Genomic DNA, 57671 nt, shown 5'->3' with positions numbered 1-57671 from the left:
GGCCCGAAAAGCGCCGAATCGCCGGTTTAACGGCATATCGTTCCATTAGGGATTTGCGGAAGCCCGAATCGATGCGCCAAGCGTCGTCTGGTTCCGTTAGCGTTCGCTATGGCAGGAATAGCGCGCTAAGCCGAAGCACCGCCTATTTCCGTTATGCCGGAAACGGAAACGCCGAACGCTCGGAGCTTTTAGTGTTTTGCGTGTTCTCTCGGCCGAGGCGAAAGCGCCCGCCGCCGCGAAGCGGTCGGGGCTCCTCGCTCTTAGGGTTCGAAGGTGCGCCGAATCCAGTCTAGCCAAGCCCAGCCTAGCTCTATTCCTGCTTCTCTACCGGCACGTACAGATCCATCTGCAAGTTTTTATCCCCGTGGCTGCGTTCGTCGTACAGTTCGAAATCGACGCCGCCGTTGGCGTAGACATAGCCGGAACTCGGGAACCATTCGTTATACACGTAAGTCGTCATGCCCTGAATCGCCGTAGTGAAGGCGCCGCCGTCACGGTCGGCTGCAGGAGAGGTGAATACGGCATAAGTCGAGGCCGGGATGACGGCGGTATGCATCTTCTCCGGAACGTTGTCGAAATCGGCTACTTCGACGCCGATCATATAGAGGAAATGTTCCGGCTTATCCGGCAGCATGATGCAGGCGCCATATTCGGCATGGTTGACGGGAGACAGGACTTCGTGCAGGTCATGCATCCAATTTTCTTCGAAATAACGTCCCCAGAAAGCCGGGATGTCCGTCATGTTTTCGCCGGTCATCTTGGTCTCCAAGGCGTAGCCGGCAAGCTTGATTTCGGGTTTGGTTACAAAGGTCGGTCTCATCATCATTCCTCCGGTCATGTTATAGTGGGCCAGCTTGTTCAGATCCACCCGCTCGGGAACGCGGCCGGTGGCATGGATTCGATACTGCTCGGGCGTAAGTCCGTACGTTTTGCGGAAGGCTTTGGTAAAACCCGCGTGCGTCTCGAAACCATAGTCGAGAGCGATCTCCAGCAGGGTACGGCCGCTGGTCAGGTCTGCTGCCGCGTATGCGAGTCTGCGTCTGCGGATATACTCCATGACCGGCAGACCGGTACGCGAATGGAACACTTTATAGAAGTGATACAGCGAGAACCCGGCCAGCGAAGCCAATTCTTCGGCCGTCAGCCGTTCCTTGAGATGATCTTCGATATGGTCCAGCGTGCGCTGGAGACAAGCGGTATAGTCCATGTATTTGTTCCCTCCCGATCGGTAAGTCCATCTTAACAGAACAAAAAGGGGAACGCTTGTCCGTTTTTGCGATCTTGCGTCGATCTTGCGAACAGAGACGAGTCTTGAGAACGAATACGGGTTTTGCCTGCACCAAGCTTGAAATTTTCATGAAATCGCGTTACGTTATAGGATAATTCAATGCCGTAATATGCTGCACAGAGAAACGATCAGAATCGAGGAGAACGAGATGAAAACCGAACCTACCGCGGAAGTCGACGATATGAAGAACGGCGAGATCGTGACGATGGAAGACATCGTCCGCGCTCACCATAGACTGCGCGAAGCGATCGTGCGCACGCCGCTGCATCGCGACGCCACGTTATCCGCCAAATACGAATGCGACGTGTATCTGAAGCGCGAAGACCAACAGGTCGTGCGTTCGTTCAAGATCCGCGGCGCGTACAATAAGATTCGCAGCCTGACCGAAGAAGAACGCGCCAACGGCATCGTCTGCGCCAGCGCGGGCAACCATGCGCAGGGCGTGGCGTTTTCCTGCCATGCGCTCGGCATCCGCGGCAAGATCTACATGCCGAGCACGACGCCGAACCAGAAGGTCAAGATGGTCCGCAAGTTCGGCGGCAAGATGGTCGAGGTGATCTTGACCGGCGACACGTTCGACGACGCTTACCATGAAGCGGTCAAAGCCTGCGCGGAAGACGGCATGAGCTTTATCCATCCGTTCGACGATCCGATGATCATTGCGGGCAACGGAACGGTCGGCATGGAAATCATGGAAAGCCTCGAGAAACCGGCGGATTACGTTTTTCTGACGATCGGGGGCGGAGGTCTGGCGGCCGGCGTATCCCATTACATCAAGACGATGAGCCCGTCCACGCGCATGATCGGGGTCGAGCCGCTCGGCGCCGCTTCGATGAGCGAAGCGATGGCGCGCAGCCAAGTCGTCACGCTCGACGAGATCGACAAATTCGTCGACGGCGCGGCCGTGAAGCGGGTCGGCGAGCTGACGTACCGGATCTGCAAGAAGATGCTGGACGAAGTCGTCAAAGTGCCGGAAGGCAAAGTCTGCACGACCATCCTCGACCTGTACAACGAAAACGCGATCGTGGCCGAACCGGCCGGCGCGATTCCGGTCGCCGCGCTCGATCTGTACCGCGATGAGATCAAAGGCAAAACAATCGTCTGCGTCATCAGCGGCGGCAACAACGATATCGACCGCATGCAGGAGATCAAGGAACGCTCACTTATTTTCGAAGGGCTGAAGCATTATTTCCTCATCAACTTCCCGCAAAGAGCGGGCGCGCTGCGTGAGTTCTTGGAGAAGACGCTTGGACCGGACGATGATATCGCGCGTTTCGAATATACGAAAAAGAACGACAAAGAAAACGGCCCCGCGTTGGTCGGCATCGAACTGGCTTCGAGAGAAGACTACGAGCCGCTGATCGCCCGCATGGACGCGCACGGCATCAAGTATACCGAGCTGAACCGCGATCCGAGTCTGTTTAGTTTGTTGATCTGAATAAATTGCAGATAGTGATGGAAAAGAAGCTTGCTCAAAGCCTGAGATATTCAGGCGAAAGCAGGTTTCTTTTTATTTGTTTTCAAAAAAGTATAACTTTTTTTGAAAACAATACGTTTTTATATTATATATAGGGCTGATTATGTGAAAAAGGTTCCGCCACTTCCTACAGAATCAAATCTGAAGCATGTACTGGTTATTTTATCTATAACTCTGGGGGCATCTTATTTCAAAGTAATCAAGAGCATACTGGTGGGCTAATTATTACAAAAAATAAATTAAAAAATACATAAATGCTAATTTATTGTATTTAAATGAAAGTGTATCTGAGTTTTGAAGTTTGTATTTAGCTTTAATGATCATTAGGTCGCGAACATTTTGAATTTAGTGTTTTTAATTAGCCTCTAACAGTGATTGATTTTAAAGATGTTAATAATCTATTTTAGGAGGGTTTTAAATGTCCTTTAAGCATGTTCTATCCATAGTATTATTTATTTTTATTCTTTCTGGTTGTGGGAGTAAAGGTGTGGAACTAATGGTAGGTACGTACAATGAGCACGAAGAAGTTGTTTTTAACAAGGATAAAACGTTAAAAAACAAAGAATCGATAGAACAAGTTAAAAGTATAATAAATGCTAGTTCAACCAGTGGCATAAAATCCAAAGGAAAACCTGATTATGTTGTAATAGTACATAATAAAGATGATTCTACAATGGAATTAAGGGCGGACCTTTGGTTACAGGCCGATGGCACCATAACGTTTAACCGTGGAGAAGATAGTGAAGAGATGCATTCGATCAATAAAGAGAATTCCGAAACGATAAAGAAGTTGCTACAAATATAAAAAAATTAGTATGTTCTCAAAGTAGGAAGGGTCTTCACCATTACGTGTCCTTGACAATTTCTCGTTTTTTTAGAAAGGATTTGAGGCTTTAAAACACATGAAAATAGGGGCTTTAACCCTCAAAATTCAGCCGTCCATCTCCATGCTTATTTCTCGAATCGAGTCAAAGACACTTTGTGCTGAAGAGCTAGTAGAAATTTATAATTTCCTTACTCATGAATATTTTAAAATGTTTATCAACAAGCAGTTTTCTTAAAACGACTCATTCCTAATTTTTTTGGAAATGAGTCGTTTTATTTTTTTTATAAAGGTTCTGGATAGTAGCTGATCTGATTTAATCAGGCATCATAGATTCTGTAAATCAAATTCTTTAAGGCGTGTATAACAACTTCAAAGCAAGTAGATTTAAGAGAGTTTTCGTTTGGGGCAAGGAATCGTTTGGGAGCTATAGCGTACCTGTACACATCAAGGAGCCTTGATACACGACTGCCGGTTCGGTCCATTTATGTTTTGGGGCGAATCTGTAGAAAACGAAAAGGTGATTAAATATTTATATGGTCAAGATTTCCTAAATAAAATATTTTTATTCCATAAAAAAATTAAAAAAACAAACTTTATATAATTGATAACGTTTATGAATAAAAGGAGGTGTAAAGGGAATCATAATTTTAGTGAGCATTTTTTAAAATACTCAAGTTTTTGATTTGGAAATTATTTCACTTAAGAAAAGAGGAGAATACATGAACGAAATAAGTTTTAATAGCAAAAAAATGATCATCTTAGCTTTGATTTGCTCGGTCATATTTACTATTTTTGGCGGAACTTCTTCTGCTGAAGAAAATGAAAATTCATCATGTGGCAATGATACTGTTGAAGTTCCAGAAATACAATTTACTCCAGAAGTTATAAACCAGTATAAAAATGAAGAAGGCGAGCTTGTATCTGTATATAGTGAATTGCCTGAAAAATTTGTAACTGATGAAAATGGTAATATCATTACCGATGATAAATTAAACAGTAAGCGCGGTGGCATAACTACTCAAGATGCATGCTCTAAGAGATACTATTACGAAACCATTAGCGGACCGACCCTTATCAAATCTAATAGTTTCATTGCATATCACCCAGGCTTCACAAAATGGGACAAAACAAATGGATATTTCTTCGGACAAGCTACTCAAAGTTACTCAGTAGGTGTCCAAGGGTTTGCAGGGATTTCCGTTTCTGTTTCTGTTGCAGCTCCAGGAAACGGATCTTTCATTACTGCTAACCCTGCGTACTGGTCCCGCCCAGGAATATATGGAGATGTTTCTAAGTTGACTCGAAAAGTAACAGTGCAAGATCCATGTGGTAGCGGAAGCACTACGTATAACACAGTTGTTTATCAGACTAACAATACGTACAACAAAACAGTATATCAATAATTCTTAAATAGACTTAGATCAATTTAAATTTATTTTCCAGAAGAATAATAGAATTCTATTCGCTAAAAACAATCTTAAGAACTAACCCTAGGACCGAACTATTCGGTTCTTTTTTTGATTTGCATTGTGAAAAGATAATGGAGTGGAAAGTGTCTTTTTATGTGTATGATTTTTTTAAGGAGGGATCTTTTTTACAATCTTCGCTTATGAACAGCTGTTGGCTTCTAATAACCCTCAGTGAAGCAAATCCTTTGTAATAGTTGGCGAGTTTGGATAAGATAAGAGAGTTGAATTCATACATAAGGGGGAGACATTCGTGCATGTTTCGATGGACCAGCGCGAGGAGACGACATCCCGAGACCGAATCTGGCTGACCGTAATCATGGCCTTCGTGCTCGCGATGTCCGTTTTCGTCGTGTTGGCGCATAACAATTATTTCTTACTCGGCGACCTGAGCAATCCTAACAACGACGACGTCAAATACGTCAAAAGCGCCGAATTGATTCTGGAAGGCGGACCGCTCGCTTATAACAGCGGGACCGAGCCAAGCGCGTTTATCATGCCGGGAATGCCTCTGCTGCTGGCCGCTTTCATTGGGCCCTTCGGAGAGCAAGGAGGCATTACGGCATTCCGATTGTTCCAATGTCTGGAGCAAGTCGCCTGCATTTATCTGCTGTTCCTGATCGCGCGCCGCGTGTTCGATCGGCGGATCGCGATGGTCGCTTGCGTGATCGCCGCGCTGTATCCAACGGATTATTTCTCGTCGGGAGTCATTCTGACCGAATCGACGTTTCGCCTGCTGCTGATGATGCTTGTCTGGGCGATGATGGTCGCCGCCGAGAATCGCAGATGGACGTGGTACGTCGGGATCGGCGTGCTGACGGCGGCGCTGGCGTATTTCAAGCCGCAAGCTTCGCTGTTCCCGGCGGTCATGTTGTTCTTCTGGCTGCGCGAACGTTATTCGCTTCGCGAGATCGTCAAATTCACGGCGATTATCCTCGGCACGTACGTGATTCTGCTGTGTCCGTGGTGGATTCGCAACGTAGTCACGTTCGGCAAATTCATTCTGTTCACCGACTCGGCGGGCAGTCCGTTCCTGCTCGGTACGCGCATCAATTATAACTTGCCTCCGGCCGGCTTCTTCGACGCGTATCCGCAGTACGATCCGAAGACCATTTTCGAAGGCCACAGCAGCGACGCGATCGCCAAAGGCATGGACATCATCCGCTACGGATTCTCGCATCATTTCTGGACATATCTGAACTGGTACACGATCGGGAAGCTGCAAGGACTGTACGTCGAATCGTATTACTGGCGTCCGATCTGGCCGCTCCAGCGTCCGCTGATGGATATTCTGCAAAAAGTTCTGATGAGCGTCACGTTGATTGGGCTGGTCTGGGCGATGCTGCGCGAGAAGTTCGGACGCCTGCTGCCGCTCTTGATGACGTTCGTTTATTTTACTTTGCTGTATATCCCGTTTGTCGCGTTCGGCCGTTACGGATACCCGACGATCGTGTTCATGCTGCCGTTCGCGGCGTATGCCTTGTGCCGACTTTGGGATCTGATCGCTGTTCGCCGAACAAGCTTGCGCCGTTCGGGCAGCGGAGGATACACGTTCCGCTAACGCTATCGCTTAAGCGAATCTTGACGATTCCCGCCGCCATAAGCAGGAATTCCACGCTTCGCGCCGAACCTATGTAACCATTACGAGAGAAAGACCGGCCGCTGCCGAGACCATACGCGAGTACGGCCGGGAAGCGGCCGTTTCTTCCCCAAAGGAGCGATATTCATGATCCGTTATCCGATGCTGCAAGAAAGAACGACGATCGGCGTCACGGCTCCGTCGTCGGGCGTGAGGCCCGAGATGCACAGTATGCTGAAGCAGGCGATCTCCCGTATGGAGCAGAACGGCTTTACGGTGTCTACGGGAGACACGACGTGGACGCAGCACAAAGCCAAATCCGCGCCGGCGAGATTGCGCGCGGACGAATTGAACCGGATGCTTCAAGAAGAACGGATCGGTTTCGTGCTGCCGCCTTGGGGCGGCGAACTGCTGGTCGAGGTGCTGGAACATCTGGATTACGATCGGATCGGCGAGAAATGGATCATGGGCTACTCGGATATCAGCGTGCTGCTGCTCGCGATCACGTTGAAGACGGGGCTGGCGACCGCGCACGGCACCAATCTGCTCGATCTGCGCGGCAGTCGAGTCGACGAGCTGACGGCCAAATGGCATCAAGCGCTGACGACGCCGGCCGGCGGCTGTTTCGATCAGGAATCGTCCGAGCTGCATCAGATCCGATGGAAAGAACGTCCCGAAGGCGAAGAGCAAGAAGAACTCGAAGAGAGCGTGTTCAACTTGACGGAACCGACGGTCTGGCGCAGCGTCTCCGGCGGCGACGTCGGCCTCAAAGGGCGTCTGCTCGGCGGCTGCGTCGACGTAATCCGGCATCTGATCGGCACGCCGTACGGCGACGTCGAAGCGTTCCGCGAAGCGCATATCCCTGGCGAACCGGTGCTGTGGTACTTGGAGAACTGCGAACTGAACACGGCGGACCTGCGCCGCTCGCTGGTGCAGATGAAATTGGCCGGTTGGTTCGAGAATTGCTCGGGGCTTATGTTCGGCCGCAGCCCGGCGAATACGCCGGTCGACGGCTACACCGCCGAAGACGTCTACCGCGATATGGCCGACGAACTCGGCGTGCCGGTGATCTACGATATCGACTGCGGCCACCAGCCGCCTCAGCTCACGCTGATCAACGGGGCATTGGCGGAAGTTCATTTTTCGGAAGAGAACGGCACCGGAACGGTGCGGCAGACTTACCGGTAAGATCGGAGGCAGAGGGCAAGAAACAGGGGCAAGCTCCCGTGATTTTTGCCGTGCTTTTTGAGGAATAAGCGCAGCATCCCGCATGCACCCTGTCCGAATCGCGCGCCGCTTTGCGGTTCGTTTTCGGATTCGGGGTGCGTTTTTCGTTTGCGGAAAACAAAAAAAGACCCGGCGGAAGGCGGAGTCGCGCAGATCTCTGCGTGTCCGTCCGGGCAAAAAGGAACTCCGGGCGCGCCAAGCCGAATAGGGGGAAGGCGGCGCATATCCGGATTCCACGAGAACCGCGCCCGTCAGGGACGGGAGATGCGGACCGTTTCGTAAGAAGATCGGGCGAGTATCCGCCGTTTCCGTTCCCGAAGCGACAGTCGGACAACAGGACGTCGCGAGGAGAACGGAAGCGATCCGGCGCGGCGCGTACGGGCGCGGCGTCGATGCTGCCGAGCGGAAAGCGATATCCGGCCCGGCAAATCCAGCATAACAAAGAGATGTCAACTCGCCTGCGCATCTTTGTAAAATCAAGATTTTACGATAGCGGATAGACTTTAACATCGCGTTTACGCAAAGTAGGTATACTCGAAAGTGGGTATGGATACAGAAGAGAACGATATCAATCAGGGACGGCCGGAAACCGGACCGGAGAAGAGGGATTGCATGAACGAGCATGGACAGGAAACGAATCATAGAGAGCAGGAAACGACGGGCAGAAGCAGCGTTCCGATCATCTTCGCGCATCGCGGAGCGTCGGGAACCCGGCCCGAGAACACGATGTCGGCTTTCCGGCGCGCGGTCGAGCTGGGCGCGACGGGCATCGAGACGGACGTGCAGCTCAGCGCCGACGGCGAGCCGGTGCTGATTCACGACGAGACGTTGACCCGTACGGCCGGCGCGCCGGGTTGGGTCGGCGACAAGACGTACGAAGAACTCCGAGGGCTGGATGCCGGAAGCTGGTTCCATCCCGAATTCATGGGCGAACGGATTCCGCACTTGAACGAGCTGCTGAAGCTCGCGCGTCAGTGGAACGTCGCGGTCAATATCGAATTGAAAAATACGGTGCGCGCTTATGAAGGCCTGGAGGAGAAAGTCATCGAAGCCGTGCGCGAGCACGGGATGGAGCGCCAAGTCATTTTCTCGAGTTTCAACCATTATTCGCTCGCGTTATGCAAAAAGCTCGCGCCGGAGATCCGGACGGGAATCCTCTATGCGGAAGGCTTGTATCGTCCGTGGGAATACGCGAAAACGCTGGGCGCGGACGCGCTGCACGCTTACGATCCGGCCGTACGGGCGGACTGGGTGAGCGAAGCTCGGGCGGCGGGCGCGGACTATCATCCGTTTACGGTGAACGAGGAAGGACGATTGCGCGAGCTGCTCGGGATGGGCGTCGCGGGGATCATCACGGACTATCCGGACCGGGTCGCCCGGCTGCTGAACGAACGGAGAATGGCCGGAACCGTTACCTCCAAGTAAAGGCGGAGCAAAAAACAAGGGCGGCGCTCATTGCGCCGTCCTGTTTGGTTTGCTAAGGTTAAGGCTAAAGAAGACGTAAGAAACCGGCCTTCAATCACCGTCCGGCAGCCGCTTCGCGGTGCCGGGGACAAGGAGCTGTCCATCATGACCACCATACCCGAAACGATCCGCGCCGAGGCGGTGCATACCTGCCTGCGCGCCGGGATCATCGACATCGGTTCCAACTCGATCCGGCTTGTCGTCTATGAAAGCGAGAGCGGAGGCTCTTACCGCGTGCTGACGGAATCGCGCGAAGCGGCCAGACTCAGCGCGCTCGTCACGCCCGACGGCATTATGCCGTCGCCGGCGATCCACTCCGTCGTGCCCGTGCTGCGGCAGTTTACCGAGATCTGCGAAGCGTACGGCGCGACGCAGATTCGCGCGGTCGCGACCGCCGCGATCCGCAACGCCTCGAATTCCGAGCAGATCATCGAGATCCTGAACCGGGAGACCGGACTTGAGATCGAACTGCTTCCCGGCGAAATGGAAGGACATTACGGATTTATCGGCGTCGTCAACAAGATCGATATCAAGGAAGGTTTCATCATCGATATCGGCGGCGGCAGCACGGAAGTCACGCTGTTCAAGAACCGCCGCCGCGAATCCAGTTTTTCGTTCCCGTTCGGCGCGGTCAATATGAGCGTAAAGTTCGGCGCGAACGGCGTATGGGCCGAAGAACATATCCGTGAACTGGAGAACTTTATCATGGCCGAAGCGCGGAAACATCCGTGGATCTCGGAACATCCGGGCCTCGATCTGGTCGGGCTGGGCGGCACGATCCGGGGACTCGGCAAGATGGACCAGCGGCGGCGCAACTATTCGCTGCCGTACACGCATAATTACGTGATGCAGGGCGAAGACGTCGATTATTTCTATCATTCGCTGCCGAGCATGGACAATAACCGCCGCAAACGCGTACCGGGACTGTCCAAGAACCGGATCGATATCATCGTGCCGGGCATGATCATTCTGCGCACGCTGTTCCGCCATATGAAAGCGAGCCGTTATATCGTCAGCGCGACGGGCCTGCGCGAAGGCTTGTTCTTCGAACTGCTGCATCCGTCGCAGGCGGTCCATGAAGACGTGCTGGAATTCGAACTGCGCGCGCTGCTCGCGAACCAACCGAAGCCGCGCCAACGCCATCTGCGCCAGACCGAACGTTTCGCGGGCATTCTGTACGAAGCGCTCGGCGAAGGCGGCGAGAACGTCTGGAACCGCAAACTGCTGCGGGTGGCCGCTTGGACCTATCAGACCGGCACGGACATCAGCTATATCGATTACGAAGAACATACGCAGTATCTGCTGACCAAACGGCCGCTGGCCGGTCTGTCGCATCGCGAGATCATCTTGACCGCGCTGATCGCGGGCATCGCGGCGAAAGTCAAATGGCGCAAAAGCGCGACCGCGCTTACCTACAAAGACATTCTGCTGCCCAAAGACGACGAGCGCACGCAGCGTCTGGGCGCGGTCCTGCAAATGGCCGCCGCGCTGGATTCCAGCGAAACGCAGGCAGTGACGGAACTCAAAGCGAAACGCAGCGGCGACCGGTTCGAGCTGGAGCTCACCTGCCGGACGGAAGCTTTTATGGAGATTCGCGATCTGAAGCTCGCCGCGAAAGACTTCGAGAAAGAATGGAACGTCAAAGTCGGCCTTAAGATCAAGTCGGCGCAGTAAGGCGGGCTTGAACGAAGACATGCCGAGCGCGCTGCGCGACACGGAATCGGAAGGTATCCGGCGCCGTCATCCGCGCGATCCGGTACGGGCGATCAGAGCGCGGCGTCCGCTTGTTTCGCGATTCGGTCGCGGCGAACCTGCCGGATCGGCCTACAGGCCGCGAAGGATCCGCGAACGACCAAAGAACCCGAACCCCGCCTGATTGGGGGATTCGGGTTCTTTTTTACGGGAAGATCCGTCCGAAGATTCTCGAAACAGCATCGTTTCCTCGATCTCTGGCGAGTCGCCGCTCGATCAAGCCAGCGTGGACTTCCAAGCCCGAATGTCTTCGGCGCGGAATTGGCTGCGGAACGGTTCTTCGCCGTTCTCGAACGGTTCGTAGCTGCCGCTCGAGGTCAAGATGCGGGCTTTCACGTTGTCTTTGAGATACAGCTTCACGATGTTGAGCAGCGTATCTTTGCAGGCCGGATCGAGAATCGGGCACATCAGCTCGACGCGGCGGGTCAGGTTGCGGGTCATCCAGTCGGCGCTCGCCAAGAAAATTTCCGATTCTCCGCCGTTCTCGAAGTAGAAGATCCGCGAGTGTTCGAGGTAGCGGTCGACGATGCTGCGGACCGTGATGTTCTCGCTCAATCCCTGCACGCCGGGACGCAGGCAGCAGACGCCGCGCACGATCAGATCGATCTTGACGCCGGCTTGGGAAGCTTCGTACAGCTCGTCGATGATCTGTTGGTTGGACAGCGAATTGAACTTGGCGATGATATGCGTCGGGCGTCCCGCTTTGGCATGTTCGGCTTCGCGGCGGATGTTCGTCACGAACGTGCCCATCATCGTATCCGGCGCGACGGAGATCTTCTGCCAGTCCGGATGGCGCGAATAGCCGGTAATATGGTTGAACAGCTCCGACGCGTCTTCGCCGATCGACGGGTTGGACGTCATCAAGCCCACGTCGGTGTACAATCTTGCGGTGATATCGTTGTAGTTGCCGGTGCCCATATGGACATACCGGCGAAGCCCGTCTTCTTCCCGACGCACGATCAAGATCGCTTTGGCGTGCGTTTTGAGTCCGACCAAACCGTAGACGACGTGGCAGCCGGCTTTCTCCAGCTCGCGCGCCCACGTGATATTGCGTTCTTCGTCGAATCTCGCTTTGAGTTCGACCACGACCGTCACCTGCTTGCCCGCTTCGGCGGCCTGCGCCAACGACCGGATGATCGGCGATTTGCTGCTGACGCGGTAGAGCGTCATCTTGATCGCCATCACGTTCGGATCTTCGGCGGCCTGCTCGACGAAATCGCTCACCGCGTCGAACGATTCGAACGGATGGTGCAGCAGCACGTCGCGTTCTTTGAGCGTGGCGAAAAAGTCCGTGTCTTCGCCTTCCGGGAACTCCGGCGGGTAGATCGATTTGGCGGGCGGATAACGCAAGGCGTCGCGATTCTGGACCGCCCCGCCGAACGAAGTCATGAAGCCGAGATCGATCGGACCGTCGATCTCGTAAACGGCGTCTTCGATCTCGAATTCTTCGAGCAGCAGCTTAAGCGCGTACGGATGAAAATCTTTCTGGATCTCCAACCGCACCGGCGCGCCGCGGCGGCGCTTGCGCAGCTTGTTCTCGATCTCTTCGAGCAGGTCGTCGGCTTCTTCTTCGTTGATCTCCAGATCGGCGTCCCGGGTCAAACGGAAAGCGTGAACCGCGACCGGCTTGTAGCCGCTGAACAGCGTCTGGATATGATGGCAGATCAGTTCGTCGATCAAGACGTAACTCTGTTTCTTGCTGTGGCTTCGGCTTGCGACCGGCACGAGGCGCGGCAGGATCGAAGGCACCTGCACGATCGCGAAATAATACCGTTCGTCGTCGGGCAGATCGACGGTCGCGTTCTCGCGTTCGAGCACGGCCGCGAGATACACGTTCTGGCTGTGGACGAGCGGGAACGGACGGCTGAGATCGACCGCCATCGGCGTCAAGATCGGGAAGATCACGTCGTGGAAATAATCGTCCGCCGACTTCTGCTGGCTGTTGTTGAGATCTTCGTAGAGGCTCAGCATCAGATGTTCTTTGCTCATCAGACGGGCGAGTTCGCGGTACGTGCGATACTCCGCGGTTACCATCTTTTCGATGCGTTTGGACAATCTTTTATACAGGACCTGCGGCGTATAGCCCGAGAAATCTTTTTTGGTGATACCGGCTTTGAGCTGATTGCGGATACCCGCTACCCGGACGCTCATGAATTCGTCCAAGTTGCGCGAGACGATTCCGAGAAACTTGGCGCGTTCCAAAAGCGGCGTGTCCGGGTCTTGAGCTTCTTCGAGCACGCGGTAATTGAATTCGATCCAACTGAGGTCACGGTTGATGTAGTAGGGGGAAGTTCCCCGATGGGCATGGTTATCCATAATTCCTCCAATGATTTGTTCGCGTTAGGCGAGTCTCGGCCGGTGGACGCGTTTCTTATTAGCAGTATAATCCATGAAAGTGTCTACGCACAAAAAGCGGCTGAGGTCGCAGGTCGGTCTTCCTTGTCGGAAATTTGCACTTTTGGCCCTCACGGAATCCGGCGGCCAAGCCGGAACGCGGGGCAGCTCTCCCCATTATAACGTCGTTTTGTTAAGCGAATGTAAAAAATCCCATTTCCCATTTTAATTCCAAAACGGGCATAGGAACAGAACGATCAACGTCGCGATCAAAGAAATGTCCGGATCGAAAGGCCGAAGACGCGATTCGCCAAGCGAAATTCGATCGGCTTCGGGATGCGGCGCGTCGAACCGTTAACGGCACGTAAAAAGAGCGGAACGCCAAGCGCGCGAGCCGAGCGGGACAGCGGTCGGCAAGAATCGCTCGTCCGTCGGCGGAGCATACGCTATAATCTCTCTAAAGCGAGGGAGCGCGGCATGCGGAAGCGTACATGACGCGGCCGATCGCCGATGCCCGAACGGCTGCCTGGCATGAAGGCGGCCCGCGAGGAAGGAGAGTTTCGATGTCGGAGTTTTGGAAAGCGCTTTATTCGAGTCTGTCGAGGCCGTTTCGTCGAAGTTTTCGTCTTCGCTTAACGGTGCTGCTTATTCCGCTCGGCGTGCTCCCGGTATTTGCCGTGACGCAGCTTGCCGCTTACAATACGCGCAGTTCGGTCGAGGACGAAGTCATCCAGTCCAATCTGTCCACGGTCAAATGGGCCGGAGGTTATTTGGACGAGAAGTTATCCGAGTTCAATACGCTGACGTACACCATTTTTATCAGCCCCAGCTTGAACAATTACCTCAAAGCGGTCGAAGACGGACAAAGCGGTTCGCTGTATCCGCAGCAGAAAGCGCTTCTGGACACGATCCTCTCGGTCTTTTACACCTCGAATACCCAACTGCACGATATCGAATTGTATCTGATCCGCAGCGGCAAGACGATCACGGTCAGCACGATGGAAGCGAACAGCCGGGTGACGCAGGAAATGCCGGAAGAATATCGCAGCATGCAGGAACAGAATCTGGACGTGCAGATCCGCAGCAGTCCCGATTCCGCCGATTCGTTCGAGATGATTCGCGCGCTGCGCCGATTCGAAACGAGAGAAAGCCAAGGATACGTGACGCTACGGATCAACTGGCGGTTTGCCGACCGGGTGATCGAACTGTTGAATCCGGACGGAAGCGGGGAGCTGCTGATTACCGACGCGGCCGGCGGCAAGCTCTACAGCCCGACGGGAAGTTCGGCGGACGGGATCGGAGCATCGATCGGCGCGCTCGAAGGATCGGGCTACACGCAAACGGAGGACGCTTACGTCTTCTACGATACGCTGGATTCTTGGGGACTCCGCATCGTCAAAGTGGTTCCGCGCACGGCCGTCGACCTCAGCGCCGAGCGTACGCTCCGTTACGGCTCGATCGTCGGGGCGGCCGCCGTTCTGCTCGCCGTGATCGCCGCGGCGTTCGCGGCTTGGAAAACGACCGCCCCGATCGTCAAGCTGGCGCGCTCGATCCAGAACATCTCGTTTATCAAAGAAGGCACGCCGCTGACGGGCAGAACGGACGAGATCGGTCTGTTGGAGCTGCGGATGCATAAGATGTCCAAACGGATTCGAGAACATATCCATACGGAATACGCGTTGAATCTGGAGAAGAAGACGGCCCAATTGACGGCGCTGCAAGCGCAGATCAACCCTCATTTTTTGCAAAACACGCTTCAATTGATCGGCGGCATGGCGTTCACGGAAACGCCGGAGCGGCTGTACGCGGTCATTCGGGCGATGAGCGAGATGTTCCGTTATATCGTGCGCGGCCCGGCCGGACGGGTGGAACTGCGCGAAGAACTGCGGCATCTGCAAAATTATCTGTTCATTCAAGAACATCGGTACCCCGGACGCATCGAGACGACTTTGACGATCGGAGAAGGAACGGAAGACGTATTGGTGCCGAAGCTGATTCTGCAGCCGATCGCGGAGAACGCGTTTCAGCACGCGTTCGGCCCGAGTCTCGCCTGTTGGAAGCTGGATATTGCCGCCCGGCGGATCGGCGACGATCTGGAGATCGAGATCCGCGACAACGGCCGAGGCATCGGGGAAGAAGAACGACGGAGGCTGATTGCGGATATCGAACGCGGAGCCGGCCGGATCGGCGGAAAAGGGGAACATATCGGGTTGACCAACGTCGAAGCGCGGCTGCGGCTGCGTTACGGAACGCCTTACGGCATCGCGATCGACGGAGAAGAAGGCAGCGGCACGGTCGTGACTGTGCGTATGCCCGCATCGGGCGGAGAGGAGACGGAAGCATGAAGAACGAAACGAACGGAAACCGGTCAAAAGGCGGCGAAGAAATCCGGGCTTTGATCGTGGACGACGAAGCGGCGACGCGGGCGATCATTCGTCGTTTCGGCGAGTGGGAACGCTTGGGTATCCGAGCGGTCGCGGAAGCCGAGGACGGCGAGGGGGCGCTGCGCAAGATCGCGGACGAAGAAGCCGGCATCCGGCTGGTCATCACGGATATGAACATGCCGGGTCTCGACGGCGTCGGCTTGATGAAGACGCTGAACGAACGGTATCCGAAGATCAAAGTGATCGTGGTCAGCGGATACGACGATTTCGCTTATCTGAAGCAGGCGATCCGTTACCGGGCCAACGATTATCTGCTCAAGCCGGTCGATCCCGAAGAATTGAACCGCACGCTCGAGAAATGCCGAACGGATCTGCTGGAGATGGATGCTCTCGAGCAGGAAGCTTTCGCGCCGGACGACGAGACGCGTCAGCTGCTTCGCGGCCTCGAGCCGCTGCTGGTCGCCTATTACGGCGAGCTGCGCGCCCCGGAACTGCGCCGCGCGCTGGAAGACCTGGCGGCGGAGCGCTCGGCCCGCGAAGACGCGGCTGCGTCCAACCGCCGCATCGCGCGCGAACTGCACGAGCTGCTGCGCGAACTGCGGGCCGCGCACGGGCAGGAGGAGCCGATCGCGGCCGATTCGTTTTCCGGCGACGCGGGAGTGCCGGAGCTCGAAGGCCTCGCGGACTTGTACGCGGAATCGTTGGATGAACTGATCCGCCGCCGGAAATTCCGCGACCGGCTCGATCTGAACGAAGTGCGGGCTTATGTCGCGGAGCATTTTGCCGATCCGCTGTCGCTGGACAGCCTCGCCCGCTGCTTTTTCGTCTCGAAAGAATATCTCAGCCGCGCGTTCCGGCAAGAGTTCGGGCAGACGCTGACCGATTACGTCCAGCAGGTGCGCATGGACAAAGCGCGTCAGTGGATTCTCGACGGCGTGCCGATCCGCCGGGCGAGCGAAATGTGCGGCTACGAAGACTTGGGTTATTTCTACCGCGTGTTCAAGAAGCAGTACGGGATCGCGCCGGGCGAATTGACGCGAGGTTCAATATAATCCAAAGAGATGCCCCAATCCTGTCCAATTAAGCGCTTACAAAAAGACGTTAGAATGCAATTGTAAGCGTGATCAACAAGCCATCATTACAGACCGAGGGGGTCATGGAAGATGAAAAAGATTTGGGGCGGAACGTTGGCTTCGCTGCTGCTGGTCGGACTGCTGAGCGGCTGCGGAGGTTCATCCGACAACCAAGCAAACGGATCGGGCGGTTCGGGAGCCAAAGAAGTGACGTTGAAGTTCTTTATCGCGCAGCCTCGTTTCAAAGACCAGTATCAGACGTATATCGATCAGTTCGTGGCCAAAGAAAAAGCCGACAAGAACGTGGATATCAAAGTCCAGCTCGAAATGCCGAACTCGGACAACGCGCCGCAGATTCTCAAGACGCGCATGGCGTCCAACGACGCGCCGGACATCTACAGCCTGCATGCCGTCAACGAAGCGCCCGACTTTTACCGCGCGGGCTATATGGAAGACCTGTCGAACCAACCGTTCGTGGACAAGCTGCTCGACAGCGTGAAGCCTTCCGTCACCATCGACGGCAAAGTACTGTCCGTGCCGATGGAGACGCTCGCTTGGGGCTACCTCTATAACAAGACGATTTTCAAAGAGCAGGGCCTGACGCCTCCGAAGACGCTGACCGAGATGAAAGCGGTCGTCGAGAAACTGAACGCAGCGGGCATCAAACCGTTCGAGTTGTCGTATTCGGAAGCGTGGGTGCCGCAGCTGTTCCTGCCGCTGTCGGTCGGCGCGCTGGTCAACACGACCAACAAAGACTTTATCGAACGCATGGGCAAAAACGAAGGTTCGTTTTCCGAAATGAAGCAGATGTTCGAGATCGTCGATCTGGTCAACGCCAACGGCACCGACCGCGCGCTGGAAGTCAGCGCCGACGACGGCGCGGCCGCTTTCGCGACCGGCAAAGCCGCGATGTGGGTGCAAGGCCCGTGGTACGCGGACACAATCCTCAAGTCCAATCCGGACCTCGATTTCGGCGTAGCCGCGCTGCCGATCAACGACGATCCGAACGCCACGATGATCGACTTGAGCACGTCGACGGCGCTCGCCGTATCCCCGACGAGCAAAAACAAAGAGTACGCGCTGGACTTCATCAACTACGTGCTGGACGACAAAGATTCGAGCAAATTCTACGAAAGCCTCAAATTCAACCCGGTCGCCAAAACGCATAAATTCGAGACGTACCCGTGGGTCGAAGACGCGATGGCTTACGTGAACGACGGCAAGTCGTACCAAGATCCGGTTATTCCTCAAGCCGTCAAAGACGAAGTCGGCAAAGGCCTGCAAAGCTACTTCAGCGGACAGATGGATCAAGACCAACTGGTCGCGGCGCTGGACAAAGCGTGGAAGGACTATAACAAAGTAAACAAAAAATAAGAAGGGGGCGGCTTCGGCCGCCTTCTGAATTGTAGGCCCTGTTCGGGGGCGTGAAAAGGCGGGTCGGGCTCCGGGAGAAATTCGTTTCGGTCGCTGTCTCACTCGGAAAGCAGGATTGATTGTAACAAGGAAGCTTTCCGAGTTCAAAGGCGAACACTATCGTTCCTGCACTGAATTTCTCCCTCCGCCCTTAGCCTTTTCAAAAGGCCGAACTGGTCCTACAAAACCAGCCACCCAAGCCGCTGGGAGGGAGTAGAAGATCAAATTCTTGATGAAGCGATTAGCGGAAGGGGAAATTCAGTGGAGGAATGGAATGTTCGCCTTTGAACTCGGGAAAAATCCGCTAAAACTTTAATCTTATTTCCCGAGTGAAACAGCGACCGAAACGAATTTCCCCTGTAGCGCTCTAAGCTTCTTCAAACGAATAGGATCTCCTTCTACCATGCCAGCACTCCATCCCACCATCCGAGAGAGGTGACTTGCTTTGTCCACGCGCAATAAATACGTCTCGCTGTTCGCTTTTACGGCTCCGGCGCTGATTTTCTATATCGCGTTCCTGCTCATTCCGATGATCGGGGCGTTCTACTACAGCTTTACCGACTGGAACGGGCTGAATCGGGATTACGACCTGATCGGCTTCGCGAACTTCGTCGAAGTGTTCAAAGAAGATCCGGATTTCGTCAACTCGCTTTGGTTTACGCTGAAATACGTCATCGTCATGGTCGTGCTCCAGAACGTGTTCGCGCTGTTCCTCGCCGTGCTGATCGAATCGCGCACGCGTTCGAAAGGGCTGTTCCGGACGCTCTTCTTCATGCCGAACATGATCAGCGTCATCATCAGCGCGTTCATGTGGACGTTCATCTTCTCGCAGGTGCTCCCGCAGATCGCGGAGAAGACGGCGTTCACTTTTCTTAACCAATCGTGGATCGGGGACCCCAAGTTCTCTTTCTATTCGATTCTCATCGTGTCGCTCTGGAACGGCGTCGGCTATATGATGATCATCTATCTCGCGGGCCTGCAAGGAGTGCCGCAATCGCTCAAAGAAGCGGCCGTCATCGACGGCGCGAACGCTTGGCAGCGGTTCCGCAGCGTGACGCTGCCGATGATCGCTCCGGCGATCACCATCTGCTTGTTCTTGACGCTTAACAGTTCGTTCAAAGTGTTCGAAGTCGTCTACGGCCTCACCGGAGGTGGTCCGGGACGCAGCACGCAGGTGGTCACGATGAACATCTACGAAGAAGCGTTCTCCAATAACTTCCGTTACGGCTACGCCAGCGCCAAATCGATCATCTTGTTCGCGCTGGTGCTGATCCTGACGTTGATTCAAGTCGGCGTGACGAAGAAACGGGAGGTGGAAGCATGACGAAGAACAGAGCTTCCGGCCTGCTGATCAACACGGTTCTGACCATCCTCGCCGCCGTCACCATGTTCCCGGTCTACATGGCGCTGGTGAACTCGGTCAAGACGCAGGGGCAGATGTTCGAATCGGTCATGGCGCTGCCGACAGAGTTCCATTTCGAGAATTACAGTCAGGCGTTCAACCAGATCAATCTGCTCGGCAGCACGCTGAATTCCGTCATCGTTTCGTTGGTCGGGATCGGGGGAATCATTTTTGCGGCAGGGCTTGCGGGTTACAAACTGTCGCGCACGCCCGGCCGGCTGAGCGCGTTCATCTTCATCATGTTCGTGTCGTCGATGCTGGTTCCTTTTCACTCGATCATGATCTCGCTGACGCGGGTCGCCAAAGCATTGGGACTGCAAGGCACCACTTGGGGATTGGGCATCATCTACGTCGGGTTGGGCGTCAATATGGCGATCTTCCTCTACCACGGCTTCGTCAAATCGGTGCCGAGAGAGCTTGAAGAATCGGCCCAGATGGACGGCTGCGGCGAGTTCCAGACGTATTTCCGCATTATTTTCCCGCTGCTGCTGCCGATTACGGTCACGATCGGGATTCTCGATTTTCTATGGGTCTGGAACGACTTCCTGCTGCCGCTGCTGATGCTGACCAACGTGGACCGGTACACGCTCATTCTCTCCACCAATATGCTGTTCGGGGAGTACAACAAAGAATGGTCGTTGATTCTGGCCGCGCTCGTGCTGACCGCGATTCCGGTCGTGATCATCTACGCGTTCTGCCAACGCTTCATTATGGAAGGGATCACGGAAGGTGCGGTAAAAGGCTGAAGGTTCGAAGAAAAAGCGTTTGCAGGATATCCGGCGGCGCGCAGCGAAAAGTTTACGGATAAGCGCGGCGGGACGGCAGCATCAAAAAAGAACGGCGTACAAACCCGCGGTGCTTCAGTCCGGCAAGGAGAAAGGATGGTTGCCTGAAATGGAACGTCTGCATTACGGAGTCGCTTATTACGACGAATATATGCCTTACGAACGTCTGGACACGGACATCGAGATGATGAAAGCGGCGGGAATCACGGTCGTGCGGATCGCGGAATCGACGTGGAGCACGCATGAACCGCAGAACGGGGTGTTCGACTTCTCTTCCGTGGACCGCGTGCTGGACGCCATGCACAAAGCGGGCATTTCGGTCATCGTCGGTACGCCGACTTACGCGATCCCGCCTTGGATGGCGCATGAGCATCCCGAGGTGCTCGCGGTCACGAAGGATGGCCCCGGCAAATACGGGGCGCGGCAGATCATGGACATTACGAATCCCGTCTATCTGTTCTACGCCGAACGCATCATCCGTAAGCTGATCGGACGCGTCTGCGCCCATCCGGCGGTCATCGGCTACCAGCTCGACAACGAAACGAAGCATTACGGCACCGCCGGACCCAACGTTCAGCTTCGTTTCGTCAAAGCGATGCGCGAGAAGTTCGGCGGCGACTTGAACGAACTGAACCGCCGTTTCGGCTTGGCCTATTGGAGCAACCGGATCGAAGCTTGGGAAGATTTCCCGTCGGTCGTCGGTACGATCAACGGCAGCCTCGGCGCGGAATTCGCCCGTTTCCAGCGGCGGCTCGTGACGGATTTCTTGGCTTGGCAGGCGGGCATCGTGAACGAATACAAAAAGCCCGGCCAGTTCGTGACGCATAACTTCGATTTCGAATGGCGCGGCCATTCGTACGGCGTGCAGCGGGACGTGAACCATCACGAAGCGGCCGAATGTCTGGATATTGCCGGCGTGGACATCTATCATCCGTCGCAGGGCGAGCTGACCGGCGCGGAGATCTCGTTCGGCGGAGATATGACGCGTTCGCTCAAGCAGTCGAATTATCTGGTGCTCGAGACGCAGGCGCAGGCGTTCCCGCATTGGACGCCTTATCCGGGTCAGCTGCGCCTGCTGGCGTTCAGCCATCTGGCGTCGGGCGCGAGCATGGTCGCGTATTGGCATTGGCATTCGATTCACAACTCGTTCGAGACGTATTGGAAAGGCCTGCTCAGCCACGATCTTCAGCCGAACCCGGTCTACAACGAAGCGAAAAGTATCGGAGCGGATTTCGCGCGGCTGAACGAATCGCTGCACGGACTGCGGAAAACGAATCGCGTGGCGATGCTCGTCAGCAACGAAGCGTTAAGCGCGATCAACTGGTTCTCTCTGCCGGGCGGGAAAAATTACAACGACGTCGTTCGGCGGTTGTACGATGCGTTGTATAAGCTGAACGTCGGCTGCGATTTCGTTTTCCCGGAGACGGACGCGAAGATGCTGGAAGATTACGATCTGATCGTCGTTCCCGCGTTGTACAGCGCGCCGGATCGGCTGTTGGAAAGACTTAACGACTATGTCGAAAAAGGCGGCCATGTCGTCTACACGTTCAAAAGCGGATTCGCGAACGGCGACGTGCAGGTGCGGACAAGCGCCCAACCGGGGATCATCGCCAAAGCCTGCGGCATGAGCTATCAGTTGTTCGTCGAGCCGAAAGACGTTCGGGTTCGGCTGACGGATCAAGCGGCCGGCGTCGAAACGGATGCGGAGACGCGCGCCGTCGAGACGTGGATGGAACTGCTGACGCCGGTCACGGCGGACGTTCTGGCCCGCTACGACCATCCGGAATGGAACGACTATGCGGCGGTTACCCACAACCGTTTCGGCAAAGGCACGGCGACGTATATCGGCTTCCTGCCGACCGAGCGGCTGCTGATCGGACTGTTCGGACAAGTGCTGCGCGAAGCGGGCTTATGGGGACAAGACCAGAAATTGGCGTTTCCGTTGATCGTAAAATCCGGCGTGAACCGAGCGGGCAACCGCGTCCGATACTTCCTCAACTACTCCGGCGAGCCGGTCGAATTCGGATACGGCTACCGGGACGGACGCGAACTGCTGTCGGGCGCGGACGTGCGGCACGGCCAGATGCTGCATCTGGACAAATGGGGGTTCGCGATCGTGGAAGACCGGGAGAGCCGGGCCTGCGAATCGGCGGAGTCGGCGGACGGGGCGGCGGATTAAGAACGGACTCCGAGAGTGCTGCCGTCGTCGAAACGGAGAGAACGCGCCGGGAGGGCCGCCGCGCGTTCTCGCAATCGAATACGTTTCGCGAAAAGGCGGGCTTGGCTCGCCTTTTTTGCGTTATACGGGTTAATCAAAGTCCGAGTACCTTTTTGGCCCGAGCGGCGCTATGATAATAGAACCGAATATGTAGGAGGAAGTCAGATGGAACATAAAGAAGTGTACGTATTGCACAACGAAGAATTGACCGTCACGATCCAAGCGCCGGAAGCCTGCGAGAGAACGCGGTTCGACCGGGTCGGTTGGATCGTGCAGGTTCGATTGGAGAAAGCGGGCATCGATTTCTGCGTGCCGGAGAGCTTGATCGACGGACAAGGAACCGGAGGAGAAGGGCTATCGGGCGAATTCGGCATCGACAAACCGATCGGCTACGACGAAACGGAGATCGGAGAGACGTTCGTCAAGCTCGGGATCGGCGCGCTGACGAAAGTCGACGGAGCAAGCTATAATTTCGCGCGGACGTATCCGGTCGAACCTTACGAGGTGCAAGCAGAAGTTTCGCCGAGCGAGATCAAGTTCGTATCGATCGTGCCGGAAGTTCGCGGTTATGCGGCGAAGCTGACGAAGGTCTTGGCCGTCGAAGGCCGCAATCTCAAGATTCGTTACGTGTTGGAGAATCTCGGCCGCAAGCCGATCTCGACGAACGAATACGTACATAATTTTGTAAGCGTCGGCGGATACCTGATCGGACCGGATTATGTTCTTCGTCTGCCCTACTCGCCGAAGACCAAGCAGATCGGCGACGGCGGCGTAGAGGAGAAACTGGTCTTGTCGCCGGGGCAGCTGACTTGGTCGAGCGAAGCGGGCGGCGAATATTATGTCTTATATGAAGGATTCGCGGCCGACGAACGTCCTTATTGGGAACTTATCCATACGCCGAGCGGAGCGGGAATGCGCGAACGCGGCGATTTCGACGCCGCCAAGTTCGCGGTCTGGGGATCGGGCCACGTGGTCGCGCCGGAAGTGTTCGTCGATCTGGAACTTGCGCCGGGCGAGAGCCGGGAATGGACGCGGGTGTACGAGTTTTGGGCTTGAAGAGGCGGGGCGAGCCGCCGAACGAATTTTCTCAAGTACCATTTCGCATCGAATCGGAAAAGCAGAACATTTAAGCCAAAGTCTTACGGTATAAGGGTTTGCGCCTCGCAATCGGGTTCTGCTATACTAACCTTAACTTAATCGAACGCAGACGGAAGCACCGCTGATTAGAGAATCCTCTAATTCGCGGTGCTTTTTTGCGTTTACATAATCTACTTGGGAAGAAGTGACTTTGAACGATGATGATCACACGAACGGCATTCATTAAAATGTTGCTTTCCGTTACGCTTACGACTTCAGCAGCTTATACATTCGTCCCTGAAAGAGATGCTTATGCCGAGGACGCAATCAACGAGGCAGAGCCTTCTGTTCCGATTGCGCAAACGGAAGAACCGGCCGAAGAACCGCTGAAGGTTACCGACATGTCGACGGCTGCAAACGACTCGATCGTCGAGATTGCGAACGTTTCCGATCTGGATTCGATCGCGGTCGACCTCGGCGGTCATTTTCGGTTGACGGGCGATATCGACGCGGCCGGATATGCAACATTATCGACCGCGACGTTTACGGGAACGCTTGAAGGCAACGGGCATCGGATTGCCGGTCTGGATGGCAGCGTGCCTCTTTTCGCGGCATTGAACGGAGCGACGATCTCCGATGTGGAGATTCCGATCTATTCGTCTTCGGCCGGCGTTCGGGCGGCTTTTGCTGTCGGCGTGACAAATTCCACCTTGCAGAATCTTATCGTTTCCAATGCGGACCTGCATTACAGTCTTCCGGACGGCGCAGACCTAAACGGGCAGGACGGAGCTTTATTCTCTACGGTCAGCGACTCGACGATTCGGAATTTGCAGTTGAACGTGCCGTCGCTGACTTGGGATAAAGGATTCGCGGCAACGGGGATTTTGGCTAAAGACCTTACGCGGGTGAACATGGATCAAGTCTTTTTCGGCGATATGACTCTTCATGGCCGTGGATCGTTTATTGCCGAAGCGAGCGTGTTAGCCGGGAACGTCACGGATTTAACCGTAAGCAAAGCGACAGGGAATATCACGCTATCCTCTTTCAGTTCGGTATACGGTTTCGGAATCTTGGGTGCACGAACTAAAGGGACGATGAACGTAACGGAGTCCGCGCTCAACCTGCGATTGGTCGATGTAGAATCGGCTAACTCTACCGCAACTCTGTTTAGCCGAAGCGTTGATGCTAACTACACGAAGCAGCCTACGACCATTCATGTGGAGAGCAGTTCGCTCGGATTCGAAAGCGTATCCCCGACTGCTCAATTGGCGCAGGTCTCGACGACTTCCGGTTCCGATGCAGGAGACCAGACTACCGTAAATATACGAAACAGCCGAATTACGTTCCGCGTCCCCGATTCGAAAAAGATTCAAAACAGTGCGGCCGGCGCCCTTAACGGCGGAGTATTCGAACACAGCGATTTTCAGATCGATATGGTCTCGGATTCGTTGTTCATCGTCGGCGGCGCAAGCCTGAATCTAAACGAAGCGATCGACAACACGTTTGCGGTCGATCTAAAATCTCGACGCGAATTGTTTAGCGTGAGCGGAGTCGTACAAGGACCGTTAAATCGTCTGAGCGGCGGTACGGTGAAGGCGACTATACATAGCGATGTGCCTAACGATGCCAATGTAATGTTTATCGCAGGAATCGCCTACGAGGGGAATATCATCCAAGATACGACAGCCGATATTCGGATCAAGGCTCAAACGTCGGATCATCTTACGAACAAAGGAGTTACATTCGTCAACGGATTATTCGCTTCTTCAGCGACATCGGCTCCTGACGGCTTGACGATTCGTAATTTGAAGGCTCAGATCGACCTAGATCTTAATGTGCCTACGACCCGAGCTTATTCGGGTTATCACGGAATGGCGCCGAACGTGTTCACACTCGCCGATTCGAAAATCGACGTTCGGATGCGCATAGCCGGAACGGATCTGACTCAGATGTACTTGATCAACACGTTAAAAGAAGCCTCCGATAACGAAATTTCTTTCGACTTCGAAGGGAACATTTCCGGTCAAGCGTCTGCGATCATTCCGATTCAAGAATACGGGAAGGTCGAACGCAATATCTTCAATTTCTCGACTTCCGTTCAGGCAGACGACATCAATAATGTATACGGGCTCGCCAGAACGGGAAGTAACAGTGTCGATAATACGTTTAACATCAAGCTTAATCAGCAGGCGACGGCGATTCGAGACGCTTACGGCCTGATGTCCATATTGAACGGATCGTTCGACAACAACAAAGTGAACGCGGAGATGATTACGGATTCGACTCGGCAAGAACGCACCCACCTGATCAGCAGCATAGGCGGCGATGCCCTGATGAGAAATAACACGATGAAGGTGACGGGCAGCCTTACCGGCGTCTCCGATTGGTGGGCTTATAGTTTATTCAGTTCGATTGCGGATACGGCCGTCGTCGAGAATCTGGCCATCCGAAAAGATCTTCGATTAGATACGGGGATTTCGCCCAAAGCCGAGTTGGTTCGGTACATTTCGAATGCGACCGTCAAAGGGCTGGCTTTTCAATCCGCCAACGAACCTTTACCGTTTGAAGGAGTAGTCGGAACCGATTCTACCGGCACTTACACCGACAGCATGACTTATCGCGATTCGTATTTTATATATCCCGAACAAAACGAGTATCTTAAAATCTTGCCCGAATACATCGCGATGAAGGATTGTTACGTTCGATTTTTGGATACGGAAGCTGGCATTCTTTTCGTAGAGAAAGCGAATGCGGTCTCCGACATGCTGAACATGGAGCATTACGAAGGTTTAGACCCTGCATTATGGCAAAAGCAAACCACGAACGGGATCGATTCTCCTCGTCTGGCGTGGTTGATGGCGCAGGAGCCGAGCGTTTTTCCGGAAGGAAAGTTCGAGGACGGAAAGGTTACGGTATCTTGGCGGAGGAACGATCCGGAAACCGCTTATACAGCTTGGCAAGAAGGAGAAGCCGAATCTGTTCAGAAAGTGCATGGCTCTGATCAAGCTATATTCAAGGTACCGAATACGGCTAAGGAAGCACGAGCTTACAAAGTCGCCCAAGTCGGAAACTGGGGCATCGCCGTTCCGCAAAACGAATATGTTTATGATCCGTCATCCATTCATTCTCCGATCGATCCGGCAACCTCTGTTCCGACGCCGACATTGCCGGAAACCGTATCCGTCACGATGCCGACAGAAGTAAATCCGCCGCTTGAAGTCACGCTTGCAGAAGAGCAGGGAGGCAAGCTCGAAGCAGAGGAACCGCCGAAATACATCGACGTGCCCAAAGAACACTTCGCGTACAAAGAAATCACGGAGCTGGATGCAAAAGGCGTGATTAAGGGGTACGTAGATCGGTCTTTCCGTCCTGACGCATCCATTACTCGCGCGGAATTCGCGGTGATGCTGGCCAGGGCTTTCCAAGCTCCTGCGTCGGAATCCGCATTCCGTTTCGCTGATCTTGCAGACGGAGCTTGGTATGACCAATCGTTGCGGGCGGCTTTAGCAGCGGGAATCACGAAAGGGTTTAATGACGGGAAATACCGTCCGCTTCATGCGATCCCCCGCGAGCAGGCCGTGATCATGGTGACCAACCTGCTCCAACAGCACAACATTTATAAAAATCGGGCGATCCAGTTCACCGATTTGAAGGAGGCTGTCGAATGGTCGCGGTATGCGATCGTATCGGCGGCGTCGGCCGGCGCGATCGAGGGTTATCCTGACGGCACCTTCCGACCAAAAGCCGCGATTACCCGCGCGGAAGCGGCCGTCATCGTTAAGCGTTTGCTGAAAACCTTGGATCGGTAGACAAGATATCGCGTTCCATGAACAGCCGCCGCTGGCCCCGGCTTCTTCGAATGTGGTAAGTTAGGGAAGAGAGCAGAGAGACCGACACTGTAGCTAACATCCATCGAGGAGGAATTTCAATGATCATCATTCACGCCGATATGCAGATCAAGCCGGAGAAGCGCGAAGCGTTTCTGCAAACGGTGCAGGCGCTCGTCGCCGGGTCGCAGGCGGAAGACGGCTGCTTGCGTTACACGCTGACGCAGGACGTGTCCAACTTGGACCGCTTCACGATGGTCGAGGTCTGGGCGGACGAAGAAGCGGTGCAGCTTCATAACGCGTCGTCGCATTTTACGGGATTCTTCAAGGTCTCGACGGATTTCTTCGCGCTGCCGCTTAAAGTGGAAAAGTTCGTGGCGGCGGACCAATAAGAAGAAGATCGGCAAAAGACAGACGGAGACAAATCGCGACAGGGGGTTCCATCATGAGCAAAAAGGTCAATATCTATCTGATTCGGCACGGCGAGACTTATCTGAACCGTTATAAGAGAATGCAGGGTTGGAGCGACAGTCCGCTGACCGAAGAAGGCAAAGTGGTCGCGGTCGCGACCGGGCAGAAATTGGCGGACACGCAGTTCGCTTACGTCTATACGAGCGATTCGGGCCGGACGCTGGAAACGGCGGAGATCATCTTGAAAGAAAACCGTCATCACGTCCCGACGATCAAACGGACCAAAGCGTTCCGCGAGACGTTCTTCGGCGGGTTCGAAGGCGAATATTCGCAGGTGGCGCTGAAGCAGATCGCGGAAGCCGGAGGCATCGAGAGCTTCGACGAGCTTCGCCGGAAACTGACGGTGCCGGAAGTGGCGGACTTGATCAAAAAGGCCGACCCGTACGGACATGCCGAAAGTTTCGACGAACAATGGACGCGCATCCAAGGCGGGCTGGAAGAAGTGGTCAATCTCGACTGCGAGGACGGCGCCAATATCTTGATCGTGTCGCACGGCAATACTATTCGCAATATCCTCAGCCAGATGTGCGAAGAAGCCGATCCGTCGGCCGAGATTCGCAACGCCAGCGTGACCATTTTGGAATATTCGGACGAGAAATACGGCATGGTTTGTTTTAACCAATAGGATGGCAACGCCATAAGGGAGGACTTCCGCATGCGCAACTATTCGCTCGACGCGATCGAAGAACTGCAAAACAAGACTTCGATCATCCGAAATCACGGCATCGACGTTATTCTCAAACCGAGCCCCGGCGAAGATCGTCCGGGCTATCTGGATCCTGCGGAGCTGGCTTTGCTGGATCAGCATTGGGCAGGCGGAGAACTGGAAAGCAAGAAGCCGGTCGAGATGCCGCCGCTGGAAGTGATGATTCCGTTTATCCGCGACAGTATGGGGTTCCCGAACTACAACCTGAATACGGTCGAGATCCATACCAAATACGAAGAGCTGACGGGCAGCGGCAATACGGTCGGCTTATGGCGGTATTATCCGCGAAAAGGCGAACCGAAAAACCGTCCGGCGCTGGTCTTCTTCCACGGCGGCGGTTGGATCGGCGGCAGCGTGTATACAGTGGAAAACGTTTGCAAACTGATCGCGGAGCTGGCCGACGCCGTCGTGTTCAACGTGGATTATTCGCTCGCGCCGGAAAAGCCTTTCCCGAACGGCTTCAACGATAACTACAATGCGGTGAAGCATATTTACGACCATGCGGAAGAATACGGCATCGATCCGAACCGGATCGGCGTGGCCGGAGACAGCGCGGGCGGCAACTACGCGGCGGCCGTGACGCTCAAAGCCAGAGAAGAAGGCACGCCGAAGATCGCGCTTCAAGCGTTGATCTATCCGGCGGCCGCGATCGGAGACGCCGCCGCGGAAGGGTACGAATGGCGCGAAGACTTTTTCGATATCTCCGAAGAACATGCGGCCCGGATCAAAGGCCTGCTCGGTCTGGGCCAGCCGAAAAAGGTGGAAGACGATCCGTTTATGGGGGCTTACCTTACGAATCCGGAAGATGTGCGGAATCCGTATGTCAGCCCGATGATGGCGTCGTCGCATCGCGATCTGCCCAGAGCGCTGCTGATCGGAGCGGAGTTCGACGGCGTTCGCGTGCAAACGGAATTTTACGCCAAACAGTTGGCGGAAGCGGGCGTCGACGTCACCTGCATCCGTTACAAAGGCATGACGCATGCTTTTATGGACAAGCTCGGACATGTAGCGCAGGCGGAAGACCTGTGTATCGAAGTGGCGAAAGCGGTGCGGGAGATGTAGGGATTGGGATGGGAAAAAGGGAGAACGGCGATGAGCCGTTCTCCCTTTTTGTGCGGTGGGTAGGGGATTAAGGCCTTCCCTGCTATATCCGCTGTTATTCAGATGACGCCTTTTTTCAAGATGATATTGCCGTACAGCGCCTCTTCGCCGGTCATGACGACGACGTAGGCGCTTTTGGCGCGTTCGTAGAAAGCGAAACGTTCTTCGAACGCGAACTGCGCGGACGCGTCATGGCGGGCGGCGATGGCGCGGTATTCGTCCCAGACGGTCGGCACGACGGGATCGCCGGGCACGACGCTCATCAGCGCCGCCTGATGATCCGCGTACGGATCAAGCGGCAGCAGTTCCAGAATCGCGTCCAGCAGCGGCGGGATCGACAGGCCGTCGCAGCGAATCACGTTGGCATGCAGCGAATGGCCCGGGAAATTGGCGTCGGCCAGCACGATCTCGTCGCCGTGGCCCATTTTCATCAGAGCGTGAACGAGGTCGGGGGAGAGGATTTTCGGGATTTTTTTCAGCATGGAGTCGCTCCTCTTCTAGAATCCGTAAAACGAACGCAGCGCGACCAGTTCGTCGATCCGATGCTGCGGCAGTTCGCGTTCGCCGCCGATCATGCGCGTCAAGAACGTGAGCTTGGCTGTGTATTCGAGACGCTCCATGTTCATGTAGGCGTCCATCACGCTTTTGCCCCAAGTCAGCGCGCCGTGGCTTTCGAGCAGCACGGCCGTTTTCTTGCCGAGGAACGGCATGATCGAATCGGGGATTTCTTCGGTCGAAGGCGTGCCGTACGGCGCGAGCGGGATCTCGCCCATCGCGATGACCGATTCCGGCATCATCATCTTGTCGAGCGCTTCGCCCTTAATGGCGAAAGCCGTCGCGTAAGGCGGGTGCGCGTGCACGACGCCGTTCATCTCCGGACATTCGCGGTAGACGCGCAGATGCATCTTCACTTCGGTCGACGGGCGATAGCCTTCGGCCGCTTCGACGGTCTCGCCGTCCAGGTTGACTTTGACCAGCATATGCGGCTCCAGATAGCCTTTGCTGACGCCGGTCGGGGAAGCGAGAATCTCCGTGTCGGACAAGCGGGCGGAGATGTTGCCGTCGTTGGCGGCGATGAAGTCTTTGGTAAACAGATTGCGGCCGATATCGCAGATTTGCAGGCGAAGCAGGCGCTCGCGCTCGACAGGGTCGGCGACGGTATAAGGAACGGTCATAGGAATTCTCCTTTTCGATTGGACCCGTTAGGATCAGGTCAGGTCGGGTTGGGTCGGGTAAGGTCAAAAGCAAATTGAAAATGCGTGCGTTTGGTCAACATTTCGTGTAGAAAAAGAGCGAATCTCATAAAATGTGTGCATTTGGTCAAAAAATTCGACGAAAAATGCGAATAGAGAGCCGAAAGGGGCGGTATTGTTGACGCTGCGTCAACAATTCACGGCAGACCCCTGATTTAGGCGGAAAATATGTGCATATCGTCAGCATTTTTAACTTCGGATTGTTGGAACTTCAGAATTGGCTGGGGGATTTATGCTCCTCGGCGTGCGGGAGCGGTTCGAAGCGTTCGAGTTCGAACGAACGCTCGATAATCTCCGCCCGGCGGGCGAAATCTGATTCGCCCAGCGCGGCCAGTTGGACGAGCGCGCTGCCTGCCGCGCTCGCTTCGACCGGGCCGGCGATCACCGGCCGGCGGGTACGCTCCGCCGTCAAGCGGCAGAGCAGGCGGTTGCGACTGCCACCGCCGACGAGATGGACCGCGGCGATCGCGCGGCCCGAGATCGCTTCCAGCTCGTCGATCGCCCGGCCGTAAGCATCGGCCAAGCTCTCGACGACGACGCGCGCGATCTCGCCCGGGCTGTCGGGCACCGGCTGCGCGGTCTCCCGGCAGTACTGCCTGACCCGCTCCGGCATATCGCCCGGAGCGGCAAAGCGCGGATCGTCCGGATCGATCCGCGAGGCCGCAGGCCCGGCCTGTTCGGCCAGCGCCGCGAGATCGGCGTGGCTGAATCCATGGCCTTCGGCGTTCCAGTGCCTGCGGCATTCTTGAAGCAGCCACAGGCCCGTGATGTTCTTCAGCAGGCGGTTGCCGCCGCCGAAGCAGCCCTCGTTGGTGAAGCCGCGCGCTAAGGCGGCTTCGCTCAAGACCGGCCGCGGGGTCTCCAGCCCCGCGATGGACCAGGTGCCGCAGCTGATAAAGGCTGCGGCGGGTTCCCCGGCGGCCGAGTCGGAGGCCGCCGAAATGCCGTTCGATGTCGCGCGCTCGAACTCGCGCCCCGAATCGTCGTCCGACACCGCGCGCGCAACCTCGCGCCCCGAACCGCCGCCTGCCGCGCCGCGCTCGAACGCGCTTCCGGCAGCGGCCAAAGCCGTTTCGCCCGGTTCTGCGGCGACCTCGCGCGCTGCTCTTCCAACCGAATCCGCGCGCTCTGCTGTGCGCGCCGCACCCGCGTCCGCCGTTTCGCCCGGTTCCCGAGCGAACTCATCCGCTTTAATCTGCCCGTCCGCCGCTGCCTCAGCGGCCTGCGCCGCGAGCGCCGAATCCCCGCGCCACGCGCCGTACGGCACCGCCGCCACGGCCGAAGCCGTGTCGTGAGAAGCCCCGGCCACGACGCGCAGCGGGCCGCAGCCCAGCTCCGCCTGAAGCTCCGGCCGCAGTTGGCCGAGCACGGTGCCGGACGGCACCACCGGCGCCAGCAGAGCGGCGGGAATGCCCAGCCGCTCCAGCGCTTCGGCGGCGGGCACGTCGCCGCCGGCTGCCAGCAGGCCGCCGGTGCTGAGGATCGTGCGCTCCGCGGCCATGACGCCGGACAGTTCGTAATGGAACAGGTCCGGCATCATGAGGAAACGCGCCGCGCGCTCGCGCAGTTCCCGTTCTTCTTCGAGATCCGCGAAGAGCTGATAGACCGTATTGATCGTATCCGGCTGGTTGCCGGTCAAGCGGAACTGCTCGCCGCGCGGCAGTCGGCGCTCCAGTTCTGCCGCATGCCGCGCCATGCGGGCGTCGCGGTAATGATGCGGACGGCGCAGCAGCTTGCCGTCATGCCCGATCCAGCCGTAGTCGACGCCCCAAGTGTCGACGCCGACGCTGAGGATCGGTTCTCCTTCGGCGGCGGCCAGCCGAATTCCGGCTTTGATCTCCGCCAGCAGCGCGTCGGCGTCCCAATACAGTCCGCCGCCGTCTTCGACCGGCGCGTTGTCGAAGCGGTGAATCTCGCGCAGCGTCAGTTCGGAGCCGTCGAAGTCCGCGAGCATCACCCGCCCGGAGCTGGCGCCGAGGTCGACGGCCAGCACCCTTTTAATAGAAGAATTCCGCTGCGGAGAAGCCTGTTCGTCCCGATCGTTGGAATGAGCGTGTGGACTCATGCGCGTTCCCTGCTTTCCGATGAATTTCCGAAGAACGGACGCGTTCCCGCATTCGTCCTTCGGAACCTGTAACTCGTTCTCCTAATACAGAGGCCCGAAATTCCGGCAAGCGGTATAGTCCGCCGCTTCGAGATTGTCCGTGCCGAACAGCGACCAGACGCGAGGGCGGAAGATGTCCTGCTCCTCGACGTTATGCATGCTGACCGGAATCCGCAGGATGGACGCGAGCGTGATCAGGTCGGCGCCGATATGGCCGTAGCTGATCGCGCCGTGGTTGGCGCCCCAGTTGTTCATCACGTCGTAGACGCTGGCGAACGCGCCTTTGCCCGTCAATTTCGGCGCGAACCACGTCGTCGGCCAAGTCGGGTCGGTGCGTTCGTCGAGCGTGCGGTGCACGTCTTCCGGCAGATCGACCGTGTAGCCTTCCGCGAGCTGAAGCACCGGGCCGAGTCCTTTGACCAGATTGAGGCGGGCCATCGTGACCGGCATGCCGCCGCGCGTCAGATAATCCGTCGAGAAACCGCCGCCGCGGAAATACTCCTGCGAAGCCGGACGGAACAGCGTTTTCTCCAAAGTGCGCGAGACTTCTTCGTCCGTCACGTCCCAGAACGGTTTAATCGCCGGCTTCCCGTCGATCTCCTGCTCGCCCGTTCCGTCCAGCGCCGCCGAACCGGAGTTGATCAGATGCAGCAGGCCGCCTTCCGCAGGACCCGAAAGCTTGTGTCCCGTCACGCGTTCCACGGCCGCCGGGCTCCAGAACGTGCGCACGTCCGCGAAGATCTGCGCCGTGCCGGTCAGCAGATGGTTGAACAGCATGACGACGCCGTTCAGGCTGTCGTTCTCCGTCGCCACGATATACGGCGCGCGTTTGCCGTTCCAGTCGAACGAGGAGTTGAGGATCGTCTCCATAAAGTCGCCGTTCGGGAAATGGTCCGTCCATTGGCGCTGGCCTTGGAAACCGCCCGCGATCGCGTAATGGCCGTTCGCTTCTTCTTCGAAGCCCAGCTCCGCAAGGCGCGGGTTGCCGACCATCAGGTCGCGCGCGATGATCGTCATTTTGACCACGAATTCCCACTGCTTGGCTTGTTCTTCGTCGCTGATGATCAGATGCTCCGGGTTATTGTTCGCGCCCAGCTTGCAGTTTTCTTTGGTCCAAGCCAGCGCTTTCTCGTATTCGTCTTTGTCGTAGATCTCTTCTTCGACGCGGCGGATGAATTCCGACATGTCCACGTATTCGTTGCGCATGCCCAAGTAATGTTGGAACAGCGTCTCGTCCACGATCGAACCGGCGATGCCCATCGAGACCGAACCCATCGAGAGATAAGCTTTGCCCCGCATGATGGCGGCCGCCAGAGCGGCTTTGGCGAAACGCAGCAGTTTGGTCTGCACGTCCTGCGGAATTTCTTCGCTGCCGGAATCCTGCACGTCCTCGCCGTAGATGCCGAACGCCGGAATGCCTTTTTGCGCGTAAGCCGACAGAACCGCCGCCAGATAGACCGCGCCCGGACGCTCCGTGCCGTTGAAGCCCCAGACCGCGTGCGGGATCGAAGCGTCCATATCCATCGTCTCCGAACCGTAGCACCAGCAAGGCGTGACCGTGATCGAGACGCCGACGTTCTCGCGTTTGAACTTGGCCGCCGCCGCCGAAGCTTCCGCCACGCCGCCGATCGTGCTGTCCGCGATGACGCATTCGACCGGCGAACCGTCCGGGTAACGCAGATTCTCCTGCAAGAAAGCGGCCGTGCGCCGCGCCATTCCCATCGTTTGTTCTTCCAACGATTCGCGTACCCCTCTGCGTCTTCCGTCGATGGTAGGGCGAATCCCGATTTTCGGATACTGCTGTGCGATTGGAGCTGTGGATGACATGACGTTCCTCCTTTATATGGATCGAGCTGCCGGGAAGTCCCGTTCGGCGAATTTTCCGTAAGCGCGGATGACCTTATCAACAATAAAGGTAAGGTTTTTAAGTATGCGTTTTCATAAAAATAAAAAGAAACGCGCCGGAATCGTTCGGGAAAAGAATCGCAAAACGGACATGCGCCGGGTTTAATCTCATCTTAGTTTTATCATCGGTCAAAGTCAACATTAAAACCACAATAATATCGGTATATTTTGTGGTTTTAATGATTTTTAATGCTTTAAAAAAGAAAATTATTGTGGTTTTGCGGTTTTCGTGCTAGCTTTAGAACACAAACGACTATGGGAGCGGATGCTTGATGAAAGCGGAACAAAGACGGGAATGGATCGTCAACGAATTGTATCGGAACAAGAAGGTGCAGGTGTCGGCGCTTGCGCAGACGTTCGGCGTGTCGGAAGAGACGGTGCGCCGCGATCTCGACAAGCTGGAGAAAGAAGGGGTCGCGCAGAAAAACTACGGCGGAGCCGTCCTCAGCGCGCCGACCAACCGCGACCCTTCGTACGCGAGCCGGCACGATCTGAATCTCGAAGCCAAGCGGATCATCGCCGAACAGGTGCTCGAACTGATCCACGACGGCGACAGCATCATGGCGGATACCAGTTCGACGGCGTTCGAAGCGCTGCGGATGGCGGCCGAGCGGCGCGAGAATCTGACGTTGATCACGAACTCGCTGGTGGCGCTGTCCGCGCTTCAGCAGTCGGGACATCGGCTGATCGGCACCGGCGGCACGCTGGGCGCGTCGACCAGTTCGTTCGTCGGCCCGGACGCGGCGCGCACGATCGAACGCTACAACGCCGACGTGGCGCTGCTCGGCTGCAAAGCGCTGTCGATGAACGGCGGCATCTGCGATTCCAACGAAGCCGAGAGCGAATTGAAGCTGCTGATGCGCCGTCAGGCCAACAAAGTCATTCTCGTGGCGGATCATTCCAAGTTCGACCGGTTGGCGTTTATCCGGCTGTTCGATTTCGGAGACATCGACTTCGTCGTGACGGACCGGCCGCCGGCGGAAGAGTGGACCGCGTTCCTGCGCGGGCGCGGCGTGACGCTGGTCTGCGGACAGGCTGCCGAAACGGAAGGCGTCGACCGAACCGAAAATACGGAACCGGCAGAAGAAACGGATGCTCTTCGCTCATGACTTGTCTCTTTTGAACGCCGAATCCTAAATCGCATTTCGGCGAGCTTGCATTCTCGGCCTACGCTCGCGGCGGCATCCTATTGAAGATCGGGCCGACTTCCCTGCAAGGGAAGCGGCTTTTTTCGCGGATAGGCGCATAAACGCGATTCTTGTCTATTTACGTCGTCGGAACACGGAGCCTACACTCGCAGGGAAGACCACACGAAAAGAGGGGAATTCGTTTATGATAACGCTTACCGAAGAAAATCTGGAACATACGATCCGCCGGGTCATCGCACGCATGCAGGATATGAAAGGCTCGATTCGGGAAACGGCTCCGATCGGCATTATCTCGATGCAGAACTGGGAATGGCCGCAGGGCGTCGGGCTGTTCGCGCTGTACGGTTATTATCGCGAGACGGAGGACCGGGCGCTGCTCAAGTTTCTGACGGATTGGTTCGACGCGCGGATCGCGGAAGGACTGCCGGACAAGAACGTCAATACGATGTGCCCGATGCTCACCTTGACCTATCTCGCCGAAGAGACCGGGCGGCCGGATTATCTCGATCTGTGCCGGGAATGGCTGGATTACGTACTGAACGATATGCCGAGAACGCCGGAAAGCGGCATCCAGCACGAAGTGACCGGCAGCGCGAACGTCGGACAGCTCTGGGACGATACGCTGTACATGACCGTGCTGTTCGTGGCCCGGATGGGCGTGCTGCTGAAAGACGAGAACTGTATCCAAGAGAGCGTACGGCAGTTTCTGGTGCATTTAAAATATTTGACGGACCCGGCGACGGGGCTGTTTTTCCACGGATGGACGTTTCTCGAAGGCGGACATCATTTCGCGAAAGCGCTGTGGGCGCGCGGCAATTCGTGGTATACGGCAGGATTGGTCGATTACCTCGATATGACCCGGCAGCCCGAAGGCGTGCGGATGTTCCTGCTGTCGTCGCTGCGACGCCAAGCGGACAAGCTGTTGGAGCTGCAATCGCCGGAAGGCGCATGGCATACGCTGCTCGACGAGCCGGATTCTTATCTCGAAACGTCGGCGACGGCCGCTTTCGCTTACGGTTTGTTAAAAGCTTATCGTCGCGGTTATCTGGAAGAAAAATATCGGGATTCGGCGCTGCGGGCGCTGGATTACGTGCTGTCGCAGATCGGCGAAGACGGCGTCGTGCAGGGCGTGTCTTACGGAACGGGCATGGGGCGCACGCTGCAAGAATACCGCGATATTCCGATCTGCCCGATGCCTTACGGCCAGTCGATGGCGCTGCTGCTGCTCGTGGAAGCGACGAAGCACGGCGGAGGGCGTTTCGGGGCGGCAAACGAAGCGGAGCACGCGGCTCGCGCAGGGCGCAGCGGGCAGGAAGCGGCGGAATATCTCGCGGAAGGAGAACGTTCGGATGGATGAAGCGGCTGAAGTTCGGAAGGACGACGAGTTGCCCGATAACGATTTAGCGGAGAAAAAAGGAGAAGGGTCGCCGGTTCTGCGCGTGGCAAGCGGCGAGAAGTTTCGGCGCGATGCCGATTCGGCGGCAGCGAGCGGGAACGGAAAGCGGAGTACGCGTGCGGGAAGCGACGAGACCGAGTGGAGCCAGGCCGATTCGACGGAGGCGAGCGGAAACGGAAAGCGGAGTCCGCGTGCGGGAAGCGACGAGACCGAGTCGAGCCAGGCCGATTCGGCGGCAGCGAGCGGGAACGGATCGCTGAACCTGCGCGCGGAAAACGCGGCGCAGGCCGCGTTCGGTTTGGCGGAGCCGAGTGCCGTGCCGGCCGTCCTGATTCGGGACGGCGTCGCTTTCCACGGCGCGGCCGAATTGGAGCCGGCGCCTGCGGGCGGCGTCTACATCCGCCGCATCCCCGCTTCGCTCCGCGCGCGGCTGGGGGCGCGCGGGCGCTTTATCGCAGCCGAATCGACCGGCTGCGAGCTGCGCTTCGTCACGTCCTCGCAGACCGTGGACGTGACTCTGGCTTTGCCGGCACAGGATGGTGCCGTCGCCGTGTACTGCGGCGGAATGTTCCATTCCGAGCACCGGCTGGAAGCCGGCCGGATTGCCGTGCTGCGGCTGACCGCGCCGCCGCGCCTTCGGACCGCCGACGCCGCCGAGCTGTCGGCGTCGGGGTTCGCGCCGAATGTCTGGCGCGTCCGCTTCGCCCGGGGCGAGGCCGTGTATTACGGCCTGAACGCTTTCGGCGAAGCTGTACGGCCGCCGGAACCCGGCGAGTTGCCGGCGGCGAGCCTGCTCGCCTACGGTTCCTCGATCACGCACGGCGGCGAACAGAGCCGCTCGGCGTATATCGAGCAGGCGGCCCGGCGGCTGGGACTCGATCTGCACAACCTCGGCATGAGCGGCTCCTGCCTATGCGAGCCCGAATTGATCGATTGGATCGCGGATCGGCGCGATTGGAGCATCCTTTTTCTCGAGTTGGGCGTCAATATGAGAGACGGCATGGACGGCCGCGAATTCCGCGGCCGGGTGCGTTATGCGCTGGAACGTCTGATCGACGGCCCGCATCCCGACAAACCGATCTTTCTGACGACGATCTATCCGAATTTCGCCACGCTCGGGAGCGAATCGCCTAGAGCGCGCGAACAAGATCTATTATTCAACGAAATCCTGCGCGAAGAAACGCGAAGAATGAATCACGACGGATTTCTGCATCTGCTGGAAGGCTATACGATTCTCGACGATCCGGGCGGCTTGTCCTGCGATCTGATCCATCCGTCCGACGACGGACATATCCGCATGGGCGAGAATCTGGCCCGGCAGATGCGGATCATCCTCGAATCGGAATCCGGCTGAGAGGCCGGCGGCTCGTTTTCGATTCACGGACGATCAATCGTGCCGGAACCGCAGCGGAATCCAGCGCTTTTCGGACAGCCGCCGGCTCCGTCGAGGTTCTAACGGAACGAGGCGACGCTTAGAACGGATTTTCGGGCAGGTTGGATTTCTAACGGAACGAGATGACGCTTAGAGCGGAAAAAAGGTGATTTTTCGAGAATTTCCCCCCGTTTTTTGCGGCTAACGAATCTACGATCCGTTAGCCGTAAAAAAGCGGGCAAAAACAGGCTCTAAGGAATCTGTGATCCGTTAGAAAAAGAACGACTCCGGAAAAGAGGTTTGCAGGAGGCTGAAACGGCAAATTGACGAGGAGAATTTGGTCGCGACGGTTCGATCTGCTTGATCGATTCGGCGATTCGGCAGGTTTGGATGGAGCGCAAGGCGCGGCGGTTTCTTGCTAAGGTATTCGTCTTCCGGCGATCGGGTCGTCTGCCGAATCCTTATAGGCCTGACGACGCATTGATCTCTCGGCGATCCGAATCCGTCCCGCCGTCTAACGGATCGGCGCGGCGTGGATGGTGCAATGATTTGTCGACGCGACGCAAGGTTATCCGGTATTCCGCCGTCCAATCCATCGCCGCGATCCGCATCTTCCCCGGCGACCAGATACCTGCCGCGAAGATACTTTCCTGCACCTGTCAGCACTCTTCCCGCCGCCCGCCCGATTAACCCGATTCGCGCAGCCGCCCGCAATCCGCGCTTCTCGCAAGAACCGCGCAGCGGCGGGCTTTATAACCGATAAACGCGAAAACTGAATATTGCTCCGGGCCTTCCCGAGCGGTATCGTAACAGGCAGAAACGGCCCTTTCGACAGACAGACCCAAGCCTAAAATGATAACGCTTACTCAGAAGGCCACGGAGCGGACGGCAGCGCACCTCCCTCCCGGCCCGGCCGCAAAAAGGAGGTTCCGGCATGAAAGCCAATCCCGCCAAAGAAGTTCGGCTGCGCCAGCAATCGCAGGCGCCGAGCCGACGCTTCTGGCACACGCAGCGTTTCAAAACGAACATGCCGCTGTGGCTGATGTTCGTCCCGGTCATCGTGTTCTATCTCGTATTCAAGTACGCTCCGATGGCGGGCCTCGTCATCGCGTTCAAGAACTACACGTTCTATGAAGGCGTATGGGGCAGCCAGTGGGTCGGATTCGACAATTTCCGCATGCTGTTCACCCAAGCGCAGTCGCTTCAGATTATCCGCAATACGCTGCTGCTGAGCGTGCTCAGCGTGGTGATCGCGTTTCCGTTTCCGATCATGCTCGCGATCATGCTAAACGAAGTCCGCCGCAAATGGTTCAAGAAAACGGTGCAGACGCTCGTCTATCTGCCGCATTTCTTTTCTTGGGTCATCGTCGGCGGTCTCGTGGTCACGATCTTCGCCCAATCCGGCATCGTCAACGTGCTGCTGGAGAAGCTGACCGGACAATCGTTCGCGTTTTTGTTCCACGAGACTTCGTGGGTTGCCATTTTCCTCGGATCGGGCATCTGGAAAGACGCCGGGTTCAGCGCCATCATCTATCTGGCCGCGCTGACCTCGATCGATCCGAGCTTGTACGAAGCGGCGTCGATGGACGGAGCGGGCAAATGGAAACAGATCCGGCATATCACGCTGCCCGGCATCGCGCCGACGATCGTCATCATGCTGATCTTGGCGATGGGACGGGTGATGGAAGTCGGATTCGATCAGGTGTACGTGCTTCAGAATTCGATCGTCTCCGGCATCTCGGAGGTCATCAGCACTTACATCTACGCGATCGGCCTGCAAGGCGGACAGTTCAGCTTGACGGCGGCGCTCGGGTTGTTCGAATCGCTGGTGGCGTTCGTGCTGGTGCTGATGACCAACGCCGTTGCCCGACGTTTCGGCAAAGGGCTGTGGTAAACCGGCATCCGGCATCTTGAGAAGGAGGAAACCTCATGCGATCGACAAGAGGAGAGCGTACGTTCTACCTGTTCAATTATATTCTGCTGACGCTGGCCGGCATCTTGTGCCTGCTGCCGCTGCTGCATCTGGCGTCGTTGTCGCTCAGCGGCAAGAATGCCGTCCTGTCGGGCTTCGTCTCGCTGTGGCCCCGGGAGATCACGTTCGAATCGTACAAGCTGCTGTTCGAAGGCACGCCGATTCTGCGTTCGTTCGGCAACAGCGTACTGATCACGGTCGTCGGCGTGGCGCTGAGCATGGTCGTAACGATCTGCGCCGCTTATCCGCTGGCCCGCCGCGAATTTTACGGACGCCGCTGGATCTCGCTCGCCATCGTGTTCACGATGCTGTTCACCGGCGGCCTGATCCCGACGTATCTCGTGGTCAGCTCGCTCGGACTGGTCAACAATTACGGATCGCTGTGGCTGCCCGCGCTGGTCAGCACGTACAACATGATGATCATGCGGTCCTTTTTCGAAAATATCCCCGAAGAACTGGTCGAAGCCGCGCGCATCGACGGTTCCGGGGAATGGAGGCTGCTGCTGCGGATCGTGCTTCCGCTGTCGCTGCCCGTACTCGCCACGATCGGATTGTTCTACGGCGTGTATTATTGGAATTCGTTCTTCAACGTGATGATCTATATCAACAGTCCGGAGAAACTGAACCTCACGGTGCTGATCCAGCAGATGGTACGCAGCCAGTCGGTGCTTCAAGAGATCAATACGATGGATACCCAGCAGGTCAGCAACATTACGCCGGAAGGCATCAAAGCCGCGGGCATCATGGTCATGATCGTGCCGATGCTGATCGTGTATCCGCTGCTGCAGCGGTATTTCGTCAAAGGCGTGACGATCGGCGCGATCAAAGGCTGAACCGTCTCGACCGTTCGGAACAACGCGCCGCTCGCCGCATGTACGGAAGCCGAGTTGTTTCGATTCTTTTTCCGGCAAAATGTAAGGGGTTGCAAGAACGCGCCGAGGGCGCATCCATATCCGAAGGGGGTTATCCCGCATGACAAGAAAAAGATTGTCCGCGATCCGTACCGCCCGTACCGCCCGCAAAGCCGTATACGCCGCGCTGGCCGTCACGTTCGCGCTCGCCTCGGCAGGCTGCGGCAGCGGCGGAGGTTCGACGAAAGCCGAAAGCAAAGACGGAGCGGCCGCCGAGAAACGCGGTTCGATCACCGTTTCCCTCTATGATCGCGGCAAGGTGCCGTCCGCCGAAGGCACGATGGACAACAACCGCTGGACCAAATGGGTCAACGAGAACGGGCCGGTCGACGTGAAATACGTGACGGTACCGCGGTTCGAATCGCTTCAGAAGTTCAACGTGCTGTTCGCTTCGCGGCAGGCTCCCGATCTGATCTTCGAATACGATACGGCTTATCAAGGGCAGCTCTATAACCAGAAACAGCTCATGCCGCTGGACGATCTGATCGCTAAGCACAGCACGCAATACAAAGCGATGCTCGAGAAATATCCGGCGCTCAAGAAGGCGGGCACGATGGAGGACGGCAAAACGTATCTGGTCGGCCGCCCGATGGAACTGACGCCGCAGCATTATTTGTTGATCCGCAAAGACTGGCTGGACAAACTGGGGCTGGACGTGCCGAAGACGCCGGAAGAATTCCTCGCGGTCGCCGAAGCGTTCACGCAGAAAGACCCGGACGGCGACGGACAGGCCAATACCGAAGGAACGGGACTCAGCTTCGTGGCCGGCATCATTTTGAACCATATGTTCGGCACGGGCTTTACGTTGTTCGGCGAAGACCAGACTCCGTGGGTGCTGGAGAACGATCAGGTCGTGCACGATTGGGACCGGATCCGCGCTTCGATCGCGTTCCAGCAGAAGCTGTACGACGCCGGCGTGGTCGACAAAGACTTCGTGACGGACAAGAACGGCGAGAAGCAGAAGCAGATGTGGATCTCGGGCAAGCTCGGCATCTACGGCAGCAACGGCGCGGACGTCAGCTCGTACGAGGCTCTCAAGCAGAACGTGCCGGACGCCGAAGTGATCGCGATGGCGCTTCCGAAGACGGAATTCGGCAGCTACAGCCCGACGCTCAGCAGCCCGGTGCAGATGACCGGCATGGTGAACGCGTCGGCCAAAGATCCGGAATCCGTCATGAAGATGATCGATTTCATGGTCAGCGACAAATACACGAATACGATCCAGAACGGCATCGAAGGCGTGCATTACGAGAAGACTTCGGACGGACGCGCCAAAGCGATCGACCCGGAGAAAAACAAAACGGAACTCGAATACAACCGCGACATGAGCATGCTGACCCCGCTGATCGGCAAAAACTACGGGATCAAAAACAAAGTGAATCCGACGCCGGCCGAGCAGGATTACATCAAGATCTACGACGAAGCGGTCGAAGCGTACATGGACCCGTCCCGCCCGATGGTCGGCATCACGCAGCGCGCTTACCTGCCGCTGCTGCCGCAGAATCTGGCGACGATCAACACCAACGCCAACAAGACGATCCTCGATATGGCGATGCAGACGATCGTCAGCGGCGGAGGCGAAGCGGCGGTCGACAAGTTTATCGCCGATGCGCAGAGCGTCTGGGACAAAGCCGGCGGCGCGCAGGTGGACGAATTCTACGCCAAATGGTACGCCGAGAAAAAGGACGACGCGATCTTGATGTCCGATATCTACGAGATGGGCGAGCAGATGAAGAAAGAAGAATAAAACGAAGCCGGGCAAACGAAGCAAGCAGAAAGGGGGAAACGTCGTGCATTCATGGGCGATCGGCGTCATGCGCCGCATCTACGCGCAAGCGTCGGACGGCATTGTGATCGAGAACGGACTGGTCCGCTACGACCGGCCCGGCCATACGCGGCAGATCGCGCATTTGCCGTACTGCCACGAAGGGCGGTATTCGGCCGGTTATTACGCGATGGGCCTGCTGCTGGAGCAGCGGGCGGAGGCGCGGTCAGAAGCGGAGCCGCAGGCAGGGGGAGCGGCGGTTTCGGACGGAGGAAAAGCTTCGGGTTCGGCGGCCGCCGCGGAAAGAAGTACGACGGCTCAAACAGCGCGGGAAACCGCGCTTCGCGAAACCGGAGAACGAGCCGACATCGCGACCTTCGACCTTCGCCAATGCGGCGAACGCGGCGCGGACACGCTGCGCGCGCTGGCCGAGCTTCAGATCCGCGATCCGCAGCACGAGCATTACGGCGCGTTCCGCTGGTACGCGGAAGAAGCGAAGGTGCAGGATTCGAACGCCGCTTTCTTTATCTTGATGCCGCTCGTGTCGCTGCGTCTGCGAGCGCCGGACGCGATGCCGGCGGAACACGTCGCCGTCATGGACGGAATGCTGCGGCATGCGGCGTTCTGGTTCGAACGCGAATGCCGCGAACCCGAGCTGTACTACCCGAACAAAACGATGAGTGACGGCGCGATGCTGCTGGCGATCGCGCATCTGCTCGGCGACGGGAAGCGGCTGAAGATCGCGGGCGACTATTTCGAACGCTGGGAAGCGTACACGGCGCGGCGGGGTTGGGGATGGGGCGAGAATATGAGCCTCGTCTACCAGGGCGTCATGCTGAACGCGCTGGAGATCGCCGCGCCGCTGCTTCGTATCGATCGGCCGGCACTGGCCGATCGGCTGGACGGGCATCGGGAAACGCTGCTGGACATTCTGCGTTTTCACGACGGACGCGAATTGGTGCCGTCGATCCGCAGCTATAACTTCGGCGGCGCGGTTCGCCGGAGCAGCTTGGCTTGGTTGATCGCGGGAGTGACGGGGACGGACGAGTTGGAAACGCAAGACTCGGGGGAGACTTCGTTTCAGGTGAACGATTTTGCGACGCTGCTGCTGTTCGAGAAGGAATTTCGGGAGCGGGGCGGCGGCGATGCCGAAGCAAAAGGTCGAGCAAATGGAGAAACCGACGGAAGCGTCGGAAGCTCCGCAAAGGCCGGGAGTACGGCGAACGCCGCCGCTTCGCCGGGGCGGCAGCCGGTTCCCCGCATCCGCGAAGAACGCGTCTTCGACGGCGCGACCGCGTACAGTTGGATCGGAATCCGGACGCGGCTCGGCAGCTTGAACGTGTTCCCGGTGATTCCGGGCAGCTATCAGCACGAGACGTGGGGCCTCGGCTGGCAGAGCTTTCCGCTGTCGGCGGCGGCCGAAGACGGGCAGGTGTCGTATGCCCGCTGGTACGTCGACGACGGGCAGACCGTCCGCACGCATCCGGCCGAGAGCTATAAGACCGCTTATCTGATGCCCGCGCTGTTTCGCGAATCGCCTTATCCGGACGTGCGTACATACGCCGCTCAGAACGGCCATGCGCTGCTGGCGCTGCGGGTGCTCGATCGCGTCGTCCAGACGGCGGCGGAGATCGCCGACGAATGGCTGATTCCCGGTTACGAAGGCGAAGCCGCCGAAGTGACGGGCGGCGACGGACGCCTGTGGCGGGTGCTGCGCTATCCGGGAGCGGCGATCGCGATCGCGCCGCTCGAAGGGATTCGGTTCGGCGGCGAGACCCATGCCGAACCGAACGCAATCTTCGATGCGGCCGGCGACAATCCGGACCGACGTCGGGAAGCCGCGGCGCAGTCCGGCAGCGCAGACGTCTCGGCAGCGGACGACAATCCGCTCTCGACGCCGAGGCTTCAAGAGCGCGAAGCGGAAACGGCCCCGCCGGAACGTCGGCCCGGCATCCTGCACGCCGAACGCGAGGCGGAACGCTTGAAGCTCCGCCAAGTGCTCTACGCCGGCGGCGGGCCGGGCACGCTTCGCGCGCCTCGTCTGGAAGCCGGCTGGGCGGTGGTGTGCTTGGACGACGCGGCGGACGAAGCCGCCGTCCGGGCCCGTCTGGCGCAGATCGAGGTTCGCGACGAGACGCTGGACGATCGCGAAGTTCCGCGCGAACCGCATGAACGCATTCGGTTCGTGCGGCTGCTCGAAGGCGGCCGGGAGCAGGTGTCGTTGAAGCTGGACCCGCACGCGCCGGGCAGAACGCATTGACTTTAAGCGGTGCGATGCTGCTGCCGCATTGACCCTGCCGCGTCTTCGCACGGCGCGGCATCGATTGGATTTTTCAAGCATATCTGTCGTTCTTTCCGGATCGGGCCGGCGCATGGTCGCGTCGGTCCGGACGCTGACGTACACGAAAATCGGAACCTTTCGGACGTTCGAACAATCAGGCGGAACCCGCGCGCTTTGCGGCCTCGTTCCGCCTCGCCTTATCCGTCTTATTCAATCCCGCTATGCAGCGGAAGGAGATGAAACATGAACGGACAAGTCTGGAAACGAATGAGCGTATGCGTAATCACCGCCGTATTGACGATCGGAAGTCTGCCTGTCGGAATCGGCCTTCGACCGGCCGATGCGGCCGAAACCGCAAGAGATCGGATCGTATCGAACGAGGAACAGCCGCAAAGCGGCGCGGCCGCGAATGTTCCATCCTCGATCAAGACCGCCAATTCGCCGTCCGGCGAATCGCAAGCGGAACCGGCAAGCGGACAGCCGACGCCGGAAACGAGCGAGCCGGCTCCTCAGCCTCAAACGCCCGAAGAGCCGAACGAACCGCAGCCGGATTCCGACGCCGAAGTTTCGCCAGGCAGCGAAGCGCTGCCGGAGATGCCGGAAACGGAATCCGTCGAAGAGCCGCAGGCGAATCTCCTCTCCGGCGCAGCCGTCGTCGCCGACGATTTCGAATCGGGCACGGTCGGTTCGTCTCCGGCAGGTTGGACGATCGGCACGCCGCCGGCCGGCGTAACGGCCAAGATCGCCGAATCCGCCGAACGAGGCGGCAAAGTACTGCGAATCCAGCAGACCGCGCCCGTCGCGTCGGGCCATAACTTCCGGCGCACCGCGGCGATCTCGACGAACCGCGCTTCGCTCTCGTACAGCTTCAGCGTCGATCAGACCAACGCCGTCGTGTATCTGCCGACGCCCGCGGCCGCCGGACAAGCCGGTTCGATGGTGCAGTTCGCCGTCTACGGCGGCGAGATCAGTTACATGAAGCAGGGCGTCTCCGGCTGGACCAAGCTGATGCCGGTTACGGCCGGCACTTGGTACGACGTGCGGATCGCCATGAACAGCACGGCGACCACGTTCGATCTGGACGTGAACGGCCGCCGCCTGCTGACCAAAGAACCGATGAAGATTCCCGGCCCGATGGCTTCCTTCTACTTAGGCGTCTATCGGGAAAACGCGGGCGCGGCCAGCTTCGACGACTTCGTCGCCGAAAATTACGTTCCGGCGGTCTCGGCTTCGTTCGCCGAAAGCGAATACGCCGTGGCGACCGGCCGCGCGATCGACCTGACGCTTCAATTCGATCCTTCGAACGCGACCGACCGCAACGCGACGTTCTCGTCGAGCGACGAATCGGTCGCGACGGTGGACGCGAACGGCCGGGTGACGGGCGTCGCGCCGGGCACGGCGACGATCTCGGCGCAGCCGGACGAAGCGCTGCCCGCGGCGCAGACGACGGTCGTTGTCGCCGATATTCCGGCGACGGGCATCGAGATCGAGCCGCTCGGCGGACCGGTTCCGGTCGGTTCCCGCACGCTGCTGAACGCGACGATCCAGCCGGAAGATACGACGGAAGCCGAACTGACTTGGATCTCCTCCGACGAATCGGTCGCGACGGTCGACCGTTACGGCGAAGTGACGGGCGTGTCGCCGGGACAAGCGACGATCACGGCGAGTTCCGCGAACGGCACGGCCGAAGGCCAAGCGGCGGTCACGGTCACGGCGCGCACCGTCATGACGCAGCTGTTCGTCTCGCCGCAGGGCAGCGACAGCGGCGACGGCAGCCAGAGCGCGCCGTTCGCCACGATCGGGCGGGCGCAGCAGGAAGTGCGCGCGCTGAACGACGCCATGACGGGCGACATCGTCGTGAATCTGGGCGCGGGCACTTACGAACTGGAAGAGACGTTGGCCTTCACGCCGGAAGATTCCGGCACCGGCGGGCATTTCGTGATCTACCGCGGCGCGGGCGGCGAAGAAACGGTCGTCAGCGGTGGCCGTCCGATCTCCGGCTGGACCGAGACGCAGCCGGGCAGCGGCATCTACCTGGCGAGCGTCGACGCGGATCTCGAAACGCGGCAGTTGTTCGTCGACGGCGTGCGCGCCGTGCGGGCGCGCAGCGAAGGCGGACTGGACCGTCCGAACAAAACGGCTTCCGGCTATACGTCCCGCGATACGCAGATCGCGTCGTGGAGCGACGCGGACGAACTGGAGTTGGTCTTCGAAGACGTCTGGACCAACTCCAGAGTCCGCGTGCAGTCGGTAACGGCGGCGAACGGCTTGGCGCAGTTCACGCTTCGCGAACCGGGTTGGGCCAGCGTCAAAGACCGCGGACAAACGTCTGCCACGCTGCCGGTCTATTACGAGAACGCGCTCGAATTGCTTGACGAGCCGGGCGAATGGTATCTGGACGGAGACGCCGACTTCATGTATTACATGCCGAGAGACGGCGAAGATTTGAGCACGGCGCAGGTGATCGCGCCGGAGTTGGAGCAGTTGGTCACGATACAGGGCGTATCCGCGGACGATCCGGTGCGCAATCTGAACTTCGAAAATCTGGCGTTCATGTATTCGACTTGGATGCATCCGAGCACCGACGCGGGCCACTCCGACGCGCAGAACAATCATCTGCGCTACAAAGGCACGCCGGACGAGCTGCCGCCGGCCGCGGTCGAAGCGGAACTGGCGAATACCGTCAACTTTACCGGCACGACGTTCGCCAAGCTCGGCATCACGGGACTTCGGCTGCAAAACGGCGTGCAGAACAGCTTGATCGAAGGCAACCGGTTCTACGACATCTCCGGCGGCGCGGTCAACGTCGGCCAACCGAATTCGTCGGACCGAAACGTGTTTAATCCGGCCGATCACCGGTTGATCATGAAGAACGACGACGTGTTGAACAATGTCATTCACGATATCGGCGTCGATTACAAATCGGCGGCGGCCGTGTCGGCCGGTTACCCGCTCGATATGGAGATCAGCCATAACGAGATGTACAATCTGCCTTACAGCGGCGTGCATATGGGTTACGGCTGGGCCAAAGATTTCGATCCGGTGACCAAGAACGTCAAGATCGAAAACAACCTGATCTACGATCTGATGGGCATGGGACTCAAAGACGGCGGCGCGATCTATACGCTCGGCACGACGGGCGGAACGGCCGCGGACAAGAACCTCGTGCGCGGCAACTATATCCGCAACCAGCTCGAAGCCAACGCCGCGCTGTATACCGACGAAGGTTCGGCATACTGGAAATTCGACGGCAACGTGATCGACCTGAAAGACGCGCCGAAATGGAGTTCTCCGATCCGTTGGGCGATGGCTTACGTGCCGTCGATCCACGACGTGGAATACGTGAACAACTACACGACCACCAGTACCTACACCAACAACGGCACCGGCGTTCTTTTCCAGAACAATACGGTCGTCCCGGACGCGAACTGGCCGCAGGCCGCGCAGAACATCATCGCTAACGCGGGACTTCAGCCGGCTTACGCTTCGCTGAACGACGAGGAAATCGGACGTTGGCGCGTATCGGATCTGGAAGTGGCGATCGGCGGAGCAGAGACGCTGACTCCGAACGAGCGCGGCGGCAAAGACGAACCGATGACCGGCGCGGGCGCGGAGATCCTATACCGCAGCTTGAATCCGGCGATCGCGACCGTCGACGCGCAAGGCGAAGTCGCGGGCGTCTCGCAGGGCATGACGGAGATCGAGATCCGCATCGTCAAAGGTAGCGTGCAGCGGATCTTGAACGCGCAGGTCCAAGTCGGCGACGAACCTGCGGACATCGCGCTCGAAGGTCAGCCGGGCGGCGTCGCGCATGTGAAAGAAGGACAGTCGCTTTCGCTCCAACCGTACGGAGTGACCTTGTTCGGAGATCGGACGACGGTCAGCGCGGCGGCTTACGACAGTTCCGACGACTCGATCTTCACGGTCGACGCATCCGGCGAGCTGGTCGCGCACGCGGTCGGCACGGCGACGCTGACGTTGACGGCGACGGCCGCGGGAGGAGGAACGGTAACGGGCGATTACGAAGTGCGCGTGTGGAACGAACAAAGCGCGGACGCCGTTTCGCTCGAACCGTTCGTCGAAGATCCCGACGGCTGGCGGGTCGAAGCGGCGGCGAACGCCCTTAGCGAACTGGAGAACGGCGTGCTGGCGCTGCGGGCGCCGGCCGGTTACGCGGTCTACGCGGAGCGCAAGTTCCAGAACGAGAAGCTGGAGTTCGGGCTGAAGATCGACGACGCGGCGGATTCGGCCAACTGGTACGCGATGATGTTGGGCAGTCAGGACATCTCGCGCAATTACAGCACGGGCACGATGTATCTGGCGATCATGGACGACGAGAAGATCGAGCTGCACCGGTTCAATAACGGCAAACGAACCATCTTGTACGGCACGGTCAATAAAGACCAAGGCATTTCCGGCCCGGCGGGCTTCGGCGTTCCGAACACGATGCTGACGTTCGGGCAGCAGCACCAGATCGAGACGGGCGTGTTCCAAGAAACCGGAGGCGTGCGGATCGTGCTGAAGTCGGACGGGCAGGAAGTGTTCAACTATCTCGATACGTCGCAGCAGGCGATCGGCGAAGCGGGCCATCTGGGCTTCGTTTCCCGCGAGCGGATCACGGAACTGTCGTATTGATCGGGAGTCGAACTTCATAAATCTTACGCTTGAACGCGGGACGCGTCGGCGCAGCGGAGAGGTCTCTCTCGCTGCGCCGCTTCGTCCGTAAGTCGGGACATGACGCCGCCGCGCGAATCAGGGGAGGAAGAACATGCAGAAGAAATGGCTTTACCGGCTGATCCTGTCGTATTTGCCGATTCTGTTCGCGGTGGTGTCGTGCCTCGTGATCGTGTTTTTCATGACGCTGAACGAAACGGTGCGCAAGCAGACGCTGCGCGCCAACGAGATTTACGCGCAAAACGTGGTGCAGGTGGTCGACACGTCGCTGCGGGGCATCGAGACGCCGACGATCAAAGGGCTGCTGCTGAACGAACGGGTCGGCGGCTTTTTCCAAGAAGCGCAGGGTTCGACGCCTTACCGGGATTACGGCGTGACCGAAGCGCTGCTCGATTTCATGTCGCCGCTGCCGATGATCGATTCCGTGTATTTGTACCGGCGCGCCGACGACAAGGTGCTGATGCAGTCGTTCTCGTCGTCGCTGCAAGCGTTCGGGGACCGGGCGTTTATCGAGCAAACGTTGGCCGATCCGGCCGCCCCGGTCTGGAGCGGGCTGCGTCAGATGCAGCTGTTCCCCGGCGACCGCGAACCGAGAGCCGTCGTGTCGCTGAGCAAAGCCGTTCCGTATTTCTCCGGCGAGCAGGGCTTGATCGTCGTCAACGTGCGCAAAGAATCGATCCAATCGATGATCCAAGAGATGAGCCGGGAAAACGTGGACGTGTGCCTCAAAGATCAAAGCGGCGGCATTATCGGAGGATCGGAGCAGAGCTGTTCGGACGAAGGCGGACGCGAAAAGATCTCGATGACGTCCGCTTATACCGGCTGGAACGTGGAAGTGCGTCTGGCAGGGGTCGGCGCGTTCTCGCTGCTGTCCGCGTTCTCCAACCTGTGGGCGCTGCTCGGGTTCGCCGCGATCATCGGCGGAATCGCCGCCATGACCTATATCAGCCATCGGCATTACCGGCCGCTCGGGCAGGTCATGAACCGGATCACGGCGCTGGCGGAGCAGCATAGGCAGCGCGGGATTCTGCTGCCGGGCAGCCGCGACGACGAATTCGCGTTTATCGAGCGTTCGCTGGAGAAACTGATCGAGCAGGCCAACGATTACGAACGCCAGCAGGCGGAAGGGCTGCCGTATCGCCGGGCGCATATGTTCAAGGAACTGCTGGAAGGCAGCCGCGACATGCCGCCGGAGGAATGGAGCCGCGAGACCGAGAGCCTCGGCATGGACGGCGAGTTCGGCGGCGTGATCGTCGGGATCGCGGAGATCGACGCGTACGCTTCGCTGTCGGCGGAACATACGGCGCGCGATCTGGCTTTGTTCAAATTCATGCTGCGCAGCGTCATTCAGGAGATCGCGGACGATTGCGGCGAACCGCTCTGGACGGAATGGATCGGCCCCGACCGGCTCGGACTGCTCTACCGTAGGCGTTCCGTCTCCGACCGGCCGGCCGATCCGGCGCGGCTTGCGGCGATGGCGCAGCAGGCGGGAGGTTGGCTGAAGCAGAACGCGAAATTCACGGCGACGTTCGGCTTCGGAAGCGCGGCCGAGGAATTGACGCAGGTGCCCGCTTCGTACCGCAAAGCGCTGGCCGCGCTCGACCGCAAAGTGGCCGAAGGTCCGGACCGCGTCTACGTGTTCGGACGCGCGGGCGAAGCGGTCGGAACCGGCGGCGGAATGGACGCGCTCGTGCAGGCGGTTCGCGAAGCGGCGTTGGCGTTCCGGCTCGGCAGCGGCGAATGGGAAGAGTTGATCGAACGGTTCTTCGCGCTGATCGCGGCGGACGGCTGTTCCAAAGAAGACGTCGTGCGGCTGATGAAGCTGCTCGAAGCGCAGTTCCGGCGGGAAATGCAGGAACTGCCGCCGCCGATGCAGGAGATCTGGGCCGGCTGCGCGCTGCGCGGCATCCCGTCTTCCACGGCCGACTTCGAGTGGATCGGCGAACTGAGAGGACCGCTGCTCGAATCGCTGCGGGAAGCGGAAGCGCGCCTGCGCGAAGGCCGCATGAACCGCGAGCATTACGATCTGGCGAACCGGATGCGGGAATACGTCGCCGAACATTACGGCGATCCCGACTTCTCGCTCACCCATATCAGCGAAGCGTTCGACGGCAACGCCAAAACGATCAGCCGGATCTTCAAAGAAGAGATCGGCGAGAAGTTCGTCGATTATCTGGCGCGTCTGCGGATGGAAGAAGCGAAACGGCTGCTCGTCGAGAGCGACGAATCGGTGCAGACGATCGCGGAGAAAGTCGGGTATCTGTATCCGATGTCTTTTATCCGCGTGTTCAAGAAGCTCGAAGGCGTGACGCCCGGCGAATACCGCAAAGAGCGGCAGAGCGACGAAACGAAGCGCACGCGCGGCGGATAAGCTCGGAACGTCTTGATTTCGGTGATCGGCGGACTAGGAAAACAAGGCGCCACTTTGTCGCTATCGTCGCGACTAGTCGGAACAAACGGCAAGGATGCGAGGAAGAGCCGTTCACGCAAGCGCGAGAAAAGGATAAATGGAAGGATGAACGCGAAGATGACTCAAATCGAACGTTGGATGTATCGGGCTTGGAGCGAAGACGAGGAGGCGGCCGAACTGTATTTTCGGCAGGAATCCGAGCATCGGGAAGGGCTGATCGCGGCCATGAGGGAAGCTCGCGTATCGGCGCTGAGCGTGTTCGGAGGCGGCGGGCATTGGTTCCTGTACGCGGAGACGGAGCAGGACGGCGGCGCGGGAGAGCCATCGGGCATATTCGAATCGCAATCGTCCGGTTCCGCGCCGGGGAGATTCGAAGACGAAGCGTTCGAACCGGAGCTTCTGCTGCCCGGCGCGGATTCGGTGCTGTCGGCATGGCCGGGAGAGACGCGGAGCCGATCGTTCGTGCCGATGGCGGATATTTTCCATTACCAGCGCCCGGCGGACGGCGAGCATTGGCGAAGAACGGGGCAGACGGAGAGCTATGGACGCATCGCGCGGTTGAAGCCGGACAAAGTGTCGAGCTACGTGTTTTACCATTATCAATATCAAGAAGAAAAGCCGGGAGACGGCGACAAGTACGGCATTATCGGACTGAACGAAAATCTGTTGTTTTTCTATGCCGAACGGCCGTCGACGGTCGAACCTGCCCCTTACGAAGGAACGCTGACCACCCGGAACACGCCGCAAGATTGGGCAGCCGTCATGCAGCCGCATTTTGTCGAATGGCCGGATAGGCAGGAGAACGAGAAGATCTGGTTGAATCTCAAGCGCGCGTTCGATATTCGGATGCCCGAAGCCTAAGGGGGAATCGGAAGATGACAGGCCGCAAATCGCAAGCCGAAACGTCTGGAATGCCGGGAAGGCTGTGTTCGGACCGGGCGGCGGACGCCGTTCGGCACGCGGATTCGAAAAAGGAAACGCTCGAAGCGAATCCGGATCGGGAACGCATCAGTTTGAACGGGCAGTGGGACTTCATGCCGCTCTACGATCGGCCGCAGGAGCTGTCGCTGCCGCCGACCGTCGTGTACGAGAAGCGGAAAGTGAACGTGCCGTCGAGCTGGCGCGGAGCGTACGAATCGCGTCCCGGCTACACGTTCGGACGAATCGAAGAATACGATTACGGGCTGTTCGCTCCGTACGACTATCCGCGGGGGTGGGACCTTGCGGAAGCGGGACTGCTTCGCCGAAATTTCGAAGTGCCGCAGGAGTGGACCGGACGGCGGATCGTGCTGCGGCTGGACGGCGTCATGCAGCAGGCGGCGGTATACCTGAACGGGATCAAACTGGCGATCTGGCGCGACGGCTATCTGCCGCTTCGCTTGGACGCGACGCCTTATGTTCGGCCGGGCGAGACCTGCGAACTTCAAGTGGTCTGCGCGAATTTCGACAAGACGGCGATTCCGTCCGGCGCGGTCAAGGTTACGGGGCTGACCGGCTCTTGGTTCGGTTATTTGGCTCGCGGTCTATGGCAGGACGTTTGGTTGGAAAGTTACCCGCAGACGACGATCGAAACGGTGGCTGTGCGAACGTCGGTAAGGGAAGGGCGGCTGGAAATCGACGCGTCGATCGGCACGGGCGCGGGGCATGCGCCGATCGGTAAGCTGACCGCGTCGCTCAAAGTACGCCGGGTCGGCGGTTCAGGCGAAGCGCCGGTGCTCGCCGCGGAGACGGCGGTGCTTCGCGGCGGTTCGGGCAGCGATTCGGCGGCGGACGATCCGGATCCGGCGGAGCAGCGTCGGCAGGCGGCGTCCGACGAACGTGCCGCGACAACGGGCGGAGCAAGCAGCGAGCCGGGCGGAAGCGGGAATTTGCCGACGCCCGCCGGGCCGACTGCGTCTGCGGAATCCGCGCGGTCGAGGGATGCGCCTGCGGACGAACCGCGCGAATCGGACGAACCGCATACGCAAATCTGCCGGGAACCCGGTCATAGATCGATCGCGGAATCGCCGTTCGCCAATAACGAAAGCGATACGGCAGAGTCCGGTACGATTCTCCGCCTATGCGAAAACGACGCGCTTCCGCCGCTCGGCCGCGCGAGTTTCCTCGTACGTTGGACGGATGCGGAGCTGTGGAGTCCGGATTCGCCCGTACTGTACGAAGCGGAGTTGGAATTGGCGGAAGACGGGGTCGTCGTCGATCGCAGAACCGAGCGGTTCGGGTTCCGCGAATTCTGGAACGAAGGACCGGAATTCGTGCTCAACGGCGTTCCGATTCGGCTGCGCGGGGATTCGTGGCATTTTCAGGGGCCGACGCAGCAGACCGAAGACTACGTGCGGACTTGGTACGCGATGTGCCGGGAAGTCGGCGTCAACTGCATCCGGCTGCATGCGGAACCTTATCCGGAATATTTCCTGAAGATCGCGGACGAGACCGGCATGCTGCTGGTCGGCGAAACGGCGATCTACGGCTCCGGCAAATCGATGGCCGCCGACCATCCGGATTATGTTCTGAACGCGCTGGAACATGTGCGCCGTCTGGTGCTGCGCGACCGCAACCGGCCGTCGGTCGTGATGTGGAGCGTGGAGAACGAGATGCGTTGGGTGGACGGACGCGACGAATTCAAACGGCATATTCCCGTTCTGATCGACGCCATGAAGCAGCTCGACCCGACCCGCCCGATCGTCGCGGAAGGCGACAACCGGCTGCTGCCCCGCGAATCGACCGAAGTCGAGAGCCGGCATTACAATATCGACGGCACGATCGCGCAATGGGACCGCCGGGTGCCGCTGACTTTCGGCGAACACGGAAGCTGGTGGTACATCTGTCCGCAGAACGCGAGCATGTACGTCGGATTCGGCGCCTACCGGCATACGGACGAATCGGCTAGAGGCTTGGCGGAAAAAGAGCGGCTGTTCGTCGAATACGCGCGGCGGCAGGGCGTATCCGGCATCTCGACGTTCAACTTCGCGCATTATTTCATGCGCGCCATGCCCGAGCGGGACATTCCGCTCGAATGGGACGAACAGGAGTCGCCCGGCGTGAAGCCGGATTATATCCCGGCTTATTCGCTGACGCTGAACAACGGCCTGCTGCCGCCGGAATATCCGGCGTACCGGCCGAATCCCGCTTTCGCGATCATGGCCGAAGCTTTCCGTCCGGCGGCGCTGATCGCGGCCGAATACGATCGCGCTTTCTTCGACGACGGCGAGATTCGCCGCACGTTCGACGTGCATAACGATACGCTGACGGCCCGGGACGTCGCGATCGAATTCGCGGTGTCGCAGGGCGGCCGGGAACTGCGGCGGGAAACGGTCCGTTTCCGGCAGGAACCGGCGGAACGGCGGATCGCGGAGTTCCGGTGGATGCCGGAGAGGGCGAAGTGGACGAACGGGAAAGCGGACAGAGGTGGAGGAAAATCGCCGACTCGTGCGGCGAATGAAGTTCGCGAGGATTCCGAAACCCGACGGAACGCAAGCGAAAGAGCGCAGCCGGAAGTTGAAGCAGCGAACTGCTTCAAGAATCCGAACGTCGATTCGGCCCAAGGTATGCCTGCCGAATCAGTAAGCGCTTCGGTCGAAGAAACGGCGGGGCCGTCCGAAGTCCGTTCTCTTGAAACGAGCGAGCGCGCGACGCTCACCGCCGTGCTCTATCATGACGGGCAGCCGGTGCACGAGCTGACCAAGCTTTACCGCGTGTTCTCCGCCGATCTGCGGAGCGAACCGATCGAAGTCGACGGACCGTGCTTCTATATCGGCCGCGACGACGATTACGGTCTGCTGAGCGCGCTTGTCCCGGATTGTTCGCGGACGACCGCGAAAGAACTCGACCGTCTGCCCGCGGAAGCGCTGCTGATCGTCGGCAGCTTCGCGCGCGACGAAGACGGCCGCCTCGAACGCGGCGCGAAGGCGCATGCCGCGCGCGGAGGCCGCCTGCTGGTGCTGGAGCAGGACGTCTTCTCGATCGGCCGCCTGACGCTGAGCCGGCGGGACTTTATCCGCGCCCATGCGGGCAGCTACGACCATCCGATCTTCGCCGGGCTGGGCGACGAAGACCTCATGTTCTGGGACCCCGAGCTGCGCGAGGAAGGCCCGTCGCCGATCGCGGCGGCCGCGTTCGAGAAGCCGGCGGCGGGCGATTACCGCCTGCTGCTGGAGAGCAGCGCCGGCGACTTCGGCGACGGCGGCGATCTGTGGACGCCGCTGCTGGAATATCGCGGCGGCGGGGGTTACCTGCTCGCGAACCAGCTCGGCTTGACGAGCCGGTTCGCGCGCGTGCCGCAGGCATGCCTCCTGCTGCGCCGGCTGCTGGCGCATGCGGGCCGCGCGGACGTCGTCGCGCCTGCGGGGGCGCGAAGCGCCCTCGCGGCTCCGCTTGGCGGAGCCGGAGGAAGCGCGGCGAAGGCGCGCTTCCTGGGCGGGCGAGGCGGCATGGCCGAACGCCTGCTGACGGCGCTTCGCCTGCCGTTCGAGCCGCTGCGCCGCGGCCGCGACCTGTCGGCGCTGGCCGCCCGCCTCTTCGCGGCGCGCGGTCCGGCCGAGGACGCGCGGCCGTCCGGGGCGCGGAACGCGCCGGACGATCTTTCCGCCGCAGACAGCTCGGCGGAAACGGCG

35 protein-coding genes are annotated in these 57671 nt (G+C 58.3%); 29 read left to right on the top strand and 6 right to left on the bottom strand.

Annotated features, from left to right (window positions below; translation table 11 throughout):
* Positions 1 to 310: 310 nt before the first annotated feature.
* On the bottom strand, positions 311 to 1207 hold the full coding sequence (locus CDO73_RS25150) for an AraC family transcriptional regulator (RefSeq protein ID WP_088491249.1): 897 nt from the start codon (positions 1205 to 1207) through the stop codon (positions 311 to 313).
* A 229-nt stretch (positions 1208 to 1436) separates the two neighbouring features.
* Here CDO73_RS25150 and ilvA point away from each other — a divergent pair, with 229 nt between their 5' ends.
* From ilvA to CDO73_RS25120, 7 genes are all read left to right on the top strand, one after another.
* Positions 1437 to 2726, top strand: a complete 1290-nt coding sequence (gene ilvA, locus CDO73_RS25145) for a threonine ammonia-lyase IlvA (RefSeq protein ID WP_179218834.1) — start codon at positions 1437 to 1439, stop codon at positions 2724 to 2726.
* Between the two features lie 457 nt (positions 2727 to 3183).
* Entirely contained in the window at positions 3184 to 3570 is a 387-nt protein-coding gene (locus CDO73_RS25140) for a YhfM domain-containing protein (RefSeq protein WP_088491248.1), read from the top strand.
* A gap of 740 nt (positions 3571 to 4310) precedes the next feature.
* Entirely contained in the window at positions 4311 to 4994 is a 684-nt protein-coding gene (locus CDO73_RS26585; RefSeq protein ID WP_143536184.1) for a hypothetical protein, read from the top strand.
* A 316-nt stretch (positions 4995 to 5310) separates the two neighbouring features.
* Positions 5311 to 6618: a glycosyltransferase family 39 protein gene (locus CDO73_RS25135; RefSeq protein ID WP_256972848.1), complete on the top strand. Its 1308-nt coding sequence runs from the start codon at positions 5311 to 5313 to the stop codon at positions 6616 to 6618.
* A gap of 165 nt (positions 6619 to 6783) precedes the next feature.
* Positions 6784 to 7824 carry a S66 family peptidase gene (locus CDO73_RS25130; RefSeq protein ID WP_088491246.1) on the top strand — a complete coding sequence of 347 codons (1041 nt, stop codon included), beginning with the start codon at positions 6784 to 6786 and terminating at the stop codon, positions 7822 to 7824.
* Positions 7825 to 8475: 651 nt separating this feature from the next.
* Positions 8476 to 9288: a glycerophosphodiester phosphodiesterase gene (locus CDO73_RS25125; RefSeq protein WP_088491271.1), complete on the top strand. Its 813-nt coding sequence runs from the start codon at positions 8476 to 8478 to the stop codon at positions 9286 to 9288.
* 144 nt (positions 9289 to 9432) lie between these two features.
* A complete protein-coding gene (locus CDO73_RS25120) occupies positions 9433 to 11001 on the top strand; it encodes a Ppx/GppA phosphatase family protein (protein WP_088491245.1) in 1569 nt (522 codons plus the stop codon).
* A 294-nt stretch (positions 11002 to 11295) separates the two neighbouring features.
* Here CDO73_RS25120 and ppk1 read toward each other — a convergent pair whose 3' ends face one another.
* A complete protein-coding gene (ppk1, locus tag CDO73_RS25115) occupies positions 11296 to 13395 on the bottom strand; it encodes a polyphosphate kinase 1 (RefSeq protein ID WP_088491244.1) in 2100 nt (699 codons plus the stop codon).
* A gap of 581 nt (positions 13396 to 13976) precedes the next feature.
* On the opposite strand from ppk1, the gene CDO73_RS25110 reads away from it, so the two are divergent.
* The 11 genes from CDO73_RS25110 (at position 13977) to CDO73_RS25060 (ending at position 29831) form a co-directional block, all read left to right on the top strand.
* Positions 13977 to 15758: a sensor histidine kinase gene (locus CDO73_RS25110; protein WP_179218833.1), complete on the top strand. Its 1782-nt coding sequence runs from the start codon at positions 13977 to 13979 to the stop codon at positions 15756 to 15758.
* Positions 15755 to 16849: a response regulator gene (locus CDO73_RS25105; RefSeq protein ID WP_088491242.1), complete on the top strand. Its 1095-nt coding sequence runs from the start codon at positions 15755 to 15757 to the stop codon at positions 16847 to 16849. Before CDO73_RS25110 ends, CDO73_RS25105 begins: the two co-directional genes overlap by 4 nt.
* A gap of 111 nt (positions 16850 to 16960) precedes the next feature.
* A complete protein-coding gene (locus tag CDO73_RS25100) occupies positions 16961 to 18244 on the top strand; it encodes an ABC transporter substrate-binding protein (RefSeq protein WP_088491241.1) in 1284 nt (427 codons plus the stop codon).
* Positions 18245 to 18728: 484 nt separating this feature from the next.
* Positions 18729 to 19607, top strand: coding sequence for a carbohydrate ABC transporter permease (locus tag CDO73_RS25095; protein WP_088491240.1), 879 nt, complete (start codon positions 18729 to 18731; stop codon positions 19605 to 19607).
* The gene (locus CDO73_RS25090; RefSeq protein ID WP_088491239.1) at positions 19604 to 20431 is read left to right on the top strand and encodes a carbohydrate ABC transporter permease; all 828 of its coding nucleotides are present in this window, start codon (positions 19604 to 19606) and stop codon (positions 20429 to 20431) included. Before CDO73_RS25095 ends, CDO73_RS25090 begins: the two co-directional genes overlap by 4 nt.
* A 148-nt stretch (positions 20432 to 20579) precedes the next feature.
* Positions 20580 to 22649, top strand: coding sequence for a beta-galactosidase (locus CDO73_RS25085; protein WP_088491238.1), 2070 nt, complete (start codon positions 20580 to 20582; stop codon positions 22647 to 22649).
* 204 nt (positions 22650 to 22853) lie between these two features.
* A complete protein-coding gene (locus tag CDO73_RS25080; RefSeq protein ID WP_088491237.1) occupies positions 22854 to 23744 on the top strand; it encodes a hypothetical protein in 891 nt (296 codons plus the stop codon).
* A gap of 239 nt (positions 23745 to 23983) precedes the next feature.
* A complete protein-coding gene (locus CDO73_RS25075) occupies positions 23984 to 27574 on the top strand; it encodes an S-layer homology domain-containing protein (RefSeq protein WP_088491236.1) in 3591 nt (1196 codons plus the stop codon).
* Between the two features lie 119 nt (positions 27575 to 27693).
* Positions 27694 to 27984 carry a putative quinol monooxygenase gene (locus tag CDO73_RS25070; protein ID WP_088491235.1) on the top strand — a complete coding sequence of 97 codons (291 nt, stop codon included), beginning with the start codon at positions 27694 to 27696 and terminating at the stop codon, positions 27982 to 27984.
* A gap of 53 nt (positions 27985 to 28037) precedes the next feature.
* Positions 28038 to 28688, top strand: coding sequence for a histidine phosphatase family protein (locus CDO73_RS25065; RefSeq protein WP_088491234.1), 651 nt, complete (start codon positions 28038 to 28040; stop codon positions 28686 to 28688).
* Positions 28689 to 28718: 30 nt separating this feature from the next.
* Positions 28719 to 29831 carry an alpha/beta hydrolase gene (locus CDO73_RS25060; RefSeq protein WP_088491233.1) on the top strand — a complete coding sequence of 371 codons (1113 nt, stop codon included), beginning with the start codon at positions 28719 to 28721 and terminating at the stop codon, positions 29829 to 29831.
* A gap of 98 nt (positions 29832 to 29929) precedes the next feature.
* On the opposite strand, the gene fucU is transcribed toward CDO73_RS25060, so the two are convergent.
* The 4 genes from fucU to CDO73_RS25040 all read right to left on the bottom strand — a co-directional run bounded on the left by fucU (position 29930) and on the right by CDO73_RS25040 (position 35054).
* On the bottom strand, positions 29930 to 30352 hold the full coding sequence (gene fucU / locus CDO73_RS25055; protein WP_088491232.1) for an L-fucose mutarotase: 423 nt from the start codon (positions 30350 to 30352) through the stop codon (positions 29930 to 29932).
* Between the two features lie 15 nt (positions 30353 to 30367).
* The gene (locus CDO73_RS25050; RefSeq protein WP_088491231.1) at positions 30368 to 31045 is read right to left on the bottom strand and encodes a class II aldolase/adducin family protein; all 678 of its coding nucleotides are present in this window, start codon (positions 31043 to 31045) and stop codon (positions 30368 to 30370) included.
* A 289-nt stretch (positions 31046 to 31334) separates the two neighbouring features.
* Positions 31335 to 33188, bottom strand: a complete 1854-nt coding sequence (locus CDO73_RS25045) for a rhamnulokinase (RefSeq protein ID WP_088491230.1) — start codon at positions 33186 to 33188, stop codon at positions 31335 to 31337.
* An 81-nt stretch (positions 33189 to 33269) separates the two neighbouring features.
* On the bottom strand, positions 33270 to 35054 hold the full coding sequence (locus CDO73_RS25040) for an L-fucose isomerase (RefSeq protein WP_088491229.1): 1785 nt from the start codon (positions 35052 to 35054) through the stop codon (positions 33270 to 33272).
* A 350-nt stretch (positions 35055 to 35404) separates the two neighbouring features.
* Between CDO73_RS25040 and CDO73_RS25035 the strand changes: the two genes are divergently transcribed.
* From CDO73_RS25035 to CDO73_RS27295, 11 genes are all read left to right on the top strand, one after another.
* Positions 35405 to 36241: a DeoR/GlpR family DNA-binding transcription regulator gene (locus CDO73_RS25035; RefSeq protein WP_088491228.1), complete on the top strand. Its 837-nt coding sequence runs from the start codon at positions 35405 to 35407 to the stop codon at positions 36239 to 36241.
* A gap of 223 nt (positions 36242 to 36464) precedes the next feature.
* Entirely contained in the window at positions 36465 to 37637 is a 1173-nt protein-coding gene (gene bglB, locus CDO73_RS25030) for a beta-galactosidase BglB (RefSeq protein WP_256972847.1), read from the top strand.
* Entirely contained in the window at positions 37630 to 39030 is a 1401-nt protein-coding gene (locus CDO73_RS25025; RefSeq protein WP_088491227.1) for an SGNH/GDSL hydrolase family protein, read from the top strand. Before bglB ends, CDO73_RS25025 begins: the two co-directional genes overlap by 8 nt.
* 952 nt (positions 39031 to 39982) lie before the next feature.
* Positions 39983 to 40942 (top strand): ABC transporter permease, encoded by a 960-nt coding sequence (locus tag CDO73_RS25020; protein WP_088491226.1) that lies wholly within the window; start codon positions 39983 to 39985, stop codon positions 40940 to 40942.
* Positions 40943 to 40977: 35 nt separating this feature from the next.
* Complete coding sequence (locus CDO73_RS25015; RefSeq protein WP_088491225.1) at positions 40978 to 41853, top strand: carbohydrate ABC transporter permease; 876 nt, start codon at positions 40978 to 40980, stop codon at positions 41851 to 41853.
* A gap of 139 nt (positions 41854 to 41992) precedes the next feature.
* On the top strand, positions 41993 to 43678 hold the full coding sequence (locus CDO73_RS25010) for an extracellular solute-binding protein (RefSeq protein ID WP_088491224.1): 1686 nt from the start codon (positions 41993 to 41995) through the stop codon (positions 43676 to 43678).
* A gap of 43 nt (positions 43679 to 43721) precedes the next feature.
* Positions 43722 to 45956 carry a hypothetical protein gene (locus tag CDO73_RS25005; protein ID WP_088491223.1) on the top strand — a complete coding sequence of 745 codons (2235 nt, stop codon included), beginning with the start codon at positions 43722 to 43724 and terminating at the stop codon, positions 45954 to 45956.
* A gap of 264 nt (positions 45957 to 46220) precedes the next feature.
* Positions 46221 to 50612 (top strand): Ig-like domain-containing protein, encoded by a 4392-nt coding sequence (locus tag CDO73_RS25000; RefSeq protein ID WP_088491222.1) that lies wholly within the window; start codon positions 46221 to 46223, stop codon positions 50610 to 50612.
* A gap of 133 nt (positions 50613 to 50745) precedes the next feature.
* Positions 50746 to 53022 (top strand): helix-turn-helix domain-containing protein, encoded by a 2277-nt coding sequence (locus CDO73_RS24995; protein ID WP_088491221.1) that lies wholly within the window; start codon positions 50746 to 50748, stop codon positions 53020 to 53022.
* Positions 53023 to 53178: 156 nt separating this feature from the next.
* The gene (locus tag CDO73_RS24990; protein ID WP_143536183.1) at positions 53179 to 53922 is read left to right on the top strand and encodes a hypothetical protein; all 744 of its coding nucleotides are present in this window, start codon (positions 53179 to 53181) and stop codon (positions 53920 to 53922) included.
* A 14-nt stretch (positions 53923 to 53936) separates the two neighbouring features.
* Positions 53937 to 57671 (top strand): glycoside hydrolase family 2 protein (locus CDO73_RS27295; RefSeq protein ID WP_143536182.1); only part of this gene is annotated, 3735 nt, incomplete at its 3' end.

It is taken from the genome of Saccharibacillus sp. O23, from assembly GCF_002205895.1.
Taxonomy (GTDB): domain Bacteria; phylum Bacillota; class Bacilli; order Paenibacillales; family Paenibacillaceae; genus Saccharibacillus.
This window is presented reverse-complemented; position numbering and strand designations above follow the sequence as displayed.

Bases quoted from the DNA above. Each gene is read 5' to 3' on its own strand.
- CDO73_RS25150 (WP_088491249.1), bottom strand. From the start codon at position 1,207: ATGGACTATACCGCTTGTCTCCAGCGCACGCTGGACCATATCGAAGAT.
- ilvA (WP_179218834.1), top strand. From the start codon at position 1,437: ATGAAAACCGAACCTACCGCGGAAGTCGACGATATGAAGAACGGCGAG.
- CDO73_RS25140 (WP_088491248.1), top strand. From the start codon at position 3,184: ATGTCCTTTAAGCATGTTCTATCCATAGTATTATTTATTTTTATTCTT.
- CDO73_RS26585 (WP_143536184.1), top strand. From the start codon at position 4,311: ATGAACGAAATAAGTTTTAATAGCAAAAAAATGATCATCTTAGCTTTG.
- CDO73_RS25130 (WP_088491246.1), top strand. From the start codon at position 6,784: ATGATCCGTTATCCGATGCTGCAAGAAAGAACGACGATCGGCGTCACG.
- CDO73_RS25125 (WP_088491271.1), top strand. From the start codon at position 8,476: ATGAACGAGCATGGACAGGAAACGAATCATAGAGAGCAGGAAACGACG.
- CDO73_RS25120 (WP_088491245.1), top strand. From the start codon at position 9,433: ATGACCACCATACCCGAAACGATCCGCGCCGAGGCGGTGCATACCTGC.
- ppk1 (WP_088491244.1), bottom strand. From the start codon at position 13,395: ATGGATAACCATGCCCATCGGGGAACTTCCCCCTACTACATCAACCGT.
- CDO73_RS25110 (WP_179218833.1), top strand. From the start codon at position 13,977: ATGTCGGAGTTTTGGAAAGCGCTTTATTCGAGTCTGTCGAGGCCGTTT.
- CDO73_RS25105 (WP_088491242.1), top strand. From the start codon at position 15,755: ATGAAGAACGAAACGAACGGAAACCGGTCAAAAGGCGGCGAAGAAATC.
- CDO73_RS25100 (WP_088491241.1), top strand. From the start codon at position 16,961: ATGAAAAAGATTTGGGGCGGAACGTTGGCTTCGCTGCTGCTGGTCGGA.
- CDO73_RS25090 (WP_088491239.1), top strand. From the start codon at position 19,604: ATGACGAAGAACAGAGCTTCCGGCCTGCTGATCAACACGGTTCTGACC.
- CDO73_RS25085 (WP_088491238.1), top strand. From the start codon at position 20,580: ATGGAACGTCTGCATTACGGAGTCGCTTATTACGACGAATATATGCCT.
- CDO73_RS25080 (WP_088491237.1), top strand. From the start codon at position 22,854: ATGGAACATAAAGAAGTGTACGTATTGCACAACGAAGAATTGACCGTC.
- CDO73_RS25075 (WP_088491236.1), top strand. From the start codon at position 23,984: ATGATGATCACACGAACGGCATTCATTAAAATGTTGCTTTCCGTTACG.
- CDO73_RS25070 (WP_088491235.1), top strand. From the start codon at position 27,694: ATGATCATCATTCACGCCGATATGCAGATCAAGCCGGAGAAGCGCGAA.
- CDO73_RS25065 (WP_088491234.1), top strand. From the start codon at position 28,038: ATGAGCAAAAAGGTCAATATCTATCTGATTCGGCACGGCGAGACTTAT.
- CDO73_RS25060 (WP_088491233.1), top strand. From the start codon at position 28,719: ATGCGCAACTATTCGCTCGACGCGATCGAAGAACTGCAAAACAAGACT.
- fucU (WP_088491232.1), bottom strand. From the start codon at position 30,352: ATGCTGAAAAAAATCCCGAAAATCCTCTCCCCCGACCTCGTTCACGCT.
- CDO73_RS25050 (WP_088491231.1), bottom strand. From the start codon at position 31,045: ATGACCGTTCCTTATACCGTCGCCGACCCTGTCGAGCGCGAGCGCCTG.
- CDO73_RS25045 (WP_088491230.1), bottom strand. From the start codon at position 33,188: ATGAGTCCACACGCTCATTCCAACGATCGGGACGAACAGGCTTCTCCG.
- CDO73_RS25040 (WP_088491229.1), bottom strand. From the start codon at position 35,054: ATGTCATCCACAGCTCCAATCGCACAGCAGTATCCGAAAATCGGGATT.
- CDO73_RS25035 (WP_088491228.1), top strand. From the start codon at position 35,405: ATGAAAGCGGAACAAAGACGGGAATGGATCGTCAACGAATTGTATCGG.
- bglB (WP_256972847.1), top strand. From the start codon at position 36,465: ATGATAACGCTTACCGAAGAAAATCTGGAACATACGATCCGCCGGGTC.
- CDO73_RS25025 (WP_088491227.1), top strand. From the start codon at position 37,630: ATGGATGAAGCGGCTGAAGTTCGGAAGGACGACGAGTTGCCCGATAAC.
- CDO73_RS25020 (WP_088491226.1), top strand. From the start codon at position 39,983: ATGAAAGCCAATCCCGCCAAAGAAGTTCGGCTGCGCCAGCAATCGCAG.
- CDO73_RS25015 (WP_088491225.1), top strand. From the start codon at position 40,978: ATGCGATCGACAAGAGGAGAGCGTACGTTCTACCTGTTCAATTATATT.
- CDO73_RS25010 (WP_088491224.1), top strand. From the start codon at position 41,993: ATGACAAGAAAAAGATTGTCCGCGATCCGTACCGCCCGTACCGCCCGC.
- CDO73_RS25000 (WP_088491222.1), top strand. From the start codon at position 46,221: ATGAACGGACAAGTCTGGAAACGAATGAGCGTATGCGTAATCACCGCC.
- CDO73_RS24995 (WP_088491221.1), top strand. From the start codon at position 50,746: ATGCAGAAGAAATGGCTTTACCGGCTGATCCTGTCGTATTTGCCGATT.
- CDO73_RS24990 (WP_143536183.1), top strand. From the start codon at position 53,179: ATGACTCAAATCGAACGTTGGATGTATCGGGCTTGGAGCGAAGACGAG.